The sequence below is a fragment of the Phaeodactylibacter sp. genome, from assembly GCF_040219495.1.
Taxonomy (GTDB): Bacteria; Bacteroidota; Bacteroidia; order Chitinophagales; family Saprospiraceae; genus Phaeodactylibacter.
In genome coordinates, this window is the sequence record NZ_JAVJSK010000100.1 from 1 (window position 1) to 57671 (window position 57671).

Genomic DNA, 57671 nt, shown 5'->3' on the forward strand with positions numbered 1-57671 from the left:
AGTCGAAAACTAACAATTTTTTGGTTAGACGAGGCACGAAAACCGGAGTTTAGCCTTAGCTAAATGAGGATTTTCGGGACGAAGTATAAGCAAAAAAGTGTAGTTTGCAGACCGATTACTAAAGTCCCAACACGCTCTTAAAACTTAATGTACTCTACTGGGTCTACCGGTTTGCCCCTGTGCCACAGCTCGAAGTGGAGGTGCGGCCCGTCAGACAGGGTGCCGGTATTGCCGATGATAGCGACTGCTTCACCGGCTTTCACGAAGCTGCCTGCTTCCTTGAGGAGCACAGAGTTGTGCTTATAGAAGGTAATGGTGTTGTTGGAATGCTGAATGCCAATCGTATTGCCGGTTTCCAGTGTCCAGTCTGAGAAAAAGATGAACCCGTCCATGGCTGATTTGATGGCGGTATTCTTAGGGGCAAGTACGTCTACGCCATAGTGCTTTTTGTCCGGCATGAAAGCAGCGCTGATCTCTCCAGTAACAGGAGGGGAGAAAAAGAGCTGTTCCAATGGCACATCGCCCGGGGGGAAGTTAATCGGGCGGCCGCGGCGGGCAGCATTTCCCACTTCCTGTAATTCCAGCTCCTCTCTGAGTTGTTCTTCAGCCTCGGACGGTTCCACTTCCTGCAGTGAATCCATTTGCAGTTCAGGGCCTGATTTCTTTTCGGCTTCCTTAGCCGTCTCCACATCACCAATCAGCACCTTTTGGATGTTTTCGGAGTAAGCCCGCTGAGCGGCCAGTTGTTTCTCCAGCGATTTGACTTCGTCGTACACTTTTTCTACCTGACGGCGGGCTTTGTCGCCATCACCGTAGCCCGGTACATACTGCCGGAGCGGAGTGAACGCAATTGCGGTCACGACCAGGAACGCCACCAGTACAAGAACGGTGCTTGCTGCCACGTACACATTGAGCAGCGTGAGCCGGTACGAGCCTACTTCCTCGAAGGTCTCGTTGTTCATGATAATGAAGCGGTAAGTATGCTGTATATTTTGCTTGGTCCGCTTCCACCAGGCTTTGAATTTATCTTCGTTCGGAGCCATAATAAAATCGTTGTTTATTGTACCGGACCAGGAGCTACTGAAAACTATAAACGCTGTTGAGGGACCAAAAATTGATTGAGACAGTCCTTAAAAGGGTTTGTAGTCTGTTAATAATAAAATAATTTTGGCATTTGGCGTTTATTATACAGTTCCGGGTTGGCAAAGTTAGGCAGTGTATCTAGCGCCCGGAAGTAATTTGGCCTTTTTCTTTTACAATTTGGCGCTCCGTATGGAGCATTTGGAAAACAACCGGACTTTGAAACAGATCAACAAAATATTGTGGGTAACCCTGAGTATGGCAGTGCTCGCGGCTTGTACGACGACCAAGAGCCGTAGCGATATGTCGGCACTTAGTGAAGCCTACCACAACACCACCGCGCATTACAACGGATACTTCAATGCCGATGAGCTGATTATGCTCAGCAAAGCTCTGCTGGAGGACTCCTACGTGGACAACTACACCAAGCTGCTGCCGATGTACAAGCACCTTGCCGTGGAAGACGCGACAGCGGTTGCCCAGGATCTTGATATTGCCATGGAAAAAGTGACCGTGGTGGTTAACCTGCACCCTTATAGCAAATGGGTGGATGACTCCTACCTGGTTTTTGGCAAAGCCCAGTACTACAAGCGGGACTATGAGGCGGCCGAAGCTACTTTCCGTTACTTCTCCAACGAGTTCAGCCCCGAGGAAATGCGCAAAAAGGAGAAAAAGGCGGATGCGGCGAAGAAGGCGAGCAAAAAGAAAAAGAAAAAGAAAAAGCGCAAAAAGTCCAGCCGCAAAAAGGGCAAGATGAGCAAAAAGAAAGCGCGGGCACTGAAGAAATACAACAAGGCTGTGCGCAAAGCCCGTAAATCCGGCGGGCAGGCTCCGGAAAAACCGGCTATCCTGCAGCGTGGCAAGGAGGAAGAAACGGCGGACGCCAAAGAGGAAAAACGCAAGGAAAATGAAGCTGCCCTCGAAGAAGAAAATGCGGCCAACCAAAATCCTAAAAAGAACCCGCTGAAGCACCAACTGGCCTATCAGCAAGGCATGTTGTACTATGCCAAGACCCTCATCGAGCGCGATAAGTTCGATGGCGCAGAGCGGGTGATCCGGGAGCTGGAGCAGGACCCGGAAACCTTCGCGGAGACCCGGGCAGAGTTGTCGGCGATCAAAGCACACCTGCACATCTCTGAGCAAGCTTACGTGGATGCCCTGCCTGCACTCGAGGAAGCCATCGAGCTGGAAGGGGACAAAAACCTAAAGGCACGCTACGCCTTCATCATGGCACAGATTTATCAGAAGCTGGGCAACAGCCGGGGCGCTTATGCCGGGTTCGAGCAGGCACTTTCTTTCCGCCCCGGCTATGTGATGGCCTTCAACTGCGAGCTGAATATGGCGCAAAATGCCTGGGCAAGTGGTACCGGTAGTGCACGGGAAGCTCGTGCCAGCCTGGAAAAATTGCTCCGGGAGGATAAGAATGCCGAGTTCAAAGACCAGATTTACTTCGCCCTGGCCATGATTGCCTTTAAAGAAGGCGATCAGGCAGAAGGAGTCCGCAACTTGCAGCTTTCCCTGCAGCATGACACCGGCAATCAGGCGCAAAAAGCGGAAGCCTATGTAACGCTGGCCGACTTCTACTACGAAGGGGAGGAATACGTAAATGCCAAGAATTACTACGACAGTACCCTTATGGTGATGGCAGAGCAGGATGAACGCTTCAAACGTGTGAAAGGCATGGCGGGCAGCCTGACTGATATTGCCAAAAACCTGGAAATCATCGCCCTGCAGGACAGCCTGCTGACCATCAGCCAAATGACGCCGGCCGAGCAGGAAGCCCTGGCGCTGGAAATTAAGAAAAAACAGGACGATGCCCGCCGTAAGGCGCTTGTAGCCCAGGCCAACCAACAGGCCAATCAGCGTTTCGGCAACCTCAATAACCGGGTTAACCCATCAGCCAGCCTCGGGTCCGCAGAAAGTTCCTTCTTTGCCTACGATGACCGCAGGCAGAAGCGGGGCATCCGTGATTTTGAAAGAATTTGGGGCACCCGCCCGCTGGAGGACAACTGGCGGCGCTCAGCAGCAAGCTCCAACGATATTATCGAGGAAATTAGCTCCGATGACGGTAGCGATATCCTGACGGACGAGGAGATCGAAAAACTCCTGGGCGCAGTCCCTAAAACCGAAGGCGATATTGCAGCGGCTGAAATTCAGTTGCAGGAGGCCATGTCCAAACTGGGCGCCTTGTACCGCGAACGCCTCGAAAATTACGACCGCGCCATAGCCGTCCTGGAGGAGCTCAATGAACGCTTCCCGGGCAATACCTACGAGCTTGATTCCTGGTATCAGCTTTACCTGGCCTATACAGACATAGGCAACCCCTCAAAAGCGAAGGTCTATGCCGATAAAATCCTGGACAAGTACCCCAATACGGCTTATGCGCTCATCATTAAGAATCCGAACTACGCGGAGGAGCTGGTCAAGGAAGAACAGGAGCTTAACCGCTACTACGACGAGACTTACGCGGCCTTCGCCTCCGGCAACTACCGTCAGGCTTTCGACCGCAGTCAGCAGGCTAAAGATAAGTTTGGCGCTGCCAACCCTTTCCAGCCTAAATTTGCCTTGCTTTCTGCTATGAGCACCGGCAATATCGAGGGCAAAGAGGCTTACGTGGAGGCGTTGCGAAATGTGGTTGCGCGCTACCCGGATACAGAGGAACAGCTGCGGGCACGGGAAATCCTGCGCCTGCTCGGAGAAACGACCACTAGCCTGCCCGCTGGCGCAAAAGAAGAAATTGAGGCTTTCAAGGAAGAGGCAGACAAGCTCCACTATGCGATCATTGCCTTTAAGGACAAAAACATAAGCCTTACCGATGCCAAAGTGAAGGTATCTGATTACAACGAAAAGTACCATAAGCTCGACCGCATCCGTATCTCCAATATCTACCTGGGGACTACCGCTGATGACCGCGTCCCCATCTTGGTACTGCGCCGGTTTAAGGATAAGCAAGAGGCTATGAAGTACTATAATGGCGTACAGCGCAACAAGAAGGAGTTCGTTGAAGGGGGGGGGGATTTCGAGCTCTTCCCCGTCACGCAGAACAACTACCGTGAAATCCTCAAGCAGCGTAAAATTGAGGGCTACCGCTTGTTCTTTCAACAGTTTTACCTGAAATAGACTGATCAGGTATTTGCAGACCAGTCATCGTAGTAAAGGCGGGCAGGGTTGGAAAACCGTTAAAAACATTTAATTTCAAACAATAATTTTTAACTTAGCGCAACATACTATGATGAAATCGAATGCTGCTCAACGCCCACACCTATTACAGCCTGCGGTATGGCACCCTGCCACCGTCTGCCCTGGCCGAACGTGCTGCACAATTGGGCTACACTGCTATAGCCCTGACCGATATCAACAACACGAGCTGTACGTACGAGTTTGTCCGCTGCTGTGAGAACGTGGGCGTCAAGGCAGTGGCAGGGCTGGAGTTCCGGCAGGAAGGGCGCTGTCTGTACATCGGGCTGGCGCGCAACCGGGAAGGGCTGCGCGAGCTCAATCAATTGCTTAGCGAAGCCTCGCTTGAGGGGCAGGCATTGCCTGAGCTCGCACCACCCATGCAACACGCTTATATCATCTACCCGCGCCTGCTGAAGCCGATTCAGGAGTTCCGGGAAGAAGAGTTTCTGGGCATTCGGCCAGAGCACGTTGCACGCTTGTTTGGCCATGAGCTGCTGAACCACCAAAACAAATTAGTAGCCCTCAGTCCGGTCTTTTTTGCGGATAACGAAGGGTTTGAGCTCCACCGGCTGCTGCGGGCTATCGATAGGAATATCCTGCTCAGTAAATTATCCCACCAGCAGACTGCCAAAGCTTCCGAACGCCTGATGCCACCGGAACAACTCCGTGCGTTTTACAAGACACAGCCTTACCTTATCGATAATGCGGAACGCCTGTTGCAAGGCTGCACGGCAGATTTCCGGCCCGGGCTCCACCTCAACCGCCAAACCTTCACCGGTAGTAAAGACGGGGACTACAAGCTACTGGAAAAACTCGCCCTCAACGGCTGCGAGCGCCGCTACGCCCATCTTGGTGCACGTACCACGGCCTATCGGGATGCCCTGGAGCGAGTCGGGCGTGAGCTGGAAGTGATCAGGCAGCAGGATTTTTGCGCCTACTTTCTCATCACCTGGGATATCGTGCGCTATGCCGCCTCGGCCGGCTATCACCACGTAGGGCGGGGGAGTGGTGCCAACTCTATCGTAGCTTACTGCCTGCGCATTACCGATGTGGACCCCATGGAGCTGGGGCTGTACTTTGAGCGTTTTATCAATCCGCACCGCACTTCACCTCCTGATTTTGATATTGATTTTTCCTGGGACGAGCGGGATGATGTGACCGATTATATCTTCAAACGCTACGGGCGGGACTACACGGCTCTGTTGGCCACTTATTCTACCTTCAAAGGGCGCTCCATCATCCGGGAACTGGGCAAGGTATACGGTTTGCCGAAAGGCGAGATTGACAAAATAGTGGCCTCGCCCTTCGAGCCGGAGGTGCATCATGAGCTCGCCGGCAAAATTATGCACTACGGGCGTAAGCTGGAAGGCTTTCCCAACCACCTGTCGATCCACGCTGGGGGTATTGTGATTTCGGAAGCCCCTATTTATTACCATACGGCCCTGCAGCTCATGCCGAAAGGCTTTCCGGTCACTCATTTCGATATGAACCACGGCGAAGACCTGGGGTTTCATAAGTTTGATGTGCTCAGTCAGCGGGGACTGGGGCATATTAAGGATACCGTGGAGCTGATCCGGAGAAATCAGGGGCAAGCTGTAGATATTCACGATATACCGCACATCAAAGCAGACGAGCGGGTGAAGGCACAGTTGCGCTCCGGTGACTGTATGGGCTGCTTTTATATCGAATCGCCTGCCATGCGTGGTTTGCTGAAGAAGCTGGGGTGTGACAATTATGTGCACCTGGTTGCTGCCAGTTCAATCATCCGGCCTGGTGTTGCCAAGTCGGGTATGATGAAGGAGTACATCCGCCGTTTCCACCATCCCCATCGTGTTGAATACCTGCACCCGGTCTTCGAAGCACAGCTCGGAGAAACCTTCGGCGTGATGGTCTATCAGGAAGACGTGATGAAGATCGTCCATCACTTTGCCGGGCTTGGGCTGGATGAGAGCGACGTGCTGCGCCGCATCATGAGCGGTAAAAAGTCAAAAGGGGATACCTTCGAGCGTCTGCGCCGGAAGTATTTTGAGCATTGCCGGGCGCGCGGCCACCCGGAGGAGCTGGCCCGGGAAGTCTGGCGACAGGTGGAAAGTTTTTCCGGCTATTCATTTTGCAAAGCCCATTCCGCCAGCTTTGCGGTGGAAAGCTTTCAGAGCCTTTACCTCAAAGCTTACTACCCGTTGGAATTCATTGTGGCGGTCATCAACAACTTTGGTGGGTTTTACCGGGCGGAGTACTACTTTCATGAAGCGCGGCGGTGCGGCGGTCAGCTGCATGCGCCCTGTATCAATCACAGTCAGCACCTGACGACCCTGGAGGGGGAAGATATTTACATCGGCTTTGTGCACCTGCACCAAATGGAACAGCAGGCCGCACACCGTATTGTATATCAACGGGCTCAGGGCGGCCCTTACCGCAGCCTGTCTGACTTTCTGAACCGTGTAGACCTTGGCAAAGAGCAAGTTGACTTACTCATCCGCATCGGGGCTTTCCGCTTTACCGGGCAGACCAGGCAGGAGCTGATGTGGGAACGGGTGGCCCTGTTCCAACCACCCGGTCAGAGGCGCCACTCCATGAGTTTGTTCCCCGAAGAAGATGAGCACGTAGAGGGCATTGCCCGTCAGTTTTTGTCTTCCGGGGCAGCTGTTGCCCCCGGGCCACTTGCAGATGCCACCGCCGAACTGGAATTGCTCGGTTTTCCACTCTGCCTGCCTTTTGATTTACTGGATAAGCAGGCATTTACAGATACCATTTCCCAGTCGGCCCGGCTGGGGGAGCTGGAAGGTCGGGTAGTCCGAATTTTAGGCTACTACGTTTGTAAGAAGGAGGTGCGCACCACCAAAGGGAAGCTGATGGCTTTTGGCTGCTGGATAGGTCAGGATGGGCATTTTTTTGACACAGTTCATTTTCCGCCTGTTCTGAAGCGGTCGCCCTTTCGGGGAAAGGGGGTCTATAAAATGGAAGGCAAAGTCGTCAAGGAGTTTGGTTTCCCCAGCTTGGAAGTAACCCGGATGTCTTTTCTGGGCTGGGGAAATGCAGGAGTGCCGCACCGGTGAGCAACAAAAAGCAGGACGAAAATTGGCAAGAGCAAGCCCGAAGTGTAAAGTCCCAACACGCTCTAAAGCTTGCGCCAAAGGCTGTCTACAAAGTAGCCCCGGTCATCTGTAAAATGCTGCTCCACGAGGAAGCCGGAGTCAGCTGCCAGGGCCTCAATTTCGGACAGGCTGTACTTTTGGCTCAGCTCGACATTCACGGCTTCCCAGGCTTCAAAGTGGAAGGATTGATTGAGCGTTTTGATGAAGACATGCTGCGCCTTGGTGCTCACCAAAAAGCTGCGTGTCGCGCCGGTAACGGGGTCATAGCTTTCCCAGTGGCGGAAGTCCTGTATGTTGAAATTAGCGCCCAGCTCCCGGTTCATGCGCTCCAGCAGGTTGAGGTTAAACGCAGCGGTAATGCCTGCCGGGTCATTGTAGGCATTCAGAATAACCTCCGGGTCCTTCTTCAGATCAAAGCCAACGAGCAGTTTGTCGCCGGTATTGAGCTCGTCCTGCAGGTGGCGCAGGAAAGCCACCGCCCGCTCTTGCGGGTAGTTGCCAATATTGGCGCCCAGGAACAGGACGACCTTTGGCGTGGTGTCGGTCTCTTTGACTTCGTGCAGCACATTGAAGTAATCGCCGGGCAAAGGGTGCACTTTGAGAGCTGGCAGCTCTTCGCGCAAGCGGAGCTCCAGTTCCTGCAGGACACTAGCCGAAATATCGATCGGCTGGTATTCAAAATCAACCGACTGCTCCATAAAGTAGCGGAGCAGCAAGCGGGTCTTATACCCATCACCGGCACCCAGCTCCAGCAGGTGGAAGTGCTCCAGCCCGATTGCTTCCAGTATTTGTGCTTTTTGTTGCTCAAAGATGTTCAGCTCACAGTTCATGAGGTAGTACTCCGGCATATGCATAATGTCCTGAAAGAGCTGATCGCCGCGCTCATCGTAAAAATACATGGACGATAGCTGCTTGGGGGCCTGTGACAGCCCATGCAAGACACTGCGGGCGAAAGCCGAAGTGGTGTCCGTTGCCGGTTGTGTGGAAGCGGTAGAAGAAAGCATAGTGGATATTGGGTTCTTAGAGCTTGTTTGGAGCGGGTTCGTCATGAAAATCAAGGATTTATGGTTCTGACTTCCTCACTAAATTTGAGTTTAGCGGGCTAAATGAAAATTTAGTGAGGAAGTCAGAGCTTGCCCCGCATTTCTGCGGGGTTCATAAAGCGTTGATTTGCAATAGTAACGAGCTCCAAACATGCTATTAGCGTTTTGAATTACTTAGCCAGGCGCAGCCCGGTGAACTGCCAGCGTTCCTGAGGGTAGAAGAAGTTGCGGTAGCTCATTCGGATGTGCGAGCGTGGTGTGGCACAGGAGCCGCCCCTCAGGACCATTTGATTGACCATGAACTTACCGTTGTATTCTCCCAGCGCCCCTTTGAAGCGTGGATAGTTGGGGTAGGGGAGGTAGGCACTTGCGGTCCACTCCCAGGTATTGCCAAGCATTTGATAGTCTTGTTCGTGGGCCGGTGCTGTAGGTTGGAAGCGCTCCGATTCGACAAAATTGGCGTCGTCCGGAATACTTTGATTTAGCAAGCGGCAGGCGGCTTCCCACTCTTGCTCTGTAGGCAGGCGAAGGCCCTTCCAGTTGGCGAATGCATCGGCTTCGTAGTAGTTGATGTGGGTAACCGGGGCGTTAGGGTCTACTTTTTGCAGCCCATGCATGGTGTAGTGCCACCAGGTGCCTTCCTGCTCATACCAGTAGAGGGGGGCTTGCACTTCTTGCGCCTGCACCCAGCTCCAGCCGTCGTCCAGCCAGTGCCCGAAGTGCTCGTAGCCACCATCGGCAATGAATGCCATGTACTCTCCGTTGGTGATGAGCCGGTTGGCAATAGCAAAGTGGTGCAGATAGGTTTTGTGCGCGCCCTGCTCATTGTCCCAGCAGAAGCCCTCGCCCTGATGCCCGACGGTATATACGCCTTCGTCTACAGGCGTGAAGGTGAGGGGCGCGGGAGCAGAAGACTCCGGTAAGGTATGGGCTTCCCGGTAAGGCTGATGCATGGGGTTGTGCCCGAGAATGTACTTCATGTCGGTCACCAGTAGTTCCTGATGTTGCTGTTCGTGCTGCAGGCCCACCTCGAGCAGCAGCGACAGGGCTTCGGGCAAGCCGGCTTCATCGTGCTGTTTGAGAAAGCGGCTCATGTGCTCGTCTACGTACTGCCGGTATTCGATGACGGTAGTCAGTGGCGGGCGGGTTAGGTTGCCGCGCTTGTTGCGCAAAATCCTCGGGCCCTGGCTTTGGTAATAGCTATTGAAGCAATAGTTCAACGCCTCATTGAACCGTTGGTAGCCAGCCATCTGCTCAGCGAGGATGAAGTTCTCAAAAAACCAGGTGGTATGACCAAGGTGCCACTTGGGCGGGCTAACGAACGGTACCGGCTGGGCCACATAGTCTTCTGTTTGCAGGGGAGCACAGAGGTTGAGGCTTTGTTGACGGATGTATTGGTACCGGTCAGTTAAAGTGCCTGCCGAAGCAGGTGTGGTATGGAGAGTCATAGAGTTGCAATTAGTTATGCCTTGTAAATGCAAAAAACGGCTGTTTGTTTGAAAGGCCAGATCACAGATTGGTGCGAAATCAGGGATAAGAAGGCTTAGAGCGGAATTTTTGCCGTTGATACCTGCCAGGCGGCTAAGGGTATATTTGGAGGAGCACTTCTACTGATAACCAAAGTGTTGTGAATCCCGAAAGGATGTGGGATTCACGGAGGAATGCTGATTTGCCCCGTAGTGCTACAGGGCAGGCTCCGCCAAACGCGCATTTTTTTATTTAGCCATAACCACAACCCTTTGATTGTCAACTATTGTTTGCTCCAAACATGCTCAAGTCTATTGGAGATGAACATGCTCTAAGTCAAATCAGAAAAAGAAAAAGGCCCACCACTCCGAAGAGGTGCGAGCCTTCTTTCCGTCTCGGGGAAAAAATATTGCTGTAATTTAAGCTTTTACAGCGGTTTCTTCAAGTATTTCAAGCGATGCTTCGATACCGCTCTTCAGAAACTGATCGGTAAGCTCATACTGCGCTGTAGCCTCCTTGAGTTTTACAATGGCAGATGCTTTGAGAATCGCACCTTTCCAGTCGGTACTCGTCTCCCATGTTCCACCTTCCGGCAGACTGGGAAGGGTATCGTAGCTGATCTTTTCTTTTTTCGTCCAGTGGTTGACATAAAAATAAGGCTCGTCACATAAACCATCGGCTGGTGAAAAACCAATACCTACGGTTTTCTCCTGATTGCTGGTGTCGTCAAACTTCACTGTAATAGTGCTTGCGGTATCAAAGTGGTGTGGCCAGGTAGCTACAGGGCTGGCGTACTCGTACATTTTGGCGATTTCACCAATGATAAGCGATGCATTGTGCCGGTATTTTGCTAATTCTCTGTGGTCATCCGGGGAGGTCATCAAAAAAGGAGCCCCTTTGTTCAAGTCGTGTTCCGGCAATTGATAATGATCAATAGGCTGTACATCTTCGCCACTCACTCCCATAGCGCGGGCCTGAGTGCGCACAAAGCTTAATGCCGTACTTTTGGTCTGTCCTGATAAAGGGAAAACACCCATAGTACTCTCGTTTTCGTTGATCATCTGCAACTCAAACTTATTGTAAATCAGTGCCAGGCGTACACGCCGCTTCAGGTTGACTTCCTGAGAAGCCAGTGCCTTGATATCAGGAAGCCAGTTTAGGCTCGACTGGGAATCGTCGGATGCTTGCGGGATCAGGCTGTTGCCAAAAGCAGCTACGCACTGTGCAGCGTGGTGTAGCTGCTGCATCGCGTTTACGAGATTCTTCGGAGTCTCATTCGTTAGTTTTTTCCAATTGTTAATCAATGCCATATAATTTATTTTTTCTATTATTTTTAACAGAGAGAAACGGGCAGTAGTTTATTTTATGCACAAAATGAATGGAAATGATTCGTTTTTTATCATTAGGGTGTGCTTTTCTTGGCATTTTTAGATTAAAAAACACAAAAGCGAGGGTAGGGGGAACGTAGGCAGGAAAGGGTCCCGTTCCTGGAGCGGGACAGACCGATTACTAAAGTCTCAACACGCTCTAAAACTGAACGGTAGCCGCCTGCCCCGGTGCCCCTTCCCGATGGGCACGGTTGAGGCCTACTATAAGATAGGTATAGAACCGCCCCGGCTTTGTAGTGGTATCTGTAAATTTATACTGCCGCCTGCCAGCTCCGAATTCGGTGAAGTGTACGATTGCTTCCGGTTGGTCGGTACTTCCGGCCTGTTTGCCTTCAAAACGGTAGACCACGTAGTAGTGCGGTCGGTGCTTGCGGTCTCCTTTCCCAAACTTCCACTTGAGCAAGGTGCCCTGACGCCGTGCTTTGGCGCGCTTCATGCGGGGCGGGGCGGGAATTCTGAGCCCGTTGTAAGTGTGTGCCGGTAGCAGAGCGGGGGTGGAAAAAGCCGCCTGAAGGCTGTCCCGTACCCCGAGCCCGCCGTAGAGGGTAGAGGCAGCACGGAAGAAGATCCCCCCATCAATATCAGGGTTGCTCCTGCCCATTTGTAGCTGCCGGGGCAGCTCATCGGGGAGCAGCCACTGCTCCATTTTGTCCCGCCCCACTTTATAAGCAGCGTGCCCAATGTACAGTTTGGCTTTGCCCTTGTGCCTGCTCCACCAACGTTGCAATTCAGCATGGTCGGCGATTTCGAACCCAATATGCCAGTAGAGTTGAGGCACGAGATAATCGATCCAGCCTTCCTCTGCCCAGTGCAGCGCATCAGCGTAAAGCGCATCGTAAGCGCCGATGCTGGCTTGTGTGGCGGAGCCTTTGGGGTCTTCAGACTGATTGCGCCATACGCCAAAGGGGCTTACGCCAAATTCCGCATATGGCGCGTGCTGTTCCAGGGTGGAGTCCACCATTCCAATGAGCCGGTTGACGTTATCGCGCCGCCAGTCTGTTATGGTATCGAATTGGGTAGCACCGTATTGCGCAAAGGTGAGGCTGTCTGGAAAGGGCGCTCCCGCTACGGGGTAAGGGTAGAAGTAGTCGTCAAAGTGGATGCCATCAATATCGTACTGACTGGCCAGCTCTGCAATGACCCCACTGAGGTGCTCCCGTACCGGCGGCAGCCCCGGGTTGAGGTAGTACCGGTTGCCGTAGGGTACGATCCAGTCCCTGTGCTGGTAAAACACATGGCCGGCAGAGAGTTTGGTGGTATCAAGGTCCATGCTGACGCGGTAAGGGTTGAGCCAGGCGTGGAAGTCCATACCCCGCTTGTGGGCTTCCTCAATCATGAATTCCAGTACATCATAAGCAGGTTTGGGCGGGAGCCCTTGCTTTCCGGTCAGGTAGGCAGACCAGGGTGCGTGTGTTGATGGGTAAAACGCATCAGCTGCGGGGCGTACCTGCGCGACGACTGCATTGAAGCCGGTTGCCTTAAGCTTATCCAGCAAATTGCGCCACCCTTCCTTTTGCGCCGTTGGCCAGGTCGTTGGCGACTTGGGATAGTCGAGGTTGAGCACCGTAGCCACCCAAACCCCACGAAACTCACGTTTGAGGGGTGCTGCTTCCTGTCCCTGCAGCGTTGTGGCCGACCAGAGGGCGGTCATCAGAATAAATAGGCTAGACCGTAGCAGTAGTACTGGTCTGGCATTCTTCGAGGAGCCAGTATTTATTGATAACATTTTCGCTTTCTTCAATTTTGCTGCGAAGGTCGTCAATTTCTTTCTCAAAATCCTTACGAGCGTAAGTAGAAGCACTGTGCTTAATCAGGACCAGTTTTTTGGCGAAGCGCAGGAAGTTGGTATAGCCTCGTTTTTGCTCTACTGTCATCTTGCGGTTACGGATTACGTAGATGCGGAAGGTCTCAATCAGCGATAATAAAGCCTCTGTATCATGCAGGGCATAATAGGTACGTAAAAGAAGGAAAGTGGTGCTCAGGTGGTATTTTACATCGGTAAACTGCACCAGGAGAAGGGCGGAGAGGGCTTCTTCGTACAAACCTTTATTGTAGTACAAGTTGCCAAGGTTATAATTATAGGCATTCTCCTGCCGGTGGGCAGGCAGCTTTTCCTGGTACTCCTGCAGGAAGTTTTCGGTCCAGCTAAACTCTTTGAGCCGGGCGCCCAGTGTGGCGATATTTTTGTAATCCCATTCGGAAATCAGCCCCTTGTCCAGCAGCAGCTCCTGCTTAAGGCCTTGTTTGTATAGCTGGAAAAGCTCTACCTGATAGTCGCTATGGCCGGCGTTGATCATCCGGATACAATAGTTATAGGAGAAGCTGTAAAGATCGCGCCCCTCGGTTTCGGAAAAGGACTTCATATTTTTTGCAAGCATAATCTTCATCTGTTGATAGTGCCTGGGGTCTTGCTCTTCCAGCATGCTCATCAGCGCCGTGTAGTACATCACGATAGAATACTCTGCCTCAAAGTCTGCCCAGTTAGCCTGCAAATACCTGAGCAGTTCATCCAGCATCCGGAAGTTGTAGGAGGTATTGAGAATGAGGGAATTGGCAGTGAGGTGGCAGCAGTTGCGTAGCTTCTCCAACATGTAATACTTGTCGAGCTCGTCGAGCATGTGCTGAAACGTATTCGTCTCCGCCCGGTCGAAGTAGGTGCCGCTGTAGTACCCCAGCGCATGGTTCAACCGGTAGCTGGTCTGGAAATACTGTGAATTGTGTACGGGGTCTTTTTTGAGCTTTTTCATCAATTGCTTGCCCCGGTTGGTCATGATATCAAACTGATGGTTATCAAAAGCTTCTTCCAATGTAAAAATGGGCTCCAGATAGCTTTGCTTCTCCACGTATTCTGCTGCCATAAACCGGTAGTAGAGCTTGTTCAGGTAGGACATGACATTATAAAGCTGCTGCTCGTTGAAGTCCTCTCCCGGGTACAGTGCTTTGTGCGCGCGCTCCTTTGACAGTCCGCCGGGGCGCCCGTCCAGCTTTTTGAGGATAAAGTCCAGCAGCCCAATGGTCCGGTCATGTTGATTGAAATAGGGAGAGTGTACGAATTGCCGGAAACGCTCCCGCTTTTTGGGTGACAGGGCTCTGATGTGCTCTACAAGACGGCTGTGATACATGGTTTTTAGGTTGATAAATACAGAAATCAATTATAGAAATAGTGTTAATATTCTGTTTTTCAGGTGTTTAGATTAGTTTTGGTTGTGTTTAGTGATCAGAAATATACGAAAATGTACTTATTTTATGGGCAAAATGATATCATATTTGTGGTGTACTCACAATGAAACACTATTTTAAATTAAACGCCAGTTCGACTCAAACAAGAATGGCAAAAACAATGGGTGAAAGAGGAGCAAAAAAAATGTTTCCTTTACGCCCCGGCATCATCAACTCCCCCCTTCTGCCTCTTCAATCGTTATGTTCAGTACGCTTCTACCCACAAGCTCTTTGGCTACGCTTTTTGCTAGCTTCACTGACAAGCATTAACCTATGAAGAATGACGCGAGAAATGCGCGCGCTTTTCAAGCCATTCTTATTCACAGGTCTTCAATGCCAACTCTTGGTAAGTTGAAAACCGCCCTGCCCTGTGCTAAACAAGGCAGGATCAAAAGCCGGTTTTCACGCTACCCGGGCAGTTTTGTACCTGTGTGCACAAGAATTAAAAGCCAGTAAACCATTAATTCATTAAGTCGAACGTATCCTTAAGGCCTCCAAGTTTGGGGGTCTTTTTTTGTTGGTGCGCCCCTGCAAACAGGAAAATAACAAGAAAAAAGCAGGGCTTTAAGGTGGTTTTAGAAGGTTTTTTAAAAAATAGAAGCGATGTTTTTAACTTTAAACATCTGATTTTGAGTTGTTTGGATGTAAAGTAGAACTTTTAATCGATACAGCAATATTTAAAAATGTACTTAGTAACGGCCAAAAATTAGTTCACCTTTGTAATGTGATCGGGAAGCAACGGCTTTCAAAGCAAGATCCAAAACCTGATAACGACCTATAATCTCATGAACACGACCTGTTTTTGAGCTAGTAACAAATCATAATCTTTTTCAGGAGCCTTCTTGCTGATGACAAATCATAATTAAACGACGACACACAAAGGTATTCGGCTTACTACTAGCAAATTATAATCCACCTACTGAGCAGTAGCCGGGTCACTACAAGCAATTGTAGTTCCACGAATAATGCAATTATAATCTCATGAATTTTTTGAGGGTGCCGATGGGCACCCTCCTTTTGGTATGTAGATAGCCTCTCAAAGCTCTTTTGGAACCGGTCCGTTGTGACCGGTTTTCTTTTTTTGTACCCTTCCCAAATCAACTTTATTGGTAAATCAGAAGTCCCCCGGCCTCCCCAAATACAGGATGATAAATCCCCCCGTAACTCAACCCAAAAGGACAAGTCTGCTCCTATTCTCCGGCGAACATCCACCAACGCCGTGCAGAATACCAAATCCGACGGCCTTCTGATTGCTACAATTCCCTCATTCGTCCCTATATTCGCCTTTCTCAATCGCACAACTCATGAACCACCTAGTAGCACCTTCTCTTCTGGCGGCCGATTTCACCCGCCTGGCAGATGAAATACAAATGGTCAACGACAGTCAGGCCGATTGGCTGCACCTTGATGTGATGGATGGCCGGTTTGTGCCTAATATCACTTTCGGTATGCTCCTGATTGATGCTGCGAAGCAGCTCTGCACCAAACCGTTGGACGTACACCTGATGATCGTGGAGCCGGAAAAGTACGTAGAGCAGTTCCGGGAAGCCGGGGCGGATACTATTACGGTCCACCTGGAAGCTTCTCCCCATCTGCACCGTACCCTGCAGCAGATCAAAGCCACGGGGGCCAGGGCAGGTGTAGCGCTGAATCCGCATACGCCGGCCAGTAGCCTGGAGGATATTATAGAAATGGTAGACTTGGTTTGCGTCATGTCGGTCAACCCGGGCTTCGGCGGGCAGAAATTTATTTACAATACCATACCTAAAATACGGCGCATCAAGGACCTGATCACGGTGCGCAATACCGAAACACTCATTGAAGTAGATGGAGGCGTGGGCCTGCAAAACGCGGAGAAAATCCTGCAGGCCGGCGCTGATGTGCTGGTAGCGGGCAGCAGCGTTTTTAAAGCCGATGACCCTGCTGCTGCCGTCGCGCGCCTGAAGGATATCGGGGGCAGAATGCAGCGTTTTGCCTAAGGAAACAGGGCCCTGCGTTCTCTAACCCGGCCCGTGATTTGACGATCTTGCAGGCAAAGCCTGCTCCATAACTGTACTATGAAGCATCTTCAACGTTTATTCTTCGCTCTCTGCCTGATGGCCGCCCTGCCACTTGCTGCACAGGAAGCTAACCTGGCCAAAGTAACTGGCCTGGTCACCGATGCGGTTAGTGAAGCCCCGATCGACCTCGTTACGGTATACATTGACGGCACCAGCAAAGCGGTGGAAACCAGCAGCACCGGCCGTTACAGCATTACTGTACCGGCTAACGAGGACTTTGTGCTCGTATTCAGCCGTATTGGTTACCAAAAGGTCGAAGCTAAAATTGCCAATATGCCGCCCCGTACCACCCGTCAGGTGGATGTGGAGCTGCCACCCATTAACTCGGATGTGGAGGTGATTGTCCGGGAAAGTAAAATCAAAGATGCCGGCATCATCACAGAGGATGTGGAACAACTCAAACTCTTGCCCACCACCACCGGCAACCTCGAAAGCCTGCTACCGTATATCGCGCTGGGGGCAAGTGGCGGTACCGGGGGTGAACTCAGCTCACAGTACAACGTGCGCGGTGGCAACTATGACGAAAACCTGGTATACATCAACGACTTTGAGGTATACCGCCCGCAGCTCATCCGCGCCGGGCAGCAAGAGGGCCTGACCTTTGCAAATATGGACCTTATCCGGAGTTTGTCTTTCTCCTCGGGGGGCTTTGAAGCCAAATACGGCGATAAGTTATCCTCCGTGCTCGATATCAAATACAAGCGGCCGGACAGCCTCCGGGCTTCCCTGGGGCTCAGCTTCCTGGGGGGCTCTGCTCATGTAGAAGGGAGCATTAATGTCGGTAAGGACAACTACCGCAAACTTCGGTACCTCTTTGGAGCCCGCTACAAAACGACCCGCTACCTCCTGGGCTCCCTGGACGTGCAGGGCGAGTACATCCCTAACTTTACCGATTTCCAGACCTATATCACCTATGATATCAACCGCAATTGGCAGCTCGGGCTTTTGGCTAACTACAACCGCTCGGAGTATAGCTTTACGCCTACTCAGCGGAGTACAGCCCTGGGGCTGATCAATTTCGCCCTGGAGCTCTTTAGCGTATTTGAGGGGCAGGAAGTGGATGATTTTACCACCTCTATGGGCGGGCTGTCCCTGACTTACCTGCCGGACCGCAGCCGCAACCCTTTCTTCCTTAAATTTCTGGCCTCTTCCTTCCGCAGTGATGAAAATGAGCGCTTTGACATCATCGGCCGGTACAGCTTGCGGCAAATTGAGACCGGACTGGGCAGCGACAACTTTGGAGATGTGATCGCAGAGCTGGGCACCGGTACGCAGCAGCAGTTTGTCCGCAACTTCCTCGATATTCAGCTGTACAACTTTCAGCATAAAGGCGGCATCGAATTGCAGCTTGACCCCGACAAAGACGACGTTTCGGCCAGCCACTTCATTCAGTGGAGCGCTAAAGTGCAAAACGAGCTGATTGACGACCGCATCAACGAATGGGAGCGCCTCGATTCAGCAGGCTACTCTTTGCCTTATGATACCAGCGAGGTCCTCCTTTTTAATGTGCTAAAGACGCGCAATGAGCTGGTCAGTACCCGCTTCACTACTTTCATTCAGGATACCTACACCTACCGGGACGAATCGAGCGGCGAGTGGCGCATCTCGGCAGGTGTACGTGCATCATACTGGGACCTGAACAAGGAACTCTTGATTTCGCCCCGTGCCCAGCTCCTGTACAAGCCGCTGGCTGGCAAACGGGATATTTCCTACCGACTGGCTGGCGGGCTGTATTTCCAGCCTCCTTTCTACCGGGAAATGCGGGCTTTTGACGGCACGGTAAATACGGACTTGCAGGCCCAGAAATCAGCGCATATTGTGGGCGGCTTCACTTATGACTTCTACCTCGGTAAGCGCAACCCCAAGAAATTCCGCTTCATTACGGAGGCTTATTACAAAAGTCTGTGGGACATCGTCTCCTACGAGATCGAGAACGTCCGCATCCGCTATTCGGGTGAGAATGACGCTACGGGCTACATCGCGGGGATTGACCTGCGCCTGAACGGCGAGTTTGTGCCCGGCGCAGAATCCTGGATCAATCTGTCGTTCCTGCGTGCGCGCGAAAGCCTGGTCGGTGTACAGCACCTCATCCGGGAGCTGGGGCAGGCAGAAGGGCAACCGGTGGAAGACGTGCCCCGGCCTACCGATCAGTTTATGAACCTGTCGATGCTCTTCCAGGACTATCTGCCCAATAGCGAGAACTTCCGTATGCACCTCAATTTGACGGTGGGCACAGGTCTGCCTTTCGGTTTGCAGGGCAACAACGAGGTGTTCCGCAATACCTATCGCTTTTCGCCTTATCACCGTGTGGATATTGGCTTTAGCCTGCAGCTGTTTGACGAAGATAAGCGGAAGGAAAAGCCTAATCACTTGCTTAGCTTCACCCGCAATACCTGGCTGAGCCTGGAGGTTTTCAACCTGATGCAGGTCCGGAATCAGGCAGGCAATACCTGGATAAAAACTATCTTTAACCAACAATACGCTATACCGAATTATCTCACTTCCCGGCGGATCAACCTTCGCCTGCGGATGGAATTCTGATCGTGATATGTCTGAAGAACAACCTAAAAAACGCCGGTTGCTTTCCCGTTGGGACTGGCTCTGGCTGATCATCGTTGCCTTGATTGTCCTGTATGTTCTGGCTGACCGGCTGGGCGTGCCTGTCGTAACTAAGACAGAGCAGGAAGAACTGATTGAGCACCCACACCGGGACTGATCCGGTCGTTTTTTTGTTGAAAACCCTAGCATCTATGAATAAATTATACCTTTTTACCATCTTGAGCACCATAGTATTACTAACTGCCTGTCAGACGGCCACGGAGCAGACGGTTACCGATCAGCCCGTTCAGGCTGAGAGCCACCCCTTTCTCCCGCCTGCCGAACGCTGGGGCCCGCTGTTTGTAGATGTGCAAATGGCAAAGGTCTTCCCCGATGGCAAAACCTTTGTAGACTGTACGCCCAAACAACCTGAAGAGCAGATACTGGCAGCCTATGAGAAGATGAAAGTTGAGCCGGAGTTTCACCTCAAAGCTTTTGTGCTGGAGCACTTTGAACTGCCCAAAAATTACGCATCTGGCTTTAAGTCTGATACGGCACGGTCTGCAGCGGAGCATATTAATGCCCTCTGGCCCATTCTCACCCGTGAGCCCGACAAGCAAAGTACGATGGGCTCCCTGATCCCCCTGCCCAACGCCTACATCGTACCTGGCGGCCGATTTGGGGAGATTTACTACTGGGACAGCTACTTTACCATGCTGGGCCTGGAGACTGCCGGCAAAACGGACATGATCCGCAATATGCTGGATAACTTTGCTTACCTGGTCGACACCGTAGGTTTTATCCCCAATGGCAACCGCGATTACTTCCTGACCCGTTCTCAGCCGCCCTTCTTTGCGTCTATGGTTGATCTTTTGGCGCAATCGGAGCTGGAAACGACCGATCAGCAGGCCGTGTACCTGCGCTATCTGCCGCAGCTCGAAAAAGAGTACGCCTTCTGGATGAATGGTGAGGCGGAGGTTAGTGCTGATAACCCGGCCGTAAAGCATGTGGTGCGCCTGCCTGAAGGTGAAATCCTCAACCGCTACTGGGATGAAGGCGATTATCCCCGCGAAGAGATGCACCGCGATGATGTGGAAACGGCTGAAAAAGCAGACCGCCCCGCCGGGCAAGTCTACCGCGACCTGCGCTCCGCTTGTGAATCAGGCTGGGACTTCAGCAGCCGTTGGTTTGCTGACCCAGAGCGCCTGGAGACTGTACAGACCACGCAGATCATTCCGGTTGACCTGAACGCACTGCTTTACAACCTGGAGCTCATCCTTGCCAAAGCCAACGCTCTGAATGGGATGGCCGCACGGGGGGCTTTGTACGAAGAAAAAGCAGCTCAGCGCCGCGCTGCTATCCAAAAGTACCTCTGGGATGAGCAGGAAAGCTTTTATCAGGATTACAATTTTATGCAAAAAGCCTTTACCGGGCAACGGTCCTTGGCAGCTATGTACCCGCTATTCTTCAATATCGCTACCCCTAAACAAGCTGCATCGGTGGCCGGGGTACTGGAGCGCGACTTTCTCTACGATGGCGGCTTGGTGTCTACCCTCACTCACAACGGGCAGCAATGGGATGCCCCCAACGGCTGGGCACCTCTGCAGTGGATAAGTATCAAGGGCTTGCGCAACTATGGTGAGGCTGAACTGGCACAACGTGTGCGTGACAACTGGGTGGACCTGAATGTGAAAGTGTACGAAAATGCCGGCAAAATGGTGGAGAAGTACAATGTGGAAGATATGGGCCTGGAAGCCGGTGGGGGCGAGTACCCCGTGCAAGACGGCTTTGGGTGGACCAATGGCGTACTGCTGCGCCTGCTGAGTGAAGCAGAAGAAAAATAAGGATCAGGCTGTCCCAGCACGCTCTAACGTAGGGGAGCCACTAAAATAGGAGTTATGTTCTACATCAAGACCGAAGCTTTTGGCGACTATGAAGCCTACCTGCTTTCTGACCCAACCGGTGCCCACCAACTGAAACTTGTACCGGCGTTTGGCGCTTGCGTAATTGATCTGCGGCTGCACGGGCAGACAGTATTGGATACCTATCAAACGCCCAAAGAGATGAGCATCAACCGCTGGGCAAAGAATGTGCTCCTGTACCCTTTCCCCAACCGCCTGAAGCACGGGCAGTATGAGTGGGAAGGGCAACGGTATGAGTTCCCGGTCAACGATGTGCCCACCAATAATGCCCTGCATGGTTTTGGTACAGAACAAACGATGGAGGTAGCCGCTAAAGAGGCAAGCGTTGAGCACGCCCAAATTCGCTGCCGCTTCAGTTACGATGGCCAACTGGACTACTATCCCTTTCCCTTCCGGTTTGAAGTGGCTTTTACCCTGCGCTCCGGCGCATTGGAAATCGGCCTTTCTGTAGAGAATACCGGCAAGACAGCTTTGCCCTTCGGTATGGGCTGGCACCCTTACTTCCGTATATCCGATGACCTGGGCAATCATCACCTTCACCTGCCACCCTGCGAAATGGTGGGGGTAGATGCGGAGATGATCCCCACAGGCAAGCGCTACGAATACACAACCTTCTCCCAGCCGCGCCGCATCGGTATGGAAGTGCTGGACAACTGTTTTGCGCTGCAACAGCAGGAAGGGCGCGTCCAAATCCAGCTTTCCTATGCCGATCAGCAGCTGGGCTACTGGCAGGAAGTTGGGGAGTCAGGATTCTCCTTTGTGCAGCTTTTTACCCCGCCCCACCGCACCTGCCTGGCCATTGAGCCGATGACCTGCAATATTGATGCTTTTAATAATGGAGAAGGGCTTATGCGAGTGGAGCCGGGCGAGCAGCGGACGGCTACGTTTGGGGTGCAGGTCGGAGCTTAGCGACGCGCAACAAATAACTGCCCCACTTAATGCGGCTCTTTTCTGCCATGCTGTGTTCCTCGTTGGTTACGTAGCGCTGCTATGCGCTGTTCAAGCTTTTAGGGCCCCTTAGGCGGGAAACAAGCTGCATAGGGGCGTATGGAAAGCGGTGTGAGATGGGGGGCACTGCCATGGCCCACAAGGGTTACTTTTTTGAATAAAATACTCCTATCTTACTCAGCCTCAAAGCTAGAAACGCCTAATATGATGAACCTTAAAGACCTCCTTGGCTTGCTTTTGCCGCTGTTATGGCTGGCCGCTTGCACTTCAGATTCAGAAGCCCCGCTGCCGCCGGAACCCGAAGCCGCTGTGGCACTTCCGTTCACTACTGTCAGCTTATCGGACTTTTCGGGTTTCCAATCCGGGCCCGAAAACTGGGTTGTCGCCGGCGGTGCGTATGCCGACCGGGCCCAAAAGTTGATGATGCAGCCTCTGGAAGGTGAAGGCGTCTTGGTCAACACGGCACCGCCCCGTTCCGGCGAGCATCTTTTCACGGCTTTTGAGCATGGCGATATTGAGCTGGAGCTGGAAGTGATGACCGCGAAAAACTCCAATTCCGGAATTTACCTGCAAGGGCGCTATGAGGTGCAGGTGTTTGACAGTTGGGGCGTGGAGGATCCTCAGCACTCCGACATGGGGGGCATTTATCAGCGCTGGGACGATGATGCTCCCAAGGGCGAACGTGGTTATGAAGGGCACCCACCGTCAATGAATGCCGCTAAAGCCCCTGGGTTGTGGCAGCAGGTGCGTGTTCTGTTCCATGCGCCCCGCTTCGACGCAGAAGGTAATAAGGTGGCTAATGCTTTGTTTAAGGAAGTCTGGCTAAACGGCATCAAGGTACATGAAAATGTAGAGCTGACCGGTCCTACCCGTGCCGCGCCTTTTACAGATGAAGCGCCCACTGGCCTCATCATGCTACAGGGCGATCACGGGCCGGTCGCTTACCGTAATATTCGGTACAAGCGTTATGATAATCCACCCGTCGAGGTTAGGAATTTAACCGTAGCGCAGTACAGAACCAAGTCGGAAGAGATACCTGCCTTTGATACGATGGAGGTTCAATCTAACACCCCGGTAGACTCGATTTCTTTTCATCAGGCCGGTACTCATATGCGTTTTGCTTTAATTTACGACGGGGTTCTTGTGGTACCTGAAACAGGCGATTACCTGTTTACGGCTTATGCCAACAGAGCAGCGATCCGCTTTGTCGTTGGGAAGGATACGCTGTTTGATCGGTCTAATGCTTATTCGATTGATGCCAAAGCCAAAGCGGTTACCAAACTCTCAGCGGGCACAGTCCCCTTTCAACTGATCTTTCACAAGCCTACCAACAGTTGGTACCGTGGCTTCGGGCTGGAAGTGGAAGGGCCGGGGATCGAACAACATGCCCTCACTACGCCCGCTTCTCCCAAACAGGGCCCCGAGCCCGAGCCTATCGTGATTGAGCCCGAACCGGAGGCCATCCTACAGCGCTGTTTTATGCTGCACGAAGGCAAAAAACGCACCCATATCGTAGCCGTAGCGACGCCGCAGGGACTCCACTATGCCTATGACCTGGAGCAGGGCACCTTGCTCAAAGCCTGGTCGGGCGGATTCCTGGACGCTACCGATATGTGGCACGAGCGGGGAGAGGCACAGTTGGGGCAACCCCTGGGTATGACCATCGACTTCCACAGTGACCCCGAACTCTACCCGCTGCCGGATGAAAATACAGCCTGGCCGGATTCCTTGACTACCGATCAAACCTACCGGCAGGGTGGGTATGAACTCGACCCCGAAGGGCATCCTACATTTCTTTATCAGACAGGTGGCGCATCGGTGAAAGTGCAATGCCGACCCGCAGCTGGAGAACGCCGTCTGACCCGCTCCTTCACCATAGACAAGGGGGATGGCTTCTGGCTGAAACTGGGCGACGGCAATACCATTGAGCAACTACCGGATGGCACCTACGCCGTCAACAATCATCAGTACCTTATTGACTTAGGGGGTAGGGAAGCGGTCCTCCGGCAAACTGCCGGGCAAACAGAGCTGCTGCTGGCCCTCGACTCCGGTGCCCAAACCATCCAATACGATATCATCTGGTAAATCTATAGACCATGAGAGCCTTTTTGACCCTTATCTTTTCCACCCTGCTGGGCACGCTATTCGCACAGCAAGACCCTATGTCTGCCTATTATAAAATCGTTGATGTCCCTATTCCGGACGAAGTCGTGCTGGAGGTCGGCGGGCTGGCCCTCAATGATCAGGATCAGCTGGGCGTATCTACCCGCCGGGGCGAGGTCTGGCTCATTGACCAGCCCTACGGTCAGAATCCAGACTATCAGTTGTTTGCCAAGGGCTTGCACGAGCCCCTGGGGTTGGCTTTTCGCGATAACGGCTTTTACGCCACTCAGCGCGGAGAACTGACACGGTTGGAAGACCGTGACGGCAACGGCAAAGCCGATGTGTTCCGCACGGTCTACTCCTGGCCGCTTTCAGGCAATTACCACGACTATTCCTACGGGCCTAAGTTTCTCCCCAATGGTGATATGCTGGTGACCCTTAACCTCTCCTGGATTGGGCATGGTGCGAGCCTGTCCAAATGGCGGGGCTGGCTGCTGAAGATTACTCCAGATGGCGATATGGAGCCTTTGGCTACCGGCTTGCGTTCTCCTGCGGGCTTTATGGTGAATGAAAAAGGCGATATTTTTTACACCGAAAATCAAGGCGATTGGGTCGGTTCCGGTCGTATGACACATTTGGAAAAGGGCGACTTTGCTGGCAATCCAGCTGGGCTACGCTGGGCATCTGAGCCCAATTCGCCGGTAAAGCTGGCTGCGGGCAGTATTCCGGATTACCCGGGCATGTCCCTGTTCGAATATGCGGAGAAGGTGCCGGGCGTGAAAGCACCTGCCGTATGGTTCCCCCACACCATTCTGGGCATCTCCACGTCAGATATCCTGGTGGACAATACCGGTGGGAAGTTTGGCCCCTTTGAAGGGCAATGGTTTATCGGAGATCAGGGGCACAGCAAAATTATGCGAGTGTATATGGAAGAAATTGAGGGCGTGTATCAGGGGGCGGCATTCGGGTTTATCGACGGGTTTGCCTCAGGTATCCTGCGAATGATCTGGGGCAGCGACAACAGTATGTTTGTCGGCATGACGAGCCGTGGCTGGTCGGCTACCGGCAAAGCGCCCTACGGTTTGCAGCGTCTGGCATGGTCGGGCAAGACGCCCTTCGAAATCAAAACGATGCAGGCTCAGCCGGATGGCTTCCTGCTGACTTTCACACAGCCGGTCAACAAAGCTTCAGCCAGCGATCCGACAGCGTATGCCGTCACGTCTTTCAATTACAAATACCACAAAACTTACGGCAGCCCTATCGTAGATCAGCAGGATGGGGAAGTGTATGAGGTAGAGCTTAGTGAGGATGGCCTTTCTGCTCGTTTGTATATACGGGGCATGCGCCTTGGTTTCATACATCAGGTGGTGGCGGAGGGCGTGCGGTCTCTTGCCGGGCGTTCGCTGGTGCACAATACCGGCTATTATACCCTCAATGCCGTGCCGGGTGGGCAACTGAAGTCCGCAGCAGTGGGCGAGGAGGAGAACGGAACAGCTGATACTGGTATTACCAAACGCCCCAATACCATGCCTGCTTCCTGGACAGACGGCCCGGAGGCAGAGCTCAACCTGGGCACCAAGCCTGGCCTCAAGTACGACGAGACCGTATTGATGGTGGATGCCGGTGCCAAAGTCAAGCTCACCTTCAGCAACAGCGACGATATGCTGCACAACCTTGTGATCGTCAAGCCCGGCGACGCGGTGGACAAAGTCGCGGAGTTGTCCATGAAACTGGGCTTGAAAGGAGAGGAGATGAACTACGTACCGGAGTCGGATCTGATTTTGTACCACACGGGTATCTTGCAACCAGAGACATCCGAGACGCTGTACTTTACGGCTCCCAAAGAGCCAGGGTACTACATGTATGTCTGCACTTTCCCCGGGCACGCACAGGTGATGCGGGGCACGCTGATTGTGGAGTAGGGGCTATTCAAACTTCAGGCCGTAGCCTTGCAGCAAGCGCCATGCTTCCTGCAGGGTGAAACGGGCACCTTTCAGGTCATTGTGCGCCGGATGGATGGTGAAATTTTCTGCCGTGCGGAAGTCCGCATCCTGCAATTGAGCACCCTCAAAGCGTGTGCCGGATAGATCGGACCCGCTAAAATCTGCTCCTTTCAACGCTGTGCCGGTAAAGTCCGCTTCCCGGATCGAGCAGTGGAGGAAGGCTGTACCGTCAAGAGGCAGGTTGCCGAATACACCAAAATCGAGCTGGCACTTCTCGAAGCGCAGCTCCAGCAATAACGGCTTGCAGTCTTCCCAGGCGATACCTAAGAGCCGGCACCCGGAGAACGTTACCTCCTGAAAAGCCGTGCCCGCCACTTGCGCGTTACTCAGGTCGCAATCTTCAAAACGACATTCCGTAAAGCGGCAATCCATAAAATTTGCATTGGCAAACTGGCAATTGCGAAATATACAGTTGAGGTATATGCCAGCGGGTAGTGGCTCCGTTGCGGTATCCCGGTGCTCAAAGGTTTGATCTTCAGTCAAAGGCAGGCTCATGAGAGTTAGTGTAAGTTTAACACAAACATAATTGTCTGTGGCTTGGTCAAAGGTAAAAAAGCTTTACCTTCGCGCCTTCCTTTTGAGAGCTTGCCCTAACCTATCCAGAAAAATACTAATGTCCCGGTCGGCTGCCGGGCACCAAACTACTGTGTGCTATATGAAAAAGTTATTCAATCTTTTTGACCTTTCCCAACGTGTAGACTACAAGACCGAAGTCCTCTCGGGCCTGACTGTAGCTATGGCGCTCATCCCTGAGGCGGTGGCCTTTGCCCTTATCGCCGGGCTTTCTCCTTTGACGGGGCTGTATGCCGCATTTGTGATGGGGCTGATCACTTCTATATTTGGTGGCCGTCCGGGCATGATCTCCGGAGCGACGGGTGCGGTGGCAGTGGTCATTGCGGCGCTTGCGTTGTCACATGGTGTAGAGTATGTCTTCGCTACCGTTATTCTGGCGGGGCTGATTCAGGTGCTGGCAGGTGTGCTCAAATTGGGTAAGCTGATGCGTTTGGTCCCTCACCCGGTCATTTTTGGATTTGTAAATGGTCTGGCGATTATCATCTTCATGTCGCAGCTGGATCAGTTCAAGACACCGGAAGGCGCGTGGATGGCGGGCAACAGCCTCTATCTGATGCTTGGACTGGTGCTGCTGACGATGCTGATCATCTGGGGCCTGCCTAAAATTACGAAAGCCGTGCCCTCCTCCCTGGCTGCCATCCTCACCATTTTTGGCGTGGTCGCTTTCTTTGGGCTTGACACCCGTACGGTAGGCGATATTGCTTCCATTCAGGGCAGTTTTCCGCCCTTCCACATTCCCATGGTACCATTGACTTGGGAAACGCTGATGATCATCCTGCCTTACGCAGGTATTATGGCGGGGGTTGGCCTGATCGAAAGCCTGTTGACACTCAACATCATTGATGAGATCACCGAAACGCGGGGAAGCGGCAATAAAGAAGCGGTAGCGCAGGGCGCGGCTAATATCCTGTCCGGTTTGTTTTCAGGCATGGGCGGCTGTGCTATGATTGGGCAAAGCCTGATCAATATCTCGGCGGGTGCACGGGCACGACTGTCGGGCATCGTCGCTTCTGTGATGCTGCTGATCTTCATTATGTTTGGTGCTGGCCTGGTGGAAATGCTACCGATGGCTGCCCTTACCGGACTGATGATCATGGTCGCTATCGGTACTTTTGAATGGGCGAGCCTTAAGACCTTCAACAAGATGCCACCATCTGATATCTTCGTGATGGTAATCGTGACGGGGATCACCGCAGTGCTGCACAACCTCGCTCTGGCTGTACTGATCGGCGTAATCATTGCTGCCCTGGTCTTTGCCTGGGATAATGCCAAGCGCATCCGTGCCCGTAAGCGGGTAGATGAAAATGGCGTGAAGCACTACGAAATTTACGGACCGCTGTTCTTCGGTTCCGTAGGGGTCTTCAATGAAAAGTTTGACGTCCTGAACGATCCGGAGGAAGTGATTATTGACTTTGAGGAAAGCCGGGTGGTGGACATGTCGGCAATTGAGGCGCTCAACAAAATCACAGAGCGCTATCGTAAAGTGGGCAAAAAAGTACACTTGCACCACCTCAGCCCGGATTGCCGGAAACTGCTGAAAAATGCGGAGGAGATCATTGATGTGAATGTATCCGAAGATCCTACCTATAAGCTGGTTGTGGATGAGGTTTGAGTGGGGTTGAACACGGATTAGACGAATTGCGTAGGGAGGCTTCACGCAGAGATCGCGGAGGGGTTTCACGCAGAGATCACGAAGGTAGATTGGGGCACAGATTAGACGGATTGCGCGGATTTTCACTAATTTCGAGCGGTAGCATGCTTGTGTAGCGGAACGGGTTGCCAGAGTCAGCGTTCATCAGTCAGATCAGCGTTATCAGTGTACTTTTGTTGTGCGTTGAGGTTGGAGCACAGATTAGACTGATTGCGCGGATTTTCACTGATTTCGAGCGGTGGCATACTAGTATGACGGCACCGGATTGTAAAGATCAGCGTCATCAGTGTACCCATGTCGTGCGTGGCGGGTTTGGAACACAGATTAGACTGATTGCGCGGATTTTAACTAATTTCGAGCGGTAGCATGCTTGTGTAGCGGAACGGGTTGCCAGAGTCAGCGTCATCAGTCAGATCAGTGTTATCAGTGTACTTTTGTCGTGCGTTGAGGTTGGAGCACAGATTGGACAGATTGCGTAGAATTCCTCAAGCTAACAAATATCCCTGGGCTACCGCTTTAAAATCAGCCACCTCTTTTTCATACCAGGCATCGTCCCTGCCCAGCTCCTGTTGCAGTATTTTACCCACGGGCTCTGCCATTTCCAAAGCAGCCTGAGCGTCCATGAATAGGGTGCGCAAACGGCGAGCCAGTACATCTTCTATACGCTGCGCCATTTCGTGCCTTGCCATCCAAACCACCTCGGCTTTGGTGTTAGGGTATTTGGGGTGCAGTGGTTGCTTTAATTCAGGCTGCTCAGTGATCAGCGCCTGAATAGCCTTCGCCTCGCTACCGTAGACCCGCCAATGACCTTCCGGGGTGTGTCCGTTGGGATAGCCGTGCAACCTGATTTGGGCAGAAGTGCTACCCTTGGCGCTCATCTTCTTGACTTTCAGAATTTCGTCTACCATGTCTTCTCCCATCTGCCGGAAGGTGGTCCATTTACCACCGAGGATGGAGAAAAGGTCGCTATCGCTCACCACCACTTTGTGGCTGCGGGATACTTCTTTTGTGGCGGCACCCTCGGTCTTGGGAGCAGCAAGTGGGCGTAGCCCTGCAAATACAGAAAGCACATCGGCGCGGGTAGGTGGCTTGACCAGGTAGTCCGATGCCGTTTCCAGAATGAAGTCGATTTCTTCTTCCAGTGCCTTAGGTTCAGCTTCGGCTTCGGAGCGCGGTGTGTCTGTAGTGCCCAGGATAAGCTTTCCAAACCATGGAATCCCAAAGAGTACCCGCCCGTCCGGTGTTTCGGGGATCATCAGCGCATCTTTGCCGCCCAGAAAGGACAAGTCAAGAGCAAGGTGGGCACCCTGACTAGGCAGAATCGACTTGCGGATACCCGGCTGATCCATTTTTAGGATCGTATCGGAAAAGACCCCCGTCGCATTCACCACAGCTTTAGCAGATATAGAGAAAGTTTCACCCCCAATGAGATCACGGGCTTCTACTCCATTCAGTTTGCCCTCTGCATCTTTGGTCAACCCGGTCACCTCTGTATAGTTGACCACACAGCCGCCCATATCTGAACAGGTTTGCGCCACGGCCACCGCCAAACGGGCATCATCAAACTGCCCATCGTAGTAAACGACACCGCCAAGGAGCCCCTGCTGTTTGATAGGTGGGATTTTTTCGATCACCTCTTTGCGGGATATGATGTGGGAGCGCCCAATGCGCAGCCGGCCGGCCATCAGGTCATATACCTTAAGCCCTACACCATATTTCAGTTGATCCCAGCGGGTATAAATGGGAATAATGAAGGATTGCTTGCCCGATAAGTGCGGCGCATTTTTCATCATCAGCCCCCGTTCCTTTAGCGCTTCCAACACCAGGAAGATATCCCCCTGAGCCAGGTAGCGTACGCCCCCGTGGAGGAGTTTGGTGCTCCGGCTGGAAGTCCCTTTTGCAAAGTCCGCTTTCTCCAAAAGAACCACCGAGAGTCCTCGGGAGAGAGCATCCAATGCAATACCAAGACCCGATGCCCCGCCACCAATAACGGCCAGATCCCAGGACTCAGATTGTGCTTTTACTTGCGCTATATTTTCGTTTCTTTTCATTTTATTTCCTTTTATGATTCAAAAGTGCATAAAAAAGAAAGTAAAAGCAAGTTTAGTTTTCTTTTTTTACCTTTGATTGAAAAAAGAGTTTCATTCACATGCAAATTGCAGAACGTCATCGGTTTATTTTAGATGCCCTGCGGCAGAGAGGGGCCGTTAGTGTGGCTGCGTTGAGCCAGGCCATGAATGTAACCACGGTCACGGTTCGCAAAGACCTGCGGTTGTTGGAAGATAAGGGGGCACTGTTGCGCTCGCACGGTGGTGCCAGCCTGCCCAATACTTATGTCAATGACCGTTCTATTGATGAGAAAATGCAAATCCGGGTGGAGGAAAAGCACCAGATTGCCGCCCGGGCAGTGGAATTGCTGCAGCCGGAAGAAGCGGTCATCATTGGGTCTGGTACAACTGTTCGCGCCTTTGCCCAGGCCATTCCCAAAACGCTGAAGCTCACCGTGCTCACCGGTGCCATGAATGTTAGCCTGGCTTTGCTGGATCATCCGGAGGTAGAGCTGGTGCAACTGGGCGGTGTGGTGCGTAAGAGCAGTGCGTCGGTAGTAGGGCACTACGCGGAAGGCATGCTGGCTGATTTTGCCTGCACTAAACTATTCCTGAGTGTAGACGGCATTAGCCCGGATTTTGGCCTGACCACCTCCAACATGATGGAAGCCCACCTGAATGCAAAGATGATTAAAGCCGTTCCTCAGGCGGTCATTCTCGCAGACTCCGGTAAATTTGGCAAGAAAGGCTTTGGGAAAATCTGTGACCTTGAAGCGGTCCATACCATTATCACGGATGCGGGGCTGCCGGATGCGGCCCGGCGGGCCATGGAAGATAAAGGGGTAAAGGTGCTCATCGCCTGATCAGTCATAAAGCAATACCGCTGCCCGCTGCTTCATATATTCCGATCTGCCTTGCAACTCAAGTTCCCGGAGTGCCTTCAGGGGCTCACGGTTCTCCACCCATAGCCTAACCTCGTTGCTGCCATTAAGGATGTCGATAGGCAGTAGCCTGTATTCGTACTCGAAGGGGGGCTGCCGCCACCGGAGCCGGGCTTCCGGCAAATGGAACAGGTATTGCAGAATACACAGCCCGGACTGCCAGGGTCGGAAATCCTGGAGATTCAGCAGGTGCAGCTGATAGCCCCCGCAGCGCTCGCCTGCATGTTTTTCGAAGGTCGGCTCAAAGTAGATGGGCCGTAGCCGAAAGCCACGCAGCCAGCTCTTCAGCAAAGCAGATTCCAGGCCGGGCAGGGCCTGATAAGGATCAAATCCCGGGTAGCCAAAGACTTCAAACGGGCGGGTGGTGCCCCGGCCTTCCGACCAATTCGTACCTTCCCAAAAGACCATACCCGGAAAAACCTGGGCGGTCAGCAACGCAGGCATATTGGGCGAGGGGTTAGCCCACAGCAGCTCCGTTTTTTCAAAGGCCATAGCCCGGTGCCACCCGGTCATGGCTACCACCTTAAGGTCGCAGGATGTTGCTGTGGCTCCATTGACCAGGAGCGCAAATTCTCCAATCGTCAGTCCATGCCTCGTGGGCAAAGGGGACAGCCCGATGAAAGACCGGTATTCCAAATCCAGCAGATTGCCTTCAACCCGTATGCCTCCAAGGGGGTTGGGGCGATCGAGGACCCAAACGGGGATGCGGGCTTTGGCGCAGGCTTCCATCATCAGTTGCAAAGTATAAATGTAGGTGTAGGGGCGCGCGCCCACGTCCTGTAAGTCCACAATAACCTGGTCCAGCCCCTGCAGCATGGCGGGGGTAGGGGAGCGATTGGCCTCATAGAGACTATGTACCGGTATCTGGAAGAATGGGTGGATGTAGTGGGGGCTTTCGATCATATTGTCCTGCGCTTCCCCAAACAGGCCGTGCTGAGGCGAAAAAACAGCCCGCAGCCGGGGGGCGAAAACCCGGTGCATAGCAGATAGCCCATCTTCCCCTGTAGCTGTTATGGAGGCATTGTGGCATAGGTAGCCGATGTGCTGCCCGCATGCTTGTTGAAGGGCGGGAGTACGCAGAAGCTGGTCGAGGCCGGTTTGTACGGGCATAGTTAAAAGGTTAGAGTAACGTAAGGCCCGGAATCCGGAAGGGCGTGAGGAAAGGGTCTGCCGGCGGGCGTTCCGTGATGAGGTACTGCAGTTCGCTGAGTTGGCAGACCCGCATCTTAGTGCTGGTGTTAAGTTTCTCAAAAATAGCAAGTGCGGCGGTTTGGCCCGAGACTTCGCGCATCGCCTGTTTGACTTCCACCACTTCCCAGTCGCTATCCGTCAGGCCGTTGATGGGGTCAATACTGTTGGCCCCAAGCAGGCACAAGTCCGGGCTGAGGCTGAGCAACTTTTTGATGACTTCCCCTCCGGTACTGATCTGCGCATCGCCCGAGATACGGCCACCGATGAAGAGCGTCTCGCTGTCGCTATGCCGGGCCAACTGCATTGCCACAGGCAGGCTTACGGTAAAGAAGGTGACTTTCAGCCCGGAAGGCAGAAGGCGGGCTACCTCCAGGTTGGTTGTGCCACCACTAATAAGGATGTGCATGCCGTTGCGGAAAAGGCTTATTGCTTTGCGGGCAATAGCCGTCTTTTCGGCATAGGCGTAAATTTCACTCTCAATAGCACCCACCATCCGGAAAGAGTTGGATATGGCGCCTCCTCGTACTTTTTTAAGTTTGCCATCTTCTGCAAGTTCTTGCAAATCTCTGCGGATAGTGTCCTCCGATACTTTCAGGAGTTCACTTAAATCAGCTTGCAGGACCTTATTGTGCACATTGACTTCCCTTAAAATTAGCAACTGTCTTTCCGGTTTTAGCATGCTTTTATTTCTTCAGTTTGGGCTTGCTTAAAATAATTGAATAGCCTGATCCCGAGTGTAGGGGCACTGTGTTTTCTTGAAAACTTGCGTAAAGTTGCAAACAAAATGGCATTAATTTTAATTATTTGCTGTATTATGCATTGAAATTGGCGGTATAGCTCAATAAAATACCGCATTTCGGGCAAGGCTTAGAATCAATACCAAATAACACTTTACACCAATCGCTATTAACAAAAACAACAGATTATGAAACAAAGCCTACCCAAGGCGAAGATGCCGCTCCTGATGCTCCTCATGCTGGGGCTGCCACTTCTGGCATTTTCGCAGAAAATCAACTTCACGGTTAGTGGCACCGTACAAGACTATGACGGCAACCCGCTTATTGGTGCTTCTGCTTTTGTGGAAGGGCTGGCGATGGGCGCGGTTACCGATATTGACGGGCAGTTTGCCATTAAAGGAGAAGCCGAAGCAGGGGAGTACCAACTTCAGGTTACCTATGTGGGCTTCACACCAGTAAGACGAACGTTTGCCATCAGCGCAGCGGCACCAGAAGTTACGCTGGAGATCAGCCTGGCCGATGATGTCATGGACATGGAGGAGGTCGTTGTAGTAGGCTCCTCCGTAACCACTAAGCGCAAGCAGCTCGGCAACGCGGTCAATGTGCTGAAGTCTGATAAGCTCACCGTCGCTAACCCACAGGGTGTGACGGGCGCACTGCAGGGTAAGCTTCCAGGCGCACGTATTACGCAAAACTCTGGAGACCCTGCCGGTGGCTTCAGCGTGCAGTTGCGGGGGGCAAGTACACTCCTGGGGTCTTCGGAACCCCTTTACGTTATCGACGGTGTTATTATCAGCAACAATACCACCAATGTGACCAATATCAATGCCGGCGGCGGCGCTTCCCAGCCGGGCACCAACCGACTGGCAGATATTAACCCGAATGATATCGCTGATATTACGGTTATCAACGGTGCCGCGGCGGCTGCTCAGTACGGCTCACGGGCGTCCAATGGGGTGGTGCTCATTACCACCAAGCGGGGCAAGGCCGGTAAGCCTTCATTTAGCTATTCTTCCGGTTTTAACGTTAACGAGCTACGCAAGCCGGTTTACGTAAACCTGAGGGGCGAACAGTTCGGCAGCGCTGATCAGCGCCTTTACCCTATTGCAGGGACAAACGCGGACGGAAACCTTACCGTTGGTGCCAATTTCTCCACAGAGAAAGTACCAGTGACCCGCTACGATTACCAGGATCAGATTTTTGATACCGGCTATGGCACTGATCAGCACCTTTCGGTACGCGGCGGCAATGAGCAGTCCAATTATTATGCATCGTTGTCGTATACCCTCAATGAGGGCATCATCCGCAATACGGATTTTCAGCGTTATGGTGCCCGCTTCCGCTTCAATCAGTCGGTAAGCGACTGGGCGAGCTTCTCCATCGGGCTGAATTATAACAACTCGTTTTCCAACGAACGGCCGGACGGTAACGTATTCTGGTCCCCAATCAATGCCTTCAATATTACCAATAACATCTGGGATATCACGCAGCGGGATGAGCTGGGCAATCTGCAGTCTGTGGAGCCTACCCGGGTCAACCCACTCAGCGTTATCGAAGATTTTGACATCACACAATCAGTCAACCGGGCTATTTCTGACTTCCAGCTCAAACTTTTCCCGCTTAAAGGCCTGACAATCGACTACATAGTCGGGGTAGACGCGTACAATCAGGAGGGTAATATCTTCATCCCTCCTTATCCATACGCTCCGGTCAATCCTACTTACTTCGACGATGGCTATGCTTCCACGGCTAACAACAACGTCTTCCTGATCAACAACGACATCAATATCTCGTATGAGAAGGAAATCAGCAGCAGCCTGGTATCCATCACTAAAGCAGGCTTCTCTGACCAGTATTCTCAGAATGCGTTCTCGGTGGCCCAGGGCCGCGGGCTGGCGCCATTTGTGGAAACGGTCAATGGTGCGAGTATCATTCTCAACCCGGCGGCCAATACCGACCGCTTGCGCATCTGGGGTTACTACCTGCAGCAAACCTTTGGGCTGAACGACCGCCTGTTCCTGACTGCGGCAGCCCGGGTGGATGCAGCCAGCTCCTTTAGCGAAGACAACCGCAATATCATTTACCCTAAGGTGAGTGCCAGCTACGTCTTATCCAGTGAGCCTTTCTGGCAGGAAAGCGGACTGGGCAGGACTATCAGCCTCTTCAAGCTCCGTGCTTCCTGGGGGCAGGCAGGTAACCTGACGGCCATCGGGCCTTACGCCCGTTTCTCTACCTATAACACCGGTAACCTTGCAGGCAGCGTAGCTATCAACCAAAGCAGCACCCTGGCCAACCCGGATGTGCGCCCCGAGGTGAATACAGAAACAGAAATCGGAGCAGATGTCTCCTTCCTGAAAGACCGTATTGGTATGTCATTTACCTGGTATAATCAGGATATTGACGACCTCCTCGTGAGCCGTTCGCTGGCCGCTTCTCAGGGTGGTAGCGCTATCACAACTAACGTAGGGTCGCTGGAAAACAAAGGCGTGGAAGTCCTGCTCTATGGCTCGCCTATCCGCAAGCGCGATTTCAGCTGGGATATTTCCCTCAACTTCTCCCGCAACCGCAACCGCGTCACCAACCTCGGGCAGGCGCGTACGGCGGTGCCTAACGTAACCGGTGCACCGATCTTCCTGGTTGATGATCAGCCGCTGGGCGTATTCTTTGGAACATATATTGCCCGTGACGACAACGGTGACCCTCTGCTTACCTCCGAAGGCTTCCTGCAACAGGAGCGGGGTGATGCTGCTACCAATATGCCACAGCGGGATGCTAACGGGCAGCCAACAGGTACGCCTCTTCAGCAGGTTATTGGTGACCCTAACCCCGACTACATCCTGGGCGGTAGCACTACCTTCAACTACAAGCGCTTCGGAATTACAGCTGTAATCGAGAGCGTACAAGGGCAGGACGTATTCGACGCCGACAAGCGGACCCGTCAGGGCGTAGGTATCGGTGAATACGCTGAGCAGGAACTATCCGGCGAACTGCCGCGTGGCTGGATTTGGGCCATGTACCCCATCCTGGAATGGCGGATTTCTGACGGCTCCTTTACTAAGCTCCGGGAGTTGTCTGTGAGCTACACTATCCCGGATATTGGCGGTGTGCTGAGCAATACCACCATTTCTGTGGGGGGGCGCAATCTCTTCTCTATTGACAACTTCACCAGTTACGATCCGGAGACCAATGCCGGTGGGCAAAGTAACCTGATGCGGAACGTCAACTTCGGTAATGTGCCCATTCCACGGGTATACACCCTGAACATCCGTACCAATTTCTAAACCTGTAGAACCAGAAAAAGCAAACTATGATGATTTCAAGATATAAAACCCTCAGCAGCCTGTTAATGGCCCTGATGCTTTTAGCCAGCTGTGAGACAGACTTTACCAATCCCGGCGCTGCCACCGAAGATCAGGTGCTGAACAGCCCTGATGGCCTCATCGGCCTGGCAGTAGGCATTCAAAAACGCTGGAGTGTGGGGCGGCAGAGCCCGGTTTATACTACCGTGACAGCCGCTGGTTTTACGACCTTCGAGCTGCGCCTCATCAACCCGGGCAACAGTGAGGAGAACGCCTTGTCCATTGGCAAAGATGAGCTGATCGGTACCAACGGCGTGGTGTCCAATCTCTGGGAAGAAGCCCTGCTGGTCCGCAATGAGTCAGATCAGATCCTGATGAATGCAGAAAAAATCCCGGATGCCGGGGTGCGCTCCGGGCTAATCGCTACTGGTGCGATTTTCAAGGCGCTGGCTAATGGCACCCTGGCTCAGTTTTTTGAGCAGCTGCCTTTGGCAAATGCGGAGAATGCGGTGTTCAGCTCCCGTGAAGCGGCGCTGGAAGATGCGATCGCAGCCCTGGAAGCGGCACGCAGCACAGTCAACGCAGCACCGGTGTCCGCTGCATTTTTGGACAAAACCCCTGCTAGTATTGACGCTATCAACACCATCAATGCACTACTGGCGCGTTACCATAACATGCTCGGCAACCACGACGCGGCTATTGAAGCCGCGAACCGGGTCGACTTGTCCTCCATGTCCACTTTTGCTTACGATGCGGTCAATACCAACCCCATCGCTTTTGTCTCTATCCTAACCAACAACGTCTATCAGCCGGTCGACCTCACCCTCGGGCTGCCTGATGGGCTGGCACCGGATGCTGGCGATCAGCGCCTGCCGTTTTACTTTCAGAACCTGACCCCTGACAACAACGATTTCCGTGCGGCGGCGTTCTGGGATGCACCAGATAAGGCTATCCCGGTGTACCTGCCTGGAGAAATGGCCCTTATCCGTGCCGAGGCGCTTGCCCGCAAGGGGATGGTAGGAGAGGCTATTGATGCGCTGAACGAGGTGCTGACCAAACAGCCCACCGAGGATGCTTTCGGGGTAGGTGCGGGTCTTGATGCTTACACCGGAGCAGAAACGCAGGAGGCGGTACTTGATGCCATCTATGCCAATCGGTGTATTGAGCTGATGATGTCCGGGCTGCGCCTGGAGGACAGCCGCCGCTTCGGCCGCCCGGCTCCCAATACCGACAATGAAGAGCGCAACCGCAATTTCTATCCGTACCCGGACAGTGAGCGGGCCAACAACACCAACACACCGGAAGACCCCGAGATTTAAACAGCTGTTTTTTTTAGAAGGGACTTCACAATATTTATAGGTTAAAAGGCGGGGAACAGTGGCGTTATTTTCGTCCGCTGTTCCCCGCTCTAATGCTACCAATATGGCGTATTCTGAAACAGACATCCTTAAAACCTGGCAGCTTAATGCCAAGCCATGGATTGAAACACTGGAGAACGGAGATATCCCCTCCCGTGCACTGGCAACGAATCAAGCGATAGTGGATGCCTGCCTTAGCCTGAAACCCCAACGTGCTTTGGATATTGGGTGCGGGGAAGGCTGGCTGTGCCGGGCCCTGGCTGAAGCTGGGGTGGAAATGACCGGCCTGGATGGTGTTCCGGGGCTGATTGAAAATGCACAGCGCAAAGGCGGAGCTCAATACCTCACCTGTTCCTATGAAAAATTGCTCAGTGGGCTGCCTGAGGGGCTGACCCCCCCCTATGACCTGGCGGTTTGCAATTTCGCCTTGTTTGGAAAAGATCTGACCGTTGCGCTCGCAGAGGTGGTGCACAGCCTGCTTACAGCGAAAGGCCGCTGGGTCATCCAAACGTTGCATCCGGATTACCCCATGGCTGCACCGCCTGGCAGCTGGGCCACTGAAGACTGGTCGGCTATGAAGCGGTCTTTCCAGTCGGGTTACGCCTGGTACCGTTGGACTAAAGCGGGCTGGCAGGAAATGCTGCAACGTGCTGGCTTTAAAGAATTTAAATGGGAAGAGGTATACGTGGGTGAGGCTTCCTCTCCCCTTTCTCTGCTTATTGAAGCTGGAAAATAAGCCTGGGTTTAGCGGAGGATGCTTACATTTGCCCTTCGCAAAAAACCAATATCGAATGATACCCGATATCCTCCTCAAGCTGGTCGCCGAACGCACTGGCCTACCGCTCCACAAAGTCAAAAACACCCTCGTGCTGCTCACCGATGGGGCTACCATCCCTTTCGTCGCCCGTTACCGCAAGGAAGCGACAGGGTCTCTGGATGAGGTGCAAATCGCTGATATTCAACGGGAGCACAAGCAGCTGGAGGACCTCGAAAAGCGCAAGACCACTATCCTTTCTGCTATAGAAGAGCAGGGGAAACTTACTGATGACCTGCGCCGTCGTATCGGGCAGACCTACGACAGCACCACGCTGGAAGACCTCTACCTGCCCTACAAGCGCAAGCGTAAGACCCGGGCCTCTGTAGCCCGTGAGAGAGGACTGGAACCCCTGGCCGAACAGTTGTTTCGTCAGCAGGACCGGGATGCAGAACGGGCAGCAGCCCCCTTCCTGAATGATGAGGTGCCTGGCTTGGAAGAAGCTCTGCAAGGTGCTCGTGACATCATCGCAGAGTGGGTGAATGAAGATGAGCAGGCCCGTAATCTGGCACGGGCAGCTTTCCGCCGGGAGGCGACCGTCCGCTCGAAAGTGGCAAGAGGAAAAGAGGAAGAAGGGGCGAAGTACCGCGATTACTTTGATTATGAAGAGCCACTGAAAAAGTGCCCGTCCCACCGCATGCTGGCCATACGCAGAGGCGAGGAGGAAGGCATACTGCGGGTCTACGTGACGCCGGATGAAGAACAGACCATCTATCGCCTGGAGCGCAAGTACGTAGAAGGCAACGGTAGTGCTGCCCGTCAGGTGAAGGAGGCGGTGCAGGACAGCTACAAGCGCCTGTTGAGCCCGAGTATAGAAACGGAGTTCCGCAACCTGTCTAAAGCTAAGGCTGATGAAGAGGCGATTGGTGTTTTCGCCACCAACCTGCGGCAGTTGCTCCTGACTGCTCCCCTGGGCCAAAAGCGTACTTTGGGTATTGATCCGGGCTTCCGTACCGGCTGCAAAGTGGTGGTTTTGGACGCAAGTGGGAATTTGCTTGACAATACCGCCATCTATCCACACCCGCCCCAAAAGGATCAGTATCAGGCCGTGGAAACGCTGAAGCACCTGGTGCGGCAATTTGAAATTGAAGCGATTGCAGTGGGCAATGGCACCGCAGGCCGGGAAACGCTGAGCCTGTGCCAATCGGCCGACTTCGGGCGTAAGCTGGATATCTTCTCCGTAAATGAAGCGGGGGCGTCTATTTACTCAGCTTCCGAAATTGCCAGGGAGGAGTTCCCTAAGCAGGATGTGACGGTGCGTGGTGCCGTTTCCATTGGTCGGCGGTTGATGGACCCCCTGGCGGAGCTGGTCAAAATCGACCCCAAAAGCATAGGCGTGGGGCAGTATCAGCATGATGTCAATCAGACCCGTCTGAAGGAAAGCCTGGATCAGGTGGTGGAAAGCGCGGTAAACTCCGTGGGCATCAACGTGAATACGGCCAGTCAGCACCTGCTTACGTATGTATCCGGCCTGGGGCCTACGTTGGCCAAAAATATTGTGGGTTATCGTTCAGAAAACGGGCCCTTCCAATCCCGCCGCCAATTGCTGAAAGTGCCGCGCATGGGGGAGAAAGCCTTTGAACAAGCGGCGGGCTTCCTGCGCATCCGTGAGGGCAAACACCCGCTGGACAATACAGCAGTGCACCCCGAAACTTACCCAATTGTGGAGCAAATGGCGAAGGACCTGGGCTGCACCGTACAGGACCTGATCGATCAACCTAAACTGCGCAAACAGATTGACCTGCAGCGCTATACGTCTGATACCGTTGGCCTGCCTACCCTAAATGATATTATGAAGGAAATGGAAAAGCCGGGCCTCGACCCCCGTGGCACCGCCAAGACCTTCGAGTTTGCCAATATCCATTCCATCAATGACCTTGAAATCGGTATGGTGGTACCGGGCATCGTCAATAATATCACCAATTTCGGGGCCTTTGTGGATATTGGTATCAAGGAGAGTGGCCTGGTGCATGTCAGTCAGCTTGCCAATAAGTTTGTGAAGAACCCGGCCGATGTGGTGAGCCTCAATCAGGAAGTAATGGTCAAAGTAATGGATGTGGACCTGAAGCGGGGCCGGGTGCAGTTGTCGATGAAGGCGGTGTAGGATCAAAACACCCGCTCCCGCAACCGCGCCACCAATACCTCCGGAGCCGCTTCAATACTCAACACCACCGCATCAGCAGGCGGCTCAAGCGCATCAAACTGAGACTGCAGCAGGGCCGGGGGCATAAAGTGGTCTTTGCGGGCTTCCATCCGGGATTTGATCAGGTCGTAACTGCCTTCCAGGTAGACCCAGGTGGTTTGGGCTGCTATACCGGCGCTGAGGGTGGCTCTGTACCGGGCCTTGAGAGCAGAACAGGCCAGCACCAGCGACTGCCCCGCTTCGAGTTTTTCGACAACGAACCGGTGTATGGCTGCCAGCCAGTCCGCCCGGTCTTCATCCGTTAGCGGTTGACCGGCGGCCATCTTTTCGACGTTGGCATCGGGGTGGAAATCATCCCCATCGTAGAAGGGAAGGCCTGTGGCTTCGGCAAATTGCCGCCCAATGGTTGACTTCCCGCTTCCTGCGACGCCCATGATGTAGATGACCTGGCTCATATGTTCAGTAATGTGTTGAGAACAAAAGGGCTACCAAAGTTGGTGCACAAGGGGTTTGATACCCGCTTCGTACAGCCCCTGTATCTTTTTTAGTACATCACCAGTCAGGGGTGCTGCTTCGGCTGCCGCCAGGTTGCTGTCGACTTGCTCAGCTCGGGAGGCACCAGGGATGATGGTGCTCACTTCCGGGCGGCGCAGAATCCATTGCAGGGCCGCATGGGTGAGGGGGTAGCCTTCCGGCAAAAAGCCTTCGATTTTGTCTACTGCTTCCAGCCCTGTTTCAAACGGGATTCCCGCGAAAGTCTCCCCTTTGTCAAACCATTCTCCATTGCGGTTACCGTGGCGGTGGTCGCCTGCTCCGAAGGTAGAGGACTTGGAAAACTTACCGGTTAGCAGGCCGCTGGCCAAGGGCACACGTACGATGATCCCAACATTTTTTGCCTGTGCCGCTCCGAAAAAGTGCTCCTCCGGGCGCTGCCGGAACATGTTGTAGATGATCTGCACGCTGGCAACGTTATCAAACTCCAGCGCTTTCATCGCTTGTTCCACCTTTTCCACGCTTACGCCAAGGTGCGCGATTTTGCCTTCCGCTTTGAGGTCCTCAAAAAGACCGAAGATTTCAGGCCGGTAGTAGACTTCCCAGGGTGGGCAGTGGAGCTGTATGAGGTCGATTTGCTCCAGCCCAAGGCGTTTGAGGGAGTCTTCGACGTACCCCCGTAAGGCTTCCGGCGTGTAGCCTTCGCTGACGTGGGGGTTGATCTGCCGGCCGCACTTGGTGGCTACGAAAATGCGCTCACCGGAGTCCCGGACCGCTTTGCCCACGGCTTTTTCACTTTCTCCGCCTTCGTACACATCGGCCGTATCAATGAAGTTGACGCCCTGATCGATGGCGCTGCGCAGAATAGATTGCGCGAGGCCGTGGTCGAAACCGCTTCCCCATTTGCCGCCGACCTGCCAGGTGCCCAGACTGATGGTTGAGATGTTGAAGCCGGTCTTTCCCAAGGTTCGGTATTGCATATTTCAAGGTTGTGTTTGCCCGGCCATCTCCAGCAGCTTTAGGATGGTTTTCCAGTTGCGGGTGGTGGCGGGCACTTTCAGTTTGCGTTCTATAAAGTTGTTGTTGAGTTTGGCTCGGCCGTAGCCGTTGGGGCAGTGCAAGTACACGGCTTTGCCCTTGAGTTCGAAGTGCTCATCGGGGAAGGACAGCCCGGTAAAGACCTTAGCAGCCTCCACTTCCGGGACAGTCTCCAAAAAGGTAACCAACATACGGGCAGGATCAGATGCCGCAGCTTCCGGAAATGGGTTGCCTGCTGCCACATGTTGCAGTTCCTCTGAGCTGACCACCAGCGTAGGGACCTCAAAACCGTATGCTTCCAGGATTTTCCCCTTAATCGCAGCAGCGAGGTGTCCCTCAGGGGCAGCCGGGCTTTCGAACGTAATATTCCCACTTTGGATGTAGGTTTGCACGTCGCCCAGCTTCAGGTCGCTGAGGTGTGCCCGCAGGTCAGCCATTTTGATTTTCTTTTGCCCGCTGACATTAATGCCACGCAGCAAAGCGATGTACTTCGGCATAGCTGGTTATTTCCACTCAATAGTCGTCTGTAGCAGGTCGCTGGAATTCGGGCCCACCATGATGTCAAAAGTGCCGGGCTCGGTGACAAATTGGCCATCAGGCATGTAGAAGCCCAGCTCTTGTGGAGTCAGCCGGAAGGCAATCGTTCGGCTCTCGCCGGGTTGCAGCATCAGCTTCTCAAACCCTTTCAGTTCCTTGGTGGGGCGCACCACGCTTGCCGCCCGGTCCCGGATGTAGAGCTGAACAACCTCTTCCCCGGCCCGGTCGCCGGTATTGGTTAGCTTCACCGTTACCTCTATGGATTGCCCGCGCAGGTTAGCCTGCAGATTATCGTAGGCAAAGGTGGTATAGCTCAGCCCATAGCCAAATGGAAAAAGCGGGCTCAGGGGCGAGTCGATGTAGTGGGTGTAAAAGACATCTCCCTTGGTATTGGGGCGGCCGGTATTGTGCATATTATAGTGGATGGGGACCTGCCCGAGATTTCGGGGGAAGGTCATGGGCAGCTTGCCACTCGGGTTGTAATCGCCGTAAAGTACCTGGGCGACGGCATGGCCGGTTTGAGAACCCAGTTGCCACGCTTCCACAATTGCCGGGATGCGCTCTGCAGCCCAGGGAATGGTCAGTGGGCGGCCATTGTTGAGCACCAGCACAACGTTGGGATTGTTTTCGTAGACTTTTTCCAAAAGCTCCTGCTGCAGGCCCGGCAGGCTGATATCGGTCCGGCTGCGGGCCTCTCCGCTCATGAAGCCATGTTCGCCGAGTACCATGATGACGACATCGGCATTCTGAGCGGCCTCAATCGCTTCCGCCATACCGGTCCGGTCGGTGGTGTTGACTTCGACCGGGGTGACGAAAGTGGGCTCATTGGCCCAGAGCTTTGGCCCCTCTGCAAAGGTGACTTCATTGCCCTCATAGGCAGAAAGCCCTTCTAAAACAGAGACAGCGGTGCCATCATCGGAGCCGATGCGCCAGCTGCCGAGGGGGCTGGTTTTGTCATTGGCGAGCTGACCGATCAGGGTGATTTTAAGGCCTTCCTTTTTCAGGGGGAGCAGGTTGCCTTCGTTTTTGAGCAGTACAATCGACTTCTTAGCCATATCCAGGACTGCTTCCTGATGAGCCTCATTGTAGAGGAGTTCTTCTTCCCGCTCCTCATTACAGTACCGGTAGGGGTCTTCAAACAAGCCCAGCATATACTTAGCGCGCAGAATTCGGCGCACGGCGTCATCAACCAGGGATTCGCTGACGGCACCGGACTCCACGAGGTCCTGCAAGTGATTGATGTAAGCGTAGGACTCCATGTCTATATCGGAACCTGCCGTGACAGCTTGCTTAGCTGCAGCCTTCAGGTCTTCAGAATAGCCATGCTCTTCCATCTCGGCGATAGAGGCCCAATCCGAGACCACCACCCCTTCAAAGCCCCACTTGCCTTTCAGTAAATCCCGTTGCAGGTAGCTGCTGCCGGTAACGGGTTGACCGTTGAGTAGGTTAAAGCCATTCATAAAACTGCCGACGCCTGCCTTTATGGCTGCCCGGAAAGGGGGAAGGACAGTATTGTGCAATGTGGCCGTACCAATATCAGCAGTGTAATAATCCAGGCCAGACTGGGCAAACCCGTAGCCGGCAAAGTGTTTGGCGCAAGCCATGATGGTGTTGTTGGCGCTGAGGTCTTCGCCCTGAAAACCCCGGATTCGCGCGGTAGCAATAGCACTGCCGAGGTAGGTGTCTTCCCCACCGCCTTCCATAACCCGGCCCCAGCGGGCATCCCGGGAGATGTCCATCATGGGGGCAAAGGTCCAGCTAACGCCGGTTGCTGAAGCTTCAGTGGCAGCCATATGGGCGGAGGCTTCAATGGCTTTCAGGTCCCAGCTTGCGGCTTCTGCCAATGGGATGGGGGCCAGGGTCTTGTAGCCATGGATAATATCGGAAGCGAAAATTAACGGAATGCCCAGGCGCGACTCCTCAACGACCAGCTTTTGCATAGCCCGGACTTCCTCCACGCCCCGTACATTCAGCACGGAGCCCACCCGGCCATTGCGGAGGTCTTCGTATTTGCGCTTTGCATTTCCGGCGGAAGGCGCGGGCCCGGTGGCTTCCCAAAAACCGCTGTACTGGTTCATTTGCCCGATCTTCTCCTCCAGGGTCATTTTGGAGAGGAGATCGTTGATAAATTGGTCCATGTTTTCGTTTTGTGCCTGTGCAGAACATAGCCATGTTGCAGCCAGGAAAAGTAAAAATGTCTGTCGCATAGAAGTAGCTTGGTTATTTATTAGACTTGATGCATCGGGGATCATTACAGGGTTGAAAATAGCTCATTTTTCTCATTGTACTGACCCGACGCATCAAATCTATTGAATAGGTAACGCAGCAGTTGCTGCCAATAACTTTCCGGAGTATTTATGGCGGACTTCCACACGGCACTGGATTGTCTTATTGTCCCCGGTAGTTGGGAAAGCAAAGTCAGGGACCGATAACCGCAGTGGACGCTGTGGGGTAAATTGATGAAATTGGCGGCTCGAAATGGCCCCGATTAACTCCCGCTCCGCTTCCAACTGCCCTTCCGGGTTCTTATAATCCGGGTCAGGGCTTGAAACGGGGTTGCCATCCTTATCAAAAAAGCGGGCTTTGACAATGGTCCGCGTCTGATTGGTGATTTGCCCCGTGATTAGGATGTTCAGCGGCCCGGAATGACTACCATCAGCCCAGGAGAATTTTACCTCGTCAATGCGGGCTTCCTGACTGGATGCGGGCAGCATGAAAGCTTGGGTTTTGAGGGGCGTTTTTGCCTGGGCGCGTGGGGTGGGCAGGCTCAGTTCTTTGGAGACTGCCTCCAGAGTCGACTTTGGCAGTTTATAGGTTTTGAGGCCTTGCAGGATCTCCTGATTGGAGGCTAAGGTGCCGATAGGGATCGTTTTCACCCCCGGTGTGGCTTCGGAGGGGGGCAGGTCCGGCGCCTGCGTTTCATCCTCGAGTAGGATATAACCGGCCACAATCCCTGTTCCCATCAATGCGCCCAGGACGGCTGCGCTCTTTGGGTTGTGCAGGGCTGTTTTACCGTACTGGGCAATTTGCCGCATTTGAGCAGGGGTGGCGGATTTAGAAAACTGAATAGCCAGCTTCGAATTACGGCTTACCTGCCCCAGCTTTAGCAGGTCGTCCTGAGCGCTGATGACGGTCCGTTTAATCGCCTGCTGGCCGAAGGGGCTGGACTTGCTGAAGACCAGGGCGTTGTCGCTTTCAGCGGAGATGAGCATCAGGTCATCCAGGGTTGGAGGAAGGGTAGGGTTGACCGGCCCTTGTCCACAGGCTGTCAGGAGTAAAAGGGCCAGTAAAATTGGGAGTCGGGCGTACATGGCTTATGGTTTGTTGCAATATTGTTGAATCAGTGCATCAGCCAGCGGAAGCCCCATTTCCTGCACTTTTTTCCAGTCTTCACAGGCCTGATGCCTGTCGTGGTAGTACTGCACATACAGATACCCCCGGTTGGTGAGTGCCAGGGGGTGGCTGGGAGAAATGAGGAGGGCTTGGTTGAGGTCTTCCAATGCCTGCTTCCAGTCTGGTTTGGAGCCTTGCATGAGTAAGGTGCCCCGTTCAATGTAAGCTTCCGTAAAGGCGGGCTCTGCTTCAATGACGGTGGTGAAGGTTTGAATGGCGGCTTTGGTCTGTCCTGCCCGTCTTTGCTGTTGGCCCGCCATGAACAGGTCTATTTTCCGGCGGTGCTTATCGTAGAAAGCTTCGGAGGCTTGTTCCGGGTCTGCTTCCCACAACCTGAATTGTTTAATCAGCTCAATAGCCTTGGCTTTCAGTTGATTGCGTTCTACTTCCCGGTCGTCTCTTTCGGCCAGCCCCGGCTGATTATGCCAGAGTTCACCTTCAAGTTCCCGCCACTGCCGGAGCCACTGCCGTGCTGTAAAGGCCAAAGGGAGCCAGTTGCGCTGTTCGGCGCCGGACTGCAGCTTCTCAATGGCCTCTTGTGGGCGGCCTTGCTTTATGATGTTGAGCAGATCACTGCTGTTGTGCCTGGTGGTATGCATGGCTCGGGTTTTCCGTCTGCCATAATACGAAAATCCTGTAAATTCTAAGGCTTTACGGGTAGGTTCGGTTTGATATGATTAACAACCCGCCGGATGGTCTTGCGCCGGATTTCCCGCTCCAGTTCGCGGTTGATTTCGCGCAGCACATATTGGAACTTCAGGCTCAGGCTGTCCTTGCGAATGTCAACTACCTTGAGGTTGTAGCTTGCCGGTTCGATGTGGGCTTCGTATTCCCTGATGGAGCGAATGAGGTCAGACTCCAGCTCCTCCACGGTCTGAATGGAAGTCGTAAGCACTTCAAACTCGATACTCACTTTTTTAATTTCCCGCCGGGTGTAGTTGACGATCTCACCGGAAAAGACTTTGTTGTTGGGCAGGAAGATGACGTCATCATCTTCATTCAGCAAGGCAATCTTGGTCAGGTTGATGTCAATAATTTTGCCTTTTTGTTCGCCAATTTTCACATAATCATCGATGTTCACTTCTTTAGAAAAGCTGATAATGATGCCACTGATGATTTCTGATACATAGTCTTTGGAGATGATGGCAATAGCTGCCGCAACGATGCTGAGGGTTGTGAAGAGCGTTTTGAGGTCTATATCCCAAAACCCAAGCAGGGTAGTCAGCCCGGCTGCAGTGAGCACGATGTAATAAATATTGCGCAGGCCGATGAGCACATTATCATTTTTAGCCGCAGGGAGCTTTTTATTCCGTCGGTAGAGGAAACTCAGGACCGCCACGATCAGGCTGGCACTCAGGGCAAACACAATAAACCCCAAGACCAGGTTGGCGTAGCCTGCCAGGTGCGCATCAAAATAAGTCTCTACGGGCCAATTGATCCGGAGAGTGAGCAGGGCTGCCAGCAGTAAGGTGCTAAATACCACGCGCATCCCACCTTTATTGAAAAAAGACATGTGCTAGGAATTGTATGCTTAGAACACCGCCGTTTGCCCACTGGTTGCTCTGGCTGTCATAAAACGAGCTAACTGACGGGCAGCACGGCTCACCATAGGCTTTCCCGACAGGTCCTCCATGGGCTTGATACCGCCAATACTCAGGGTATTGACTTCAGAAAGCACCCGCAGCCCTTCGTCGTTAACCAGGGTGTCCATACCAAACATAACGATGCCTTTAGGCAAAAGGACTTTAGACAGCTCCCGCGCCATTTTCCGCTCGCGTTCATCGGGCTCCGAAAATACAGCCTGGCCACCCTGGGCGGCATTACAAAGCCAGGACCCCTTGGGGGGCATACGCAAAACGGAGCCAAGAATCCTGCCATTGACTACCACGGTCCGTTTATCGCCCTGCTTTACGTTTTTCAGGAAGCGCATGCCGAGGAAGCCACCTTGCTCAAAACCAGCTTCCAACTCCCGGGTGCGCTGTTGGATGGGGACGGGCTTTTGCTGCTCGTATATTTTGCCATTTTTGACTTTCAGGATGCCCTGCCCGCCGTAGCTGTGCAGGGGCTTGAGGACGATAGGGTAGCGCGACTGCATTTCCCAGACGTCTTCCATAGACTGACAAAGCTTAATATCGGGGCTCCACTTTGGGAACTGCGTCAGAAAAGCTTTGGTACTGGTCTCCCGGATCCCCGAAGGACGGTTGAAAATGCGGGATTCCGGGTATACGGAGCATAAAAACTCAAAGAAGCCGCCTGGAATAGGGTGAGGCAGCCGCAGCCATATCCAGTCGTAATCATTCAGCTCGGCAGGGACCGTCTCTTGCAAGAAGCGATAAGGGGCATGTGCGAAGTGCATCTCGCCGTCCAATGACCAGGCGCGGACCCGCGTAGAGGAGTAATCGGTGAAAAAGCCAGCATTTGCCGTATTGCCCCGGCTGGCAACGTGTACATGGGCAATGCCCGGTTGCCGGCGTAAAGCGCTGCATAAGGCGTAGAGGGAGTTGTGCTCCGTGTGGTTGCTGTGATCGGTGAGGACCAGAATGCTTAGTTTTCTGTTCATTGTTATCATTTGCGCATTGATCACGCAAATCGGGGTCAAATTGTATTACTTTCCGGAAAAAAGCAAGCAAAAAACACAAGGAATTAGTTAGGGTACAGCATTAAGAGCGTGTTGGGACTTTAGTAATCGGCCTGCAAACTACACTTTTTTGCTTATACTTCGTCCCGAAAATCCTTCCCGCAAACTGCGGGACAGGCTATTTAGCTAAGGCTAAACTCCGGTTTTCGTGCCTCGTCTAACTCAAAAATTGTTAGTTTTCGACTAGAAGACAAAAGTCCCAACACGCTCTAACAGGAGAACGCTTTTGCCATACCTTTGTCAAACCTGCCTTGCTACCGCTCTTTCAGCGGGAAGGGCAGTGGGTTTCGTTACGTATAAAACTTCAAACGGATTCAAATTCCGTACCTTTCCCGAAAAGGGAAATGCATGAAGCAATCGCCACTACTCGTTCTGTTTGTCACCATATTCATTGACCTGCTGGGGTTTGGGCTGATCATCCCCATTCTGCCGATTTATGCCAATGAGTTGGGCGCTTCCGGTACAGTCATCGGGCTGGTCGCGGCGAGTTTTTCGTTTATGCAATTCCTGGTGGCGCCTTTCTGGGGCAACCTCAGCGACCGCAAAGGACGCAGGCCTATTTTGTTGATCAGCATATTCATCACCGGGCTCGGCTATCTCATCTTTGCGCATGCCGGCAGTCTGATTTTGCTCTTTACAGCCCGTATTGTAGCGGGCATTGGCTCTGCCAATATTTCCACCGCCCAGGCTTACATTAGCGATACGACTCCGCCGGATAAGCGTGCCAAAGCTTTTGGGATCATCGGGGCTGCCTTTGGGCTGGGGTTCATCTTCGGCCCGCCTTTGGGTGGATTTTTGAAAGGCAATTTCGGCATCGAATATGTAGGCTACGTTGCCGCCGCCCTTTCCGCCCTTAACCTCCTGATGGCTTACTTCCTCTTGGGCGAAAGCCTGAAAGAGCCGAAGTCAACTTCCGGCCCGCTGTTTGAGAACCCCCTGTCTGACTTCCGATATGGGCTAAGCAAGCCCGTAGTGAATGAACTCCTGATTATCAACTTCATCTTCATCACCGCTTTCTCGCTCATGACGGTATCGGTTACCCTGCTTTGGGAAGAACACTATGGGCTGAATGAGGAACAAGTCGGCTATACGTTCGCTTTTCTGGGGGTCATCACAGCCATTGTACAGGGTGGTTTGGTGGGCTGGGCGTCCCGGACTTTTGGAGACCGCACTTTATTAATTACGGGATATGTGCTTATGTTCATCGGGTTGACTTCCCTGCCCTTTGTGCCGGTACAGTACTTTATTCCACTGGAGTTGCTGGCTATTGTATTCATCGCCCTGGCGAATGGGGCACTCACGCCGACGATCACCTCTCTGCTGTCCAAGAGCTCTTCGGAAAAAGAGCAGGGGCGGATTTTGGGGCTGGGGCAGTCGGTTGGCTCCCTGGGCAGGGTTGTGGGCCCTTTTTTGGGGGGATGGCTGTACGGGCTGCATTACCAATACCCTTACATCGGTAGTGGTTTCCTGATGATTGTCTGCCTGCTCCTGGCGGTGCGTTTGGTGAAGGGGCGGCTATCGGTATAGTAGCGCTACTACCGGTTTAAACGGGCGCCCATCGAAATGCTGATCCCCTGCAGCGGGCTGTTGAACCCCTGGCTCAGGGCTTCGGTAGTACCTTCGTAAACGAGTGCAACACGGACGCTTTGACCAGTCCGCATACTGGTATGATAGGCAACCAGACCAACCTGGAAGAACAGCAGTGATTTATTCATATGCCCGTCGAAGTAACCTTCTATCGCGTCAGCAGAAGCAATGCCTTCGAACAAATGGCTGGTACCCCATTCTGGCAGAAAATCTTTCGCGCCGTAATCGCGTTCGCCGTAGAGCGTCCTGACCTGACTTATTGGGGTCATCCCCATTCGGGCACCTGCATGGAAGGCAAGGTTGAAGCCAGGTGTACCGTAAGGCTTTGTTAAGTATTCGGTATGAACATTCAGGGTGGTCATATAGCCGTTGTGTTTTACCCGGTCCAGGTAATAGTCCTCCTCGCTGCTTTGCAGTACAAAACCGATGTCAGTGGCCAACTCAGGAATAGTGCTGTAGGTTTGTAACTGAAAGTACTGGGCACGGATGCCTACCCCGCCACCAAAAGATAGCCTTGGGGTCAGTTGATACCAGGTGTTGACGTCGATGCTGCTGTGCCAGACCATACCAAAATCCCGGTTGGAAGCCAGGTGCGGATGGTCCGTGTATGCACTGCTGCCCACACCGGCCTGTAGGCTGCCGCCAAATGACCACGGTGAAACGGATTGAGCAGAAAGGCTGCTGTAGCAGGAGCATGCTACGCCAAGTACCAGAAACGTTATTAGCGCGTTTTTTATCATCTTTCAAGAATTTGACTTAAGATAAGTATTTTGATTATTAGGGGCAAGTTGGGCTGCAACTTACACCTGCCCGGATTGTCTCTGGAAAGGAAAGCAAACGGAAAAATTATGAAAAATTCGGCTACTACCTGGTTCATCATGGCGTTGTGCGTATGGCAAAGTATGGCGCTTGATGCACAAGGCAACCAATACTTTCGACAGTACCTGCCCGAAATAGCGAACCCGGATAACGGTGCTTACATGGGTGTTTATCTGGAGGCTATTAGCCGGGAAAAAGCCAAAGCGCTAGGGTTTAGCAACCTCTACGGCAGCTATATCAAGAAGGTCATTCCGGGCACCCCGGCAGACCGGGCAGGGCTAAGGGCGCTGGACTATGTCTACGGGGTGGATGCTTACCGGACGGGGGCGGAACAACCCCTGTCCCGCATCCTTGACCGTTACCACGCCGGAGACCGGGCTGCTTTGCATGTGCAGCGCGGGAGCAACCGTTTGGACCTCAGTATTATCTTCGGCAACTGGCAGGAAGACCGCCGGGAAATTACCGTCACGCCTTGTCAGGACCCTTTCCTGGGAGTCATGAAGCAGAGTCAGGCTTCCCAAAAGGGGGGTATAGTTGTCCATATAGTTGACCAGTCCACAGCCGACAAGATGGGCCTGAAGGACGGGGACGAAATCCTGCGGATCAACGGCTACAAAATCCTGGACTGGACCGACCTGACCTACGCCATTAACGATACCGAGGTGGGCGAGGACATTCAAATTGTCGCCTGGAGAGGGCAGGGGGAGATTGAGCGTGCCCATCCCATTCAATCCCGATGTGCCTTCGAGCAGATCAAGTCTGCTGCGGCAGTGAGGCAGGGAGAACAGAAAGGGAAAAGCTACTTCGACACTTACCTTAAAGACAGCAGGGGGCGTAAACTGCTGAGCCAAAGCATGGACCGCAGCGCTGTGCAGCGGGCCAATAGCCAATATGGCCTGGCGCTGAAAACCGATCAGTCGCTGCCGGTTCAGGATTTCTACTTCAGCGCAGATTTTGATGAAAAGGTGCTGGAGATGAGTTTTGAACTGCCTGAGCAAGACGCCACACGGATCCGGGTTTACAATACCAAAGGGCGGGTGATCTACGATTTTGACCTGGGCAACTTTTCAGGCACGTTCAAGGACCGTACCAATCTGCTGCAAAATGGATCCGGAGATTACTTTCTCGAAGTACAGCAGGGCAGGCAAAGTAGCGTCCGAAGAATCGAAATCCGGCAATAGCCGGTTTACACATCCTTTACCGGGATGCGCTTTTTGAGGTCCCGGTTCACGGCAATACTGGCATTTAGCTCGAAGCCGATGAGCAGAATGAGCGAGTTGATCTGTATCCACAGCATGAGCGCAATAATGGCGCCCAGAGAGCCATAAAGCTCATTGTAGGTATTGAATTCATTGACATAGAAGGAGAAGGCCAGGGAAGAAATAATGCAAAGTATGGTGGCAAGGGTCGCCCCCGGCGAAAAAATCGCAAACCGGCGTTTGGCGGCAGCACCGTAGCGGTAGATTAAGGCAATGCCCATATAGAAAAAGAAAATAATAGCCACCCATCTCAGCAGCTGAATAGTGATATTGGTGAAGCGGTCGAGTGCAATAAAATCATTGAGCAGCCCAAAGAGAAACTCGCCGAGGATAATCAATACCACGGCTGCAATCAAAAGGACCCCAATGAAGAAAGTCAGCCCTATGGCAATAAAGCGCTTTTGAAAAGCATTCCGGCTCTTGAACGTCTTATTGTAGGATTTGTCAAAGCCGCGCATCAGGGCAATCATGCCATTAGAAGCAAAATAGATGGCAAAAATGAAACCCACGCTGAGCAGGCCAAAACGGGGGTTGTTCGTGATGTCGTCTACAAAAGCAAAAAGGCGTTCTCCGGTCACGCCAGGCAGGATGCGCTGAATCTCAGTGCGCAGGTAGGCATCAAAGTTCTCCCCCTCCGGCAGATACTGAATAAGGGCCCACTTGAAAAGGGGGATGAGGGTGAAAAAAGCGATCAGCGACGGGAAAATGGACAGGAAGAAGTTGTACGCAATCGCGTAAGAACGGGTAAACAGGTCATTCCGCTTCAGCTCATTCTGAATGAAGACAATCACATCATAGATCGGAACCTTAAAAAAGCCCGGGAAAGAGTTGTGCTGCGACCATTCCACCACCTGTTTGACAACGGGCAGGTTGAACAATTGCTTCTGCAGGGCTTCTATGTCTATCTTAGGCTTCTTCAAAGTAAGGCTTCAATTGGTTGACCAACATTTCCGGGGCCGGAATGGTTTTGCCCGACTTCGCATCCACAAAGCATAGCTTTACGGTAGCTCCGTTGACGAGCTTGCTACGCTCATTGAACAACTCCATGTGAAAGGTGATGAAGCGTTCCGGCAACTGCCGCAGCGTCGTCCGGATGGTCAGTAGTTCGTCGTAATGGGCTGGCCGGACATAGCGGATATTCATGGAGACCACCGGCATCAGGATACCCTGCTCTTCCTCCATCGCTTTGTACGTCAGGCCCAGCGACCGCAGCATTTCCACCCGCCCGATTTCGTAGTATTGCGGGTAGTTGCCGTAGTAGAGGTAGCCCATCTGATCGGTTTCGCCATAGCGGACCCGCTTTTTGAATTCGTGACTGTACATGTTTTTGTCGTGCATTAGCGGGCCCAGCGGTTGACAATTTCCTGCACCGAGCCGGTATAGCTGCGGCCAAACAAATTGACATGGACCAGTAGATAGTAAAGTTGGTAAATGCCGGCGCGTTCCCTGAATCCGGGAGCGGTAGGGTAGGTCTGCTCGTAGGCCTCATAGAATGCCGGTGCGAATCCGCCAAACAGCAAAGACATACCAAGATCCATCTCCCGGTGGGCATAGCTCACAGACGGGTCAATCAGGACCGGGCTGCCATCGGCGGCAGTAAGAAAGTTGCCGCTCCAGAGGTCGCCGTGGGTCAGCGCAGGGGGTTCTTCCGGGCAAAGGTCGGGTAACCGCTCGTACAAACGGTCGAACTGCGCCTCGGCTCCCGCCCATAGTAAATTTTGCTGTGTAGCCATGCGGACTTGCGGGTACAGGCGTTCTTCCCGGTAAAAGCCGGCCCAATTGGCATGCCGGTGGTTGCGCTGCGGCAAGCTGCCGATGAAGTTGCCCTGGTCAAGCCCAAAGGTGTCGGCCGTGTGCTGATGCAGCCTGGCCAGCCCTTCGCCAAAGGCCTGCCAAAAAACAGGGGTTGCCCGCCCTTCTTCAATGAAAGCCAGTAAAAGATAGCTTTGCCCGTCCACGTTCCCCTGCCGGATCACTTCCGGCACACGTAGCGGGCCCGCCTGCCCGAGCAATTGCAAACCATAGGCATCACAGGCCATCATCGCACCAGCCTGCGGGGCATCATTGACCTTTAGGAAGAAGTGGCCCTTTGAGGTTTCCAGGCGGTAAGCGGCATTAATACTGCCACCACTCACCGGCCGGCTTCGCTCCACGGGCGATCCGGTGGCTTGGGCACAGGCTTGCAGAATGGCATCTGATAACAAAATCTACAGGCGGTTTTTATTGACAATTTCGAGCAGCTCGTCCCGGTAGTTTTTACCAATAGGCAGGTGCTTGGCTTGCCCTTTCTCCACCACTTCCACCATATTGCCCACTACCGCATCAATGCGCTCAATATTTACGATGTAGCTCCGGTGGATGCGCTTGAAGATGCCCTGCGGCAGCTTGTCTTCCAGGCTCTTCATCGTTTGCAGGGTGATGACCCGCGAGTTTTCCTGCCGGATAATCACGTAATCCTTCAGTCCTTCGATGTAGATGATATCCTGATAGTGGATTTTGACCAGCTTCTTGTCGGCTTTGACAAAAATGTAGCCGGGGTCATTGGGGGTGGCGGGTGCTGCATCAGCGGCGTTTCCCTTGCGTTTAAGCTCGATCTGCTCAATAGCTTTATTGGTCGCCTTCATGAAGCGCTCCAGGGAGATTGGCTTCAGAAGGTAGTCCAGTGCATTGAGCTCGAAGCCTTCTATCGCATAATTGGGGTAGGCGGTGGTAAATATCACCACAGGCGGTTTATTGAGGGTTTTCAGGAAGTCCACGCCGGTAAGCTGCGGCATCTGAATATCCAAAAACATCAGGTCAATATCCTTTGACTTCAAGGCCTCGTTGGCCTCCAGTGCATTACTGCATTTTTGAACGAGGGTTATTTCAGGAATCTTTTCGATGTAAGTCTCCAACACATCCTGTGCCAGGGGTTCGTCATCGACAATGATTGCATTGATCATACTTCCAGTTTTTTAATTTGAGGCTCGATGTCGAGCAAGAGGTTTACAGCGTAAGTGTTGGGGCTGTCTTCTATGTCCAGTTCGTAATGGTCAGGGTACAAAAGCTTGAGGCGCCGGTGGATATTGACCAGGCCAATGCCACCACTGGGGCGGCTGGGGTCCCGGCTGGGCGGCGCATCTGACTTACTGTTTTCGATGTAGAAATGTACGGTATTTTCATCAACATTCAATACAATATTCACGAAGCCTTCGCCTATGCGGCTGCTCAGGCCATGCTTAAAGCTGTTTTCCAGAAAGGGGATGAACATCAGGGGGGCAATCTTTTGGTCGCTGATCCGGCCATTGACCTCAAAGTTGATCACTGCATTTTTCCCCTGTCGTATACGCTCCAGGTCCAGGTAGTTACGGATGTAGGAGACCTCTTTGCTCAGCAGTACCTGCTTTTCATTGCACTCATAGAGCATATAGCGCATCATCTCAGAGAGCTTGAGCACAATCTCCGGTGCTTCGTCCGATTTCTTCAGCGTTAGCGCATAGAGGTTGTTGAGGGTATTGAACAGAAAGTGCGGGTTGATCTGCGATTTGAGGAACCGCAGCTCCGATTGCATGGTTTGGGTCTGTAGTTCCTGTCGTTCGCGCAGGTGCCGCAGCCAGTCGGTAATAATTTTGAAGACGGTTGAAGAGCCGGCAATGATGAAGGTCAGGAGGAAGTACCAGTTCATATTTTGCAGCAGGTCGGCCTGAAGTTGCGGCAGATGGCTGAACTTGAAGTAGAACACCAGTACCTTCAGGGGCGTGATGATAAGGGTAGCAAGGATCAGCAGCCCGCTGTAGGTCAGGAATTTCTTTTGGGTCAGGTAATTGGGGATGAGGTAGAGCAGGTTGAAATAGACCACGAGCCCGTAAAAGAGGATGTTGATCAGCTCATTGCTCAGGGTAAACCAGAACCCCTGCCGGGTATTTTCGAACAGGGTGAGCAGTAGCAGCACCATCAGCCAGAATAAGCTGTGGTAAACCTCGCGCCGGGTCAGGAATTTGTAGACCCGGTCGGCTTTGGATGTATGAGGATGTTTTTCCATGTTGGTTACTGCGGTCAAGGGGGCCTGCTTTAAGAGATTGTGTTGCCAATATACAGCTAATGCCCGTTTGGCATCAAAAAATGTAGACAGATTCAGGCTAGGCATCGACTTTGTGCAGGCAGACCACAGAAGAAACAGAAATATTTGTACTTTTGCGGTTCTATTTTGAGAGCTTCTGAAAACCGAAAAAATTGCAAAAGCCACTATGGTTTATCTGACTAGAAAAGAGCGGTTTAATGCCGCCCACAAATTATGGGTCGATAGCTGGAGTGAGGAGAAGAACCGGCAAATGTTCGGTAAATGCTCCAACAAGAACTGGCATGGGCACAACTACGACTTGTTCGTTACCGTCAAGGGCAGCCCTGATCCGGTGACGGGGTTCATAGTGGATGTCAAGCAGTTGAGTAAGCTGATCAAGTCTTCTATCGTCGACAAAGTTGACCACAGCAACCTCAACCTGGATGTCGACTTCATCCCCGAGGGAATGCAGCCCACCACGGAGAACCTGGTAATCTTGTTCTGGCAGCAGCTGGCCCCCTTGCTGGAAGGCTGCGAATTGCACTGCATCAAGCTCTACGAGACCGAAAATATCTACGCGGAATACTACGGTGAGTAAGCCGGAAGACAACCCTTTGCCGGCCCTGACGTTCTTCTTAAGAATCAACTTAATCAAAGCATGGCTTTCCACAAATCAGAGGATTACGACTCAGCAACTACCGATGCCCTTACCGAGTTCTACCGAGCGGCCATAGGCCGCCTGGGCGAAGATGTGAGCCGCGAGGGCCTGGTCAAAACACCGGAGCGGGCAGCCAAAGCCATGCAGTTCCTGACACAGGGCTACGAGCAGGACGCAGAACAAATCCTGAAGTCTGCCATGTTCCGCGAAGAGTACAGCGAAATGGTCATCGTAAAAGACATTGAACTGTACTCGCTTTGCGAACACCACCTTCTGCCATTTTTCGGAAAGGCACATGTTGCTTATATTCCCAACGGCTATATCGTCGGGCTGAGCAAAATCCCCCGGGTGATCGATGTGTTCGCCCGGCGCCTGCAGGTGCAGGAACGCCTGACTGACCAAATCCTGAA

The 57671-nt window shown here is 53.0% G+C and carries 44 protein-coding genes (1 of these 44 running past the window's edge); 19 read left to right on the forward strand and 25 right to left on the reverse strand.

Annotation, left to right across the window (positions count from 1 at the left end):
- Nucleotides 1–137 precede the first annotated feature (137 nt).
- Nucleotides 138–1043: a M23 family metallopeptidase gene (locus tag RIC19_RS15325; RefSeq protein ID WP_350179214.1), complete on the reverse strand. Its 906-nt coding sequence runs from the start codon at nt 1041–1043 to the stop codon at nt 138–140.
- 256 nt (nt 1044–1299) lie between these two features.
- Between RIC19_RS15325 and porW the strand changes: the two genes are divergently transcribed.
- Together porW and RIC19_RS15335 are read left to right on the forward strand one after the other, a co-directional pair.
- Nucleotides 1300–4200, forward strand: a complete 2901-nt coding sequence (gene porW / locus RIC19_RS15330; protein WP_350179215.1) for a type IX secretion system periplasmic lipoprotein PorW/SprE — start codon at nt 1300–1302, stop codon at nt 4198–4200.
- A gap of 122 nt (nt 4201–4322) precedes the next feature.
- A complete protein-coding gene (locus RIC19_RS15335; protein WP_350179216.1) occupies nt 4323–7316 on the forward strand; it encodes a DNA polymerase III subunit alpha in 2994 nt (997 codons plus the stop codon).
- Nucleotides 7317–7378: 62 nt separating this feature from the next.
- Here RIC19_RS15335 and egtD read toward each other — a convergent pair whose 3' ends face one another.
- The 5 genes from egtD to RIC19_RS15360 all read right to left on the reverse strand — a co-directional run bounded on the left by egtD (nt 7379) and on the right by RIC19_RS15360 (nt 14375).
- Nucleotides 7379–8404 carry an L-histidine N(alpha)-methyltransferase gene (egtD, locus tag RIC19_RS15340; protein WP_350179217.1) on the reverse strand — a complete coding sequence of 342 codons (1026 nt, stop codon included), beginning with the start codon at nt 8402–8404 and terminating at the stop codon, nt 7379–7381.
- A 164-nt stretch (nt 8405–8568) separates the two neighbouring features.
- A complete protein-coding gene (gene egtB / locus RIC19_RS15345; protein ID WP_350179218.1) occupies nt 8569–9846 on the reverse strand; it encodes an ergothioneine biosynthesis protein EgtB in 1278 nt (425 codons plus the stop codon).
- Nucleotides 9847–10284: 438 nt separating this feature from the next.
- Entirely contained in the window at nt 10285–11175 is an 891-nt protein-coding gene (locus tag RIC19_RS15350) for a hypothetical protein (protein WP_350179219.1), read from the reverse strand.
- A 217-nt stretch (nt 11176–11392) separates the two neighbouring features.
- Entirely contained in the window at nt 11393–12979 is a 1587-nt protein-coding gene (locus RIC19_RS15355) for a glycoside hydrolase family 10-like protein (RefSeq protein WP_350179220.1), read from the reverse strand.
- A complete protein-coding gene (locus RIC19_RS15360) occupies nt 12918–14375 on the reverse strand; it encodes a hypothetical protein (protein WP_350179221.1) in 1458 nt (485 codons plus the stop codon). The genes RIC19_RS15355 and RIC19_RS15360 overlap by 62 nt, the downstream gene beginning before the upstream one ends.
- A gap of 1401 nt (nt 14376–15776) precedes the next feature.
- On the opposite strand from RIC19_RS15360, the gene rpe reads away from it, so the two are divergent.
- From rpe to RIC19_RS15395, 7 genes are all read left to right on the forward strand, one after another.
- Nucleotides 15777–16451 (forward strand): ribulose-phosphate 3-epimerase, encoded by a 675-nt coding sequence (gene rpe, locus RIC19_RS15365; RefSeq protein ID WP_350179222.1) that lies wholly within the window; start codon nt 15777–15779, stop codon nt 16449–16451.
- Nucleotides 16452–16529: 78 nt separating this feature from the next.
- Entirely contained in the window at nt 16530–19073 is a 2544-nt protein-coding gene (locus tag RIC19_RS15370; RefSeq protein WP_350179223.1) for a TonB-dependent receptor, read from the forward strand.
- 7 nt (nt 19074–19080) lie between these two features.
- Nucleotides 19081–19248, forward strand: a complete 168-nt coding sequence (locus RIC19_RS15375) for a hypothetical protein (RefSeq protein WP_350179224.1) — start codon at nt 19081–19083, stop codon at nt 19246–19248.
- 34 nt (nt 19249–19282) lie between these two features.
- Nucleotides 19283–20914: an alpha,alpha-trehalase TreF gene (treF, locus tag RIC19_RS15380; protein WP_350179225.1), complete on the forward strand. Its 1632-nt coding sequence runs from the start codon at nt 19283–19285 to the stop codon at nt 20912–20914.
- A 54-nt stretch (nt 20915–20968) separates the two neighbouring features.
- Nucleotides 20969–21901 carry an aldose 1-epimerase gene (locus tag RIC19_RS15385; protein ID WP_350179226.1) on the forward strand — a complete coding sequence of 311 codons (933 nt, stop codon included), beginning with the start codon at nt 20969–20971 and terminating at the stop codon, nt 21899–21901.
- Between the two features lie 243 nt (nt 21902–22144).
- Nucleotides 22145–24025 carry a 3-keto-disaccharide hydrolase gene (locus tag RIC19_RS15390; protein WP_350179227.1) on the forward strand — a complete coding sequence of 627 codons (1881 nt, stop codon included), beginning with the start codon at nt 22145–22147 and terminating at the stop codon, nt 24023–24025.
- 11 nt (nt 24026–24036) lie between these two features.
- Nucleotides 24037–25965 (forward strand): plastocyanin/azurin family copper-binding protein, encoded by a 1929-nt coding sequence (locus RIC19_RS15395; protein WP_350179228.1) that lies wholly within the window; start codon nt 24037–24039, stop codon nt 25963–25965.
- A 3-nt stretch (nt 25966–25968) separates the two neighbouring features.
- Here RIC19_RS15395 and RIC19_RS15400 read toward each other — a convergent pair whose 3' ends face one another.
- Complete coding sequence (locus RIC19_RS15400) at nt 25969–26541, reverse strand: pentapeptide repeat-containing protein (protein WP_350179229.1); 573 nt, start codon at nt 26539–26541, stop codon at nt 25969–25971.
- Nucleotides 26542–26701: 160 nt separating this feature from the next.
- Between RIC19_RS15400 and RIC19_RS15405 the strand changes: the two genes are divergently transcribed.
- Entirely contained in the window at nt 26702–28231 is a 1530-nt protein-coding gene (locus RIC19_RS15405) for a SulP family inorganic anion transporter (protein WP_350179230.1), read from the forward strand.
- Nucleotides 28232–28404: 173 nt separating this feature from the next.
- On the opposite strand, the gene RIC19_RS15410 is transcribed toward RIC19_RS15405, so the two are convergent.
- Together RIC19_RS15410 and RIC19_RS15415 are read right to left on the reverse strand one after the other, a co-directional pair.
- The gene (locus tag RIC19_RS15410; protein ID WP_350179231.1) at nt 28405–28566 is read right to left on the reverse strand and encodes a hypothetical protein; all 162 of its coding nucleotides are present in this window, start codon (nt 28564–28566) and stop codon (nt 28405–28407) included.
- 189 nt (nt 28567–28755) lie between these two features.
- Nucleotides 28756–30321, reverse strand: coding sequence for a glycerol-3-phosphate dehydrogenase/oxidase (locus tag RIC19_RS15415; RefSeq protein WP_350179232.1), 1566 nt, complete (start codon nt 30319–30321; stop codon nt 28756–28758).
- A gap of 98 nt (nt 30322–30419) precedes the next feature.
- Between RIC19_RS15415 and RIC19_RS15420 the strand changes: the two genes are divergently transcribed.
- Nucleotides 30420–31181 carry a DeoR/GlpR family DNA-binding transcription regulator gene (locus tag RIC19_RS15420; protein WP_350179233.1) on the forward strand — a complete coding sequence of 254 codons (762 nt, stop codon included), beginning with the start codon at nt 30420–30422 and terminating at the stop codon, nt 31179–31181.
- On the opposite strand, the gene RIC19_RS15425 is transcribed toward RIC19_RS15420, so the two are convergent.
- Both RIC19_RS15425 and RIC19_RS15430 read right to left on the reverse strand, forming a co-directional pair.
- Nucleotides 31182–32369: an exo-beta-N-acetylmuramidase NamZ family protein gene (locus tag RIC19_RS15425; protein WP_350179234.1), complete on the reverse strand. Its 1188-nt coding sequence runs from the start codon at nt 32367–32369 to the stop codon at nt 31182–31184.
- 10 nt (nt 32370–32379) lie between these two features.
- Complete coding sequence (locus tag RIC19_RS15430; protein ID WP_350179235.1) at nt 32380–33108, reverse strand: DeoR/GlpR family DNA-binding transcription regulator; 729 nt, start codon at nt 33106–33108, stop codon at nt 32380–32382.
- Nucleotides 33109–33375: 267 nt separating this feature from the next.
- Between RIC19_RS15430 and RIC19_RS15435 the strand changes: the two genes are divergently transcribed.
- The 4 genes from RIC19_RS15435 (at nt 33376) to RIC19_RS15450 (ending at nt 40762) form a co-directional block, all read left to right on the forward strand.
- Complete coding sequence (locus tag RIC19_RS15435) at nt 33376–36468, forward strand: SusC/RagA family TonB-linked outer membrane protein (protein WP_350179236.1); 3093 nt, start codon at nt 33376–33378, stop codon at nt 36466–36468.
- 26 nt (nt 36469–36494) lie between these two features.
- On the forward strand, nt 36495–37805 hold the full coding sequence (locus RIC19_RS15440; RefSeq protein WP_350179237.1) for a RagB/SusD family nutrient uptake outer membrane protein: 1311 nt from the start codon (nt 36495–36497) through the stop codon (nt 37803–37805).
- Nucleotides 37806–37908: 103 nt separating this feature from the next.
- Complete coding sequence (locus RIC19_RS15445) at nt 37909–38580, forward strand: class I SAM-dependent methyltransferase (protein ID WP_350179238.1); 672 nt, start codon at nt 37909–37911, stop codon at nt 38578–38580.
- A 55-nt stretch (nt 38581–38635) separates the two neighbouring features.
- Nucleotides 38636–40762, forward strand: coding sequence for a Tex family protein (locus RIC19_RS15450; protein ID WP_350179239.1), 2127 nt, complete (start codon nt 38636–38638; stop codon nt 40760–40762).
- A 2-nt stretch (nt 40763–40764) separates the two neighbouring features.
- Here the strand turns inward: RIC19_RS15450 and RIC19_RS15455 are convergent, their stop codons facing one another.
- From RIC19_RS15455 to RIC19_RS15490, 8 genes are all read right to left on the reverse strand, one after another.
- Nucleotides 40765–41256 (reverse strand): gluconokinase, encoded by a 492-nt coding sequence (locus RIC19_RS15455; protein ID WP_350179240.1) that lies wholly within the window; start codon nt 41254–41256, stop codon nt 40765–40767.
- Between the two features lie 30 nt (nt 41257–41286).
- Nucleotides 41287–42273 carry an aldo/keto reductase gene (locus RIC19_RS15460; RefSeq protein ID WP_350179241.1) on the reverse strand — a complete coding sequence of 329 codons (987 nt, stop codon included), beginning with the start codon at nt 42271–42273 and terminating at the stop codon, nt 41287–41289.
- Nucleotides 42274–42276: 3 nt separating this feature from the next.
- Nucleotides 42277–42828: a DUF1697 domain-containing protein gene (locus RIC19_RS15465; protein WP_350179242.1), complete on the reverse strand. Its 552-nt coding sequence runs from the start codon at nt 42826–42828 to the stop codon at nt 42277–42279.
- 6 nt (nt 42829–42834) lie between these two features.
- A complete protein-coding gene (gene bglX, locus RIC19_RS15470) occupies nt 42835–45075 on the reverse strand; it encodes a beta-glucosidase BglX (RefSeq protein ID WP_350179243.1) in 2241 nt (746 codons plus the stop codon).
- 99 nt (nt 45076–45174) lie between these two features.
- On the reverse strand, nt 45175–46179 hold the full coding sequence (locus RIC19_RS15475) for a hypothetical protein (protein WP_350179244.1): 1005 nt from the start codon (nt 46177–46179) through the stop codon (nt 45175–45177).
- A gap of 3 nt (nt 46180–46182) precedes the next feature.
- Complete coding sequence (locus tag RIC19_RS15480; RefSeq protein WP_350179245.1) at nt 46183–46860, reverse strand: tetratricopeptide repeat protein; 678 nt, start codon at nt 46858–46860, stop codon at nt 46183–46185.
- Between the two features lie 44 nt (nt 46861–46904).
- Nucleotides 46905–47774 (reverse strand): mechanosensitive ion channel domain-containing protein, encoded by an 870-nt coding sequence (locus tag RIC19_RS15485; RefSeq protein ID WP_350179246.1) that lies wholly within the window; start codon nt 47772–47774, stop codon nt 46905–46907.
- An 18-nt stretch (nt 47775–47792) separates the two neighbouring features.
- Nucleotides 47793–48821 carry an ATP-grasp domain-containing protein gene (locus tag RIC19_RS15490; protein WP_350179247.1) on the reverse strand — a complete coding sequence of 343 codons (1029 nt, stop codon included), beginning with the start codon at nt 48819–48821 and terminating at the stop codon, nt 47793–47795.
- A 396-nt stretch (nt 48822–49217) separates the two neighbouring features.
- Between RIC19_RS15490 and RIC19_RS15495 the strand changes: the two genes are divergently transcribed.
- A complete protein-coding gene (locus RIC19_RS15495) occupies nt 49218–50426 on the forward strand; it encodes an MFS transporter (RefSeq protein ID WP_350179266.1) in 1209 nt (402 codons plus the stop codon).
- A gap of 8 nt (nt 50427–50434) precedes the next feature.
- Here RIC19_RS15495 and RIC19_RS15500 read toward each other — a convergent pair whose 3' ends face one another.
- Entirely contained in the window at nt 50435–51226 is a 792-nt protein-coding gene (locus RIC19_RS15500) for a hypothetical protein (RefSeq protein ID WP_350179248.1), read from the reverse strand.
- Nucleotides 51227–51334: 108 nt separating this feature from the next.
- Here RIC19_RS15500 and RIC19_RS15505 point away from each other — a divergent pair, with 108 nt between their 5' ends.
- Nucleotides 51335–52486, forward strand: a complete 1152-nt coding sequence (locus RIC19_RS15505; RefSeq protein ID WP_350179249.1) for a PDZ domain-containing protein — start codon at nt 51335–51337, stop codon at nt 52484–52486.
- A 5-nt stretch (nt 52487–52491) separates the two neighbouring features.
- On the opposite strand, the gene RIC19_RS15510 is transcribed toward RIC19_RS15505, so the two are convergent.
- Genes RIC19_RS15510 through RIC19_RS15530 form a run of 5 tightly spaced genes read right to left on the reverse strand, consistent with a single transcriptional unit; the run spans nt 52492 to nt 56585 of the window.
- The gene (locus tag RIC19_RS15510) at nt 52492–53484 is read right to left on the reverse strand and encodes a YihY/virulence factor BrkB family protein (protein WP_350179250.1); all 993 of its coding nucleotides are present in this window, start codon (nt 53482–53484) and stop codon (nt 52492–52494) included.
- The gene (locus tag RIC19_RS15515) at nt 53471–53887 is read right to left on the reverse strand and encodes an acyl-CoA thioesterase (protein WP_350179251.1); all 417 of its coding nucleotides are present in this window, start codon (nt 53885–53887) and stop codon (nt 53471–53473) included. The genes RIC19_RS15510 and RIC19_RS15515 overlap by 14 nt, the downstream gene beginning before the upstream one ends.
- Before the next feature lie 14 nt (nt 53888–53901).
- Entirely contained in the window at nt 53902–54768 is an 867-nt protein-coding gene (locus RIC19_RS15520; RefSeq protein WP_350179252.1) for a fructosamine kinase family protein, read from the reverse strand.
- Between the two features lie 3 nt (nt 54769–54771).
- Nucleotides 54772–55506 carry a LytR/AlgR family response regulator transcription factor gene (locus RIC19_RS15525; protein WP_350179253.1) on the reverse strand — a complete coding sequence of 245 codons (735 nt, stop codon included), beginning with the start codon at nt 55504–55506 and terminating at the stop codon, nt 54772–54774.
- Nucleotides 55503–56585 (reverse strand): sensor histidine kinase, encoded by a 1083-nt coding sequence (locus RIC19_RS15530; RefSeq protein WP_350179254.1) that lies wholly within the window; start codon nt 56583–56585, stop codon nt 55503–55505. The genes RIC19_RS15525 and RIC19_RS15530 overlap by 4 nt, the downstream gene beginning before the upstream one ends.
- A gap of 205 nt (nt 56586–56790) precedes the next feature.
- Between RIC19_RS15530 and RIC19_RS15535 the strand changes: the two genes are divergently transcribed.
- Together RIC19_RS15535 and folE are read left to right on the forward strand one after the other, a co-directional pair.
- A complete protein-coding gene (locus RIC19_RS15535; RefSeq protein ID WP_350179255.1) occupies nt 56791–57201 on the forward strand; it encodes a 6-pyruvoyl trahydropterin synthase family protein in 411 nt (136 codons plus the stop codon).
- Between the two features lie 60 nt (nt 57202–57261).
- A protein-coding gene (gene folE, locus RIC19_RS15540; RefSeq protein WP_350179256.1) for a GTP cyclohydrolase I FolE crosses the window boundary here: on the forward strand, nt 57262–57671 show its 5' portion. It continues 187 nt past the right edge of the window; 410 of the gene's 597 nt are visible here — the first part of the coding sequence; its start codon is at nt 57262–57264; the stop codon falls past the right edge of the window.

Excerpts from the sequence above, each read along its gene's own strand:
- RIC19_RS15350 (WP_350179219.1), bottom strand. The coding sequence starts at position 11,175 with ATGGCATTGATTAACAATTGGAAAAAACTAACGAATGAGACTCCGAAG.
- treF (WP_350179225.1), top strand. The coding sequence starts at position 19,283 with ATGAATAAATTATACCTTTTTACCATCTTGAGCACCATAGTATTACTA.
- RIC19_RS15485 (WP_350179246.1), bottom strand. The coding sequence starts at position 47,774 with ATGTCTTTTTTCAATAAAGGTGGGATGCGCGTGGTATTTAGCACCTTA.
- RIC19_RS15445 (WP_350179238.1), top strand. The coding sequence starts at position 37,909 with ATGGCGTATTCTGAAACAGACATCCTTAAAACCTGGCAGCTTAATGCC.
- RIC19_RS15390 (WP_350179227.1), top strand. The coding sequence starts at position 22,145 with ATGATGAACCTTAAAGACCTCCTTGGCTTGCTTTTGCCGCTGTTATGG.
- RIC19_RS15500 (WP_350179248.1), bottom strand. The coding sequence starts at position 51,226 with ATGATAAAAAACGCGCTAATAACGTTTCTGGTACTTGGCGTAGCATGC.
- RIC19_RS15375 (WP_350179224.1), top strand. The coding sequence starts at position 19,081 with ATGTCTGAAGAACAACCTAAAAAACGCCGGTTGCTTTCCCGTTGGGAC.
- RIC19_RS15355 (WP_350179220.1), bottom strand. The coding sequence starts at position 12,979 with ATGTTATCAATAAATACTGGCTCCTCGAAGAATGCCAGACCAGTACTA.
- egtB (WP_350179218.1), bottom strand. The coding sequence starts at position 9,846 with ATGACTCTCCATACCACACCTGCTTCGGCAGGCACTTTAACTGACCGG.
- RIC19_RS15505 (WP_350179249.1), top strand. The coding sequence starts at position 51,335 with ATGAAAAATTCGGCTACTACCTGGTTCATCATGGCGTTGTGCGTATGG.
- RIC19_RS15400 (WP_350179229.1), bottom strand. The coding sequence starts at position 26,541 with ATGAGCCTGCCTTTGACTGAAGATCAAACCTTTGAGCACCGGGATACC.
- RIC19_RS15435 (WP_350179236.1), top strand. The coding sequence starts at position 33,376 with ATGAAACAAAGCCTACCCAAGGCGAAGATGCCGCTCCTGATGCTCCTC.
- RIC19_RS15405 (WP_350179230.1), top strand. The coding sequence starts at position 26,702 with ATGAAAAAGTTATTCAATCTTTTTGACCTTTCCCAACGTGTAGACTAC.
- RIC19_RS15415 (WP_350179232.1), bottom strand. The coding sequence starts at position 30,321 with ATGAAAAGAAACGAAAATATAGCGCAAGTAAAAGCACAATCTGAGTCC.
- RIC19_RS15465 (WP_350179242.1), bottom strand. The coding sequence starts at position 42,828 with ATGCCGAAGTACATCGCTTTGCTGCGTGGCATTAATGTCAGCGGGCAA.
- RIC19_RS15370 (WP_350179223.1), top strand. The coding sequence starts at position 16,530 with ATGAAGCATCTTCAACGTTTATTCTTCGCTCTCTGCCTGATGGCCGCC.
- RIC19_RS15455 (WP_350179240.1), bottom strand. The coding sequence starts at position 41,256 with ATGAGCCAGGTCATCTACATCATGGGCGTCGCAGGAAGCGGGAAGTCA.
- RIC19_RS15450 (WP_350179239.1), top strand. The coding sequence starts at position 38,636 with ATGATACCCGATATCCTCCTCAAGCTGGTCGCCGAACGCACTGGCCTA.
- RIC19_RS15335 (WP_350179216.1), top strand. The coding sequence starts at position 4,323 with ATGCTGCTCAACGCCCACACCTATTACAGCCTGCGGTATGGCACCCTG.
- bglX (WP_350179243.1), bottom strand. The coding sequence starts at position 45,075 with ATGCGACAGACATTTTTACTTTTCCTGGCTGCAACATGGCTATGTTCT.
- RIC19_RS15440 (WP_350179237.1), top strand. The coding sequence starts at position 36,495 with ATGATGATTTCAAGATATAAAACCCTCAGCAGCCTGTTAATGGCCCTG.
- RIC19_RS15385 (WP_350179226.1), top strand. The coding sequence starts at position 20,969 with ATGTTCTACATCAAGACCGAAGCTTTTGGCGACTATGAAGCCTACCTG.
- RIC19_RS15480 (WP_350179245.1), bottom strand. The coding sequence starts at position 46,860 with ATGCATACCACCAGGCACAACAGCAGTGATCTGCTCAACATCATAAAG.
- RIC19_RS15420 (WP_350179233.1), top strand. The coding sequence starts at position 30,420 with ATGCAAATTGCAGAACGTCATCGGTTTATTTTAGATGCCCTGCGGCAG.
- RIC19_RS15525 (WP_350179253.1), bottom strand. The coding sequence starts at position 55,506 with ATGATCAATGCAATCATTGTCGATGACGAACCCCTGGCACAGGATGTG.
- RIC19_RS15475 (WP_350179244.1), bottom strand. The coding sequence starts at position 46,179 with ATGTACGCCCGACTCCCAATTTTACTGGCCCTTTTACTCCTGACAGCC.
- RIC19_RS15460 (WP_350179241.1), bottom strand. The coding sequence starts at position 42,273 with ATGCAATACCGAACCTTGGGAAAGACCGGCTTCAACATCTCAACCATC.
- RIC19_RS15490 (WP_350179247.1), bottom strand. The coding sequence starts at position 48,821 with ATGAACAGAAAACTAAGCATTCTGGTCCTCACCGATCACAGCAACCAC.
- RIC19_RS15360 (WP_350179221.1), bottom strand. The coding sequence starts at position 14,375 with ATGTATCACAGCCGTCTTGTAGAGCACATCAGAGCCCTGTCACCCAAA.
- RIC19_RS15530 (WP_350179254.1), bottom strand. The coding sequence starts at position 56,585 with ATGGAAAAACATCCTCATACATCCAAAGCCGACCGGGTCTACAAATTC.
- RIC19_RS15395 (WP_350179228.1), top strand. The coding sequence starts at position 24,037 with ATGAGAGCCTTTTTGACCCTTATCTTTTCCACCCTGCTGGGCACGCTA.
- egtD (WP_350179217.1), bottom strand. The coding sequence starts at position 8,404 with ATGACGAACCCGCTCCAAACAAGCTCTAAGAACCCAATATCCACTATG.
- RIC19_RS15410 (WP_350179231.1), bottom strand. The coding sequence starts at position 28,566 with ATGGGTACACTGATGACGCTGATCTTTACAATCCGGTGCCGTCATACT.
- rpe (WP_350179222.1), top strand. The coding sequence starts at position 15,777 with ATGAACCACCTAGTAGCACCTTCTCTTCTGGCGGCCGATTTCACCCGC.
- RIC19_RS15535 (WP_350179255.1), top strand. The coding sequence starts at position 56,791 with ATGGTTTATCTGACTAGAAAAGAGCGGTTTAATGCCGCCCACAAATTA.
- RIC19_RS15325 (WP_350179214.1), bottom strand. The coding sequence starts at position 1,043 with ATGGCTCCGAACGAAGATAAATTCAAAGCCTGGTGGAAGCGGACCAAG.
- RIC19_RS15425 (WP_350179234.1), bottom strand. The coding sequence starts at position 32,369 with ATGCCCGTACAAACCGGCCTCGACCAGCTTCTGCGTACTCCCGCCCTT.
- RIC19_RS15515 (WP_350179251.1), bottom strand. The coding sequence starts at position 53,887 with ATGTACAGTCACGAATTCAAAAAGCGGGTCCGCTATGGCGAAACCGAT.